This is a genomic window from Nocardiopsis sp. SBT366 (assembly GCF_001083815.1).
In the GTDB taxonomy this organism is placed as follows: domain Bacteria; phylum Actinomycetota; class Actinomycetes; order Streptosporangiales; family Streptosporangiaceae; genus Nocardiopsis; species Nocardiopsis prasina.
Map to the genome: position 1 here is coordinate 1 of NZ_LAVM01000044.1, position 49,385 is coordinate 49,385.

46 protein-coding genes are annotated in these 49,385 nt (G+C 72.4%); 29 read left to right on the plus strand and 17 right to left on the minus strand.

What is annotated here, in order from left to right; genetic code table 11:
• The first annotated feature begins 214 nt into the window (after positions 1-214).
• The 9 genes from ADX84_RS14955 to ADX84_RS14990 all read left to right on the plus strand — a co-directional run bounded on the left by ADX84_RS14955 (position 215) and on the right by ADX84_RS14990 (position 8,919).
• Positions 215-1,258, plus strand: a complete 1,044-nt coding sequence (locus ADX84_RS14955; RefSeq protein WP_049574110.1) for an extracellular solute-binding protein — start codon at positions 215-217, stop codon at positions 1,256-1,258.
• 80 nt (positions 1,259-1,338) lie between these two features.
• A complete protein-coding gene (locus ADX84_RS14960; RefSeq protein ID WP_199776601.1) occupies positions 1,339-2,166 on the plus strand; it encodes an ABC transporter permease subunit in 828 nt (275 codons plus the stop codon).
• Entirely contained in the window at positions 2,163-2,924 is a 762-nt protein-coding gene (locus ADX84_RS14965; RefSeq protein WP_049574113.1) for an ABC transporter permease, read from the plus strand. Before ADX84_RS14960 ends, ADX84_RS14965 begins: the two co-directional genes overlap by 4 nt.
• Positions 2,921-4,021, plus strand: a complete 1,101-nt coding sequence (locus ADX84_RS14970) for an ABC transporter ATP-binding protein (RefSeq protein ID WP_049574118.1) — start codon at positions 2,921-2,923, stop codon at positions 4,019-4,021. Before ADX84_RS14965 ends, ADX84_RS14970 begins: the two co-directional genes overlap by 4 nt.
• 49 nt (positions 4,022-4,070) lie before the next feature.
• Positions 4,071-4,847, plus strand: a complete 777-nt coding sequence (locus ADX84_RS14975; RefSeq protein ID WP_049574120.1) for an MBL fold metallo-hydrolase — start codon at positions 4,071-4,073, stop codon at positions 4,845-4,847.
• A 468-nt stretch (positions 4,848-5,315) separates the two neighbouring features.
• Complete coding sequence (locus ADX84_RS14980; RefSeq protein ID WP_049574125.1) at positions 5,316-6,554, plus strand: MmgE/PrpD family protein; 1,239 nt, start codon at positions 5,316-5,318, stop codon at positions 6,552-6,554.
• Positions 6,551-6,691: a hypothetical protein gene (locus ADX84_RS26040; RefSeq protein ID WP_156208095.1), complete on the plus strand. Its 141-nt coding sequence runs from the start codon at positions 6,551-6,553 to the stop codon at positions 6,689-6,691. Before ADX84_RS14980 ends, ADX84_RS26040 begins: the two co-directional genes overlap by 4 nt.
• Before the next feature lie 94 nt (positions 6,692-6,785).
• Positions 6,786-7,532, plus strand: a complete 747-nt coding sequence (locus ADX84_RS14985; RefSeq protein ID WP_049574129.1) for a GntR family transcriptional regulator — start codon at positions 6,786-6,788, stop codon at positions 7,530-7,532.
• Between the two features lie 34 nt (positions 7,533-7,566).
• Positions 7,567-8,919, plus strand: coding sequence for a carboxylesterase family protein (locus ADX84_RS14990; protein ID WP_049574133.1), 1,353 nt, complete (start codon positions 7,567-7,569; stop codon positions 8,917-8,919).
• A 66-nt stretch (positions 8,920-8,985) separates the two neighbouring features.
• Here the strand turns inward: ADX84_RS14990 and ADX84_RS14995 are convergent, their stop codons facing one another.
• The gene (locus ADX84_RS14995) at positions 8,986-9,246 is read right to left on the minus strand and encodes a PLD nuclease N-terminal domain-containing protein (protein WP_049574136.1); all 261 of its coding nucleotides are present in this window, start codon (positions 9,244-9,246) and stop codon (positions 8,986-8,988) included.
• A gap of 352 nt (positions 9,247-9,598) precedes the next feature.
• Between ADX84_RS14995 and ADX84_RS15000 the strand changes: the two genes are divergently transcribed.
• A complete protein-coding gene (locus ADX84_RS15000; protein ID WP_049574138.1) occupies positions 9,599-11,476 on the plus strand; it encodes a calcineurin-like phosphoesterase C-terminal domain-containing protein in 1,878 nt (625 codons plus the stop codon).
• A 52-nt stretch (positions 11,477-11,528) separates the two neighbouring features.
• Here ADX84_RS15000 and ADX84_RS15005 read toward each other — a convergent pair whose 3' ends face one another.
• The gene (locus tag ADX84_RS15005) at positions 11,529-12,104 is read right to left on the minus strand and encodes a snapalysin family zinc-dependent metalloprotease (RefSeq protein ID WP_049574142.1); all 576 of its coding nucleotides are present in this window, start codon (positions 12,102-12,104) and stop codon (positions 11,529-11,531) included.
• 184 nt (positions 12,105-12,288) lie between these two features.
• Here ADX84_RS15005 and ADX84_RS15010 point away from each other — a divergent pair, with 184 nt between their 5' ends.
• Complete coding sequence (locus ADX84_RS15010; protein WP_234003984.1) at positions 12,289-12,558, plus strand: hypothetical protein; 270 nt, start codon at positions 12,289-12,291, stop codon at positions 12,556-12,558.
• Between the two features lie 271 nt (positions 12,559-12,829).
• Positions 12,830-13,159, plus strand: coding sequence for a hypothetical protein (locus ADX84_RS15015; protein ID WP_049574145.1), 330 nt, complete (start codon positions 12,830-12,832; stop codon positions 13,157-13,159).
• A gap of 6 nt (positions 13,160-13,165) precedes the next feature.
• Here the strand turns inward: ADX84_RS15015 and ADX84_RS15020 are convergent, their stop codons facing one another.
• Together ADX84_RS15020 and ADX84_RS15025 are read right to left on the minus strand one after the other, a co-directional pair.
• The gene (locus tag ADX84_RS15020; protein WP_049574148.1) at positions 13,166-13,783 is read right to left on the minus strand and encodes a GNAT family N-acetyltransferase; all 618 of its coding nucleotides are present in this window, start codon (positions 13,781-13,783) and stop codon (positions 13,166-13,168) included.
• The gene (locus tag ADX84_RS15025; protein WP_234003985.1) at positions 13,776-14,402 is read right to left on the minus strand and encodes a TetR/AcrR family transcriptional regulator; all 627 of its coding nucleotides are present in this window, start codon (positions 14,400-14,402) and stop codon (positions 13,776-13,778) included. Before ADX84_RS15025 ends, ADX84_RS15020 begins: the two co-directional genes overlap by 8 nt.
• A 153-nt stretch (positions 14,403-14,555) precedes the next feature.
• Here ADX84_RS15025 and ADX84_RS15030 point away from each other — a divergent pair, with 153 nt between their 5' ends.
• The gene (locus tag ADX84_RS15030; protein ID WP_049574156.1) at positions 14,556-15,452 is read left to right on the plus strand and encodes a UTP--glucose-1-phosphate uridylyltransferase; all 897 of its coding nucleotides are present in this window, start codon (positions 14,556-14,558) and stop codon (positions 15,450-15,452) included.
• A 172-nt stretch (positions 15,453-15,624) separates the two neighbouring features.
• On the opposite strand, the gene ADX84_RS26350 is transcribed toward ADX84_RS15030, so the two are convergent.
• The 3 genes from ADX84_RS26350 to ADX84_RS15045 all read right to left on the minus strand — a co-directional run bounded on the left by ADX84_RS26350 (position 15,625) and on the right by ADX84_RS15045 (position 19,935).
• Complete coding sequence (locus tag ADX84_RS26350) at positions 15,625-16,002, minus strand: hypothetical protein (RefSeq protein WP_199776599.1); 378 nt, start codon at positions 16,000-16,002, stop codon at positions 15,625-15,627.
• Between the two features lie 97 nt (positions 16,003-16,099).
• On the minus strand, positions 16,100-17,449 hold the full coding sequence (locus ADX84_RS15040) for a PepSY domain-containing protein (protein WP_049574163.1): 1,350 nt from the start codon (positions 17,447-17,449) through the stop codon (positions 16,100-16,102).
• Positions 17,450-17,667: 218 nt separating this feature from the next.
• Complete coding sequence (locus ADX84_RS15045) at positions 17,668-19,935, minus strand: excinuclease ABC subunit UvrA (protein WP_053107297.1); 2,268 nt, start codon at positions 19,933-19,935, stop codon at positions 17,668-17,670.
• A 71-nt stretch (positions 19,936-20,006) separates the two neighbouring features.
• On the opposite strand from ADX84_RS15045, the gene ADX84_RS15050 reads away from it, so the two are divergent.
• The gene (locus ADX84_RS15050; protein WP_049574166.1) at positions 20,007-20,978 is read left to right on the plus strand and encodes a YafY family protein; all 972 of its coding nucleotides are present in this window, start codon (positions 20,007-20,009) and stop codon (positions 20,976-20,978) included.
• Between the two features lie 18 nt (positions 20,979-20,996).
• Here ADX84_RS15050 and ADX84_RS15055 read toward each other — a convergent pair whose 3' ends face one another.
• Positions 20,997-23,303, minus strand: coding sequence for a penicillin acylase family protein (locus tag ADX84_RS15055; protein ID WP_049574170.1), 2,307 nt, complete (start codon positions 23,301-23,303; stop codon positions 20,997-20,999).
• Positions 23,304-23,571: 268 nt separating this feature from the next.
• Between ADX84_RS15055 and ADX84_RS15060 the strand changes: the two genes are divergently transcribed.
• A complete protein-coding gene (locus ADX84_RS15060) occupies positions 23,572-24,318 on the plus strand; it encodes a thioesterase II family protein (RefSeq protein ID WP_049574173.1) in 747 nt (248 codons plus the stop codon).
• Positions 24,319-24,385: 67 nt separating this feature from the next.
• On the opposite strand, the gene ADX84_RS15065 is transcribed toward ADX84_RS15060, so the two are convergent.
• Positions 24,386-26,215 carry a glycoside hydrolase family 13 protein gene (locus ADX84_RS15065; RefSeq protein ID WP_049574176.1) on the minus strand — a complete coding sequence of 610 codons (1,830 nt, stop codon included), beginning with the start codon at positions 26,213-26,215 and terminating at the stop codon, positions 24,386-24,388.
• 215 nt (positions 26,216-26,430) lie between these two features.
• Here ADX84_RS15065 and ADX84_RS15070 point away from each other — a divergent pair, with 215 nt between their 5' ends.
• On the plus strand, positions 26,431-26,952 hold the full coding sequence (locus tag ADX84_RS15070; protein WP_049574180.1) for a GNAT family N-acetyltransferase: 522 nt from the start codon (positions 26,431-26,433) through the stop codon (positions 26,950-26,952).
• A 98-nt stretch (positions 26,953-27,050) separates the two neighbouring features.
• On the opposite strand, the gene ADX84_RS15075 is transcribed toward ADX84_RS15070, so the two are convergent.
• Both ADX84_RS15075 and ADX84_RS15080 read right to left on the minus strand, forming a co-directional pair.
• A complete protein-coding gene (locus ADX84_RS15075) occupies positions 27,051-27,929 on the minus strand; it encodes an aldo/keto reductase (protein WP_049574182.1) in 879 nt (292 codons plus the stop codon).
• Positions 27,930-28,104: 175 nt separating this feature from the next.
• A complete protein-coding gene (locus ADX84_RS15080) occupies positions 28,105-28,977 on the minus strand; it encodes an NAD(P)H-binding protein (RefSeq protein ID WP_049574186.1) in 873 nt (290 codons plus the stop codon).
• 110 nt (positions 28,978-29,087) lie between these two features.
• Here ADX84_RS15080 and ADX84_RS15085 point away from each other — a divergent pair, with 110 nt between their 5' ends.
• A complete protein-coding gene (locus ADX84_RS15085) occupies positions 29,088-29,666 on the plus strand; it encodes a TetR/AcrR family transcriptional regulator (protein WP_049574188.1) in 579 nt (192 codons plus the stop codon).
• A 26-nt stretch (positions 29,667-29,692) separates the two neighbouring features.
• Here ADX84_RS15085 and ADX84_RS26355 read toward each other — a convergent pair whose 3' ends face one another.
• Complete coding sequence (locus ADX84_RS26355; RefSeq protein WP_199776600.1) at positions 29,693-29,848, minus strand: hypothetical protein; 156 nt, start codon at positions 29,846-29,848, stop codon at positions 29,693-29,695.
• 25 nt (positions 29,849-29,873) lie between these two features.
• Between ADX84_RS26355 and ADX84_RS15090 the strand changes: the two genes are divergently transcribed.
• The 5 genes from ADX84_RS15090 to ADX84_RS15110 all read left to right on the plus strand — a co-directional run bounded on the left by ADX84_RS15090 (position 29,874) and on the right by ADX84_RS15110 (position 35,621).
• Positions 29,874-30,422 (plus strand): CGNR zinc finger domain-containing protein, encoded by a 549-nt coding sequence (locus ADX84_RS15090; RefSeq protein ID WP_049574193.1) that lies wholly within the window; start codon positions 29,874-29,876, stop codon positions 30,420-30,422.
• Between the two features lie 83 nt (positions 30,423-30,505).
• Positions 30,506-32,389 carry a helix-turn-helix domain-containing protein gene (locus ADX84_RS15095; protein WP_049574195.1) on the plus strand — a complete coding sequence of 628 codons (1,884 nt, stop codon included), beginning with the start codon at positions 30,506-30,508 and terminating at the stop codon, positions 32,387-32,389.
• A 129-nt stretch (positions 32,390-32,518) separates the two neighbouring features.
• Positions 32,519-33,787, plus strand: coding sequence for a hydroxymethylglutaryl-CoA reductase, degradative (locus ADX84_RS15100; protein ID WP_049574197.1), 1,269 nt, complete (start codon positions 32,519-32,521; stop codon positions 33,785-33,787).
• On the plus strand, positions 33,787-34,236 hold the full coding sequence (locus ADX84_RS15105; RefSeq protein ID WP_017543509.1) for a hypothetical protein: 450 nt from the start codon (positions 33,787-33,789) through the stop codon (positions 34,234-34,236). Before ADX84_RS15100 ends, ADX84_RS15105 begins: the two co-directional genes overlap by 1 nt.
• Positions 34,233-35,621 (plus strand): tripartite tricarboxylate transporter permease, encoded by a 1,389-nt coding sequence (locus tag ADX84_RS15110; RefSeq protein ID WP_049574200.1) that lies wholly within the window; start codon positions 34,233-34,235, stop codon positions 35,619-35,621. The genes ADX84_RS15105 and ADX84_RS15110 overlap by 4 nt, the downstream gene beginning before the upstream one ends.
• A gap of 63 nt (positions 35,622-35,684) precedes the next feature.
• Here the strand turns inward: ADX84_RS15110 and ADX84_RS15115 are convergent, their stop codons facing one another.
• Positions 35,685-36,488: an IclR family transcriptional regulator C-terminal domain-containing protein gene (locus ADX84_RS15115; RefSeq protein WP_049574202.1), complete on the minus strand. Its 804-nt coding sequence runs from the start codon at positions 36,486-36,488 to the stop codon at positions 35,685-35,687.
• 179 nt (positions 36,489-36,667) lie between these two features.
• Between ADX84_RS15115 and ADX84_RS15120 the strand changes: the two genes are divergently transcribed.
• The 7 genes from ADX84_RS15120 (at position 36,668) to ADX84_RS15150 (ending at position 43,217) form a co-directional block, all read left to right on the plus strand.
• Positions 36,668-37,546: a CoA transferase subunit A gene (locus tag ADX84_RS15120; protein WP_049574204.1), complete on the plus strand. Its 879-nt coding sequence runs from the start codon at positions 36,668-36,670 to the stop codon at positions 37,544-37,546.
• The gene (locus tag ADX84_RS15125; protein ID WP_049574207.1) at positions 37,543-38,298 is read left to right on the plus strand and encodes a CoA-transferase subunit beta; all 756 of its coding nucleotides are present in this window, start codon (positions 37,543-37,545) and stop codon (positions 38,296-38,298) included. The genes ADX84_RS15120 and ADX84_RS15125 overlap by 4 nt, the downstream gene beginning before the upstream one ends.
• Before the next feature lie 88 nt (positions 38,299-38,386).
• On the plus strand, positions 38,387-39,139 hold the full coding sequence (pcaH, locus tag ADX84_RS15130; protein ID WP_049574211.1) for a protocatechuate 3,4-dioxygenase subunit beta: 753 nt from the start codon (positions 38,387-38,389) through the stop codon (positions 39,137-39,139).
• Positions 39,136-39,717, plus strand: coding sequence for a protocatechuate 3,4-dioxygenase subunit alpha (pcaG, locus tag ADX84_RS15135; RefSeq protein ID WP_049574214.1), 582 nt, complete (start codon positions 39,136-39,138; stop codon positions 39,715-39,717). The genes pcaH and pcaG overlap by 4 nt, the downstream gene beginning before the upstream one ends.
• A gap of 70 nt (positions 39,718-39,787) precedes the next feature.
• On the plus strand, positions 39,788-41,161 hold the full coding sequence (pcaB, locus tag ADX84_RS15140) for a 3-carboxy-cis,cis-muconate cycloisomerase (RefSeq protein WP_049574217.1): 1,374 nt from the start codon (positions 39,788-39,790) through the stop codon (positions 41,159-41,161).
• Entirely contained in the window at positions 41,151-42,290 is a 1,140-nt protein-coding gene (pcaD, locus tag ADX84_RS15145) for a 3-oxoadipate enol-lactonase (protein ID WP_049574220.1), read from the plus strand. Before pcaB ends, pcaD begins: the two co-directional genes overlap by 11 nt.
• 87 nt (positions 42,291-42,377) lie before the next feature.
• Positions 42,378-43,217: an isocitrate lyase/phosphoenolpyruvate mutase family protein gene (locus ADX84_RS15150; protein ID WP_049574223.1), complete on the plus strand. Its 840-nt coding sequence runs from the start codon at positions 42,378-42,380 to the stop codon at positions 43,215-43,217.
• Between the two features lie 12 nt (positions 43,218-43,229).
• Here ADX84_RS15150 and ADX84_RS15155 read toward each other — a convergent pair whose 3' ends face one another.
• From ADX84_RS15155 to ADX84_RS15170, 4 genes are all read right to left on the minus strand, one after another.
• Positions 43,230-44,066 carry an SAM-dependent methyltransferase gene (locus ADX84_RS15155; RefSeq protein WP_049574226.1) on the minus strand — a complete coding sequence of 279 codons (837 nt, stop codon included), beginning with the start codon at positions 44,064-44,066 and terminating at the stop codon, positions 43,230-43,232.
• A 126-nt stretch (positions 44,067-44,192) separates the two neighbouring features.
• Positions 44,193-44,918 carry a hypothetical protein gene (locus tag ADX84_RS15160; protein ID WP_049574229.1) on the minus strand — a complete coding sequence of 242 codons (726 nt, stop codon included), beginning with the start codon at positions 44,916-44,918 and terminating at the stop codon, positions 44,193-44,195.
• A complete protein-coding gene (locus ADX84_RS15165) occupies positions 44,915-47,920 on the minus strand; it encodes a DEAD/DEAH box helicase (RefSeq protein ID WP_049574240.1) in 3,006 nt (1,001 codons plus the stop codon). The genes ADX84_RS15160 and ADX84_RS15165 overlap by 4 nt, the downstream gene beginning before the upstream one ends.
• Positions 47,921-47,997: 77 nt before the next feature.
• Positions 47,998-49,385: MFS transporter (locus ADX84_RS15170; protein ID WP_049574244.1), on the minus strand; the 1,388-nt coding region annotated here is incomplete at its 5' end.

A 49,385-nucleotide genomic window follows, 5' to 3' on the forward strand; every position in this document is an offset into this window, starting at 1 on the left:
AACGGGGCCCGTGCCCGCCCTGGACAGCGGGTCTTCGGCGCAGGGCCGGGTGGGACCGGGTGGCGGCGTTGGTCGAGGGTTCCCAGGGTGTTGGCCCGCCGGACACTGATCGCGACAGTGCAGGTCACCCCCATGCTGAATCGTTTCATCACGAAGCACCCCCAACCCACCCTCGGCCCGCCGACCGGGCCGCCTGATCACCCTCGGAGCCCTCATGTCCCACCGACGCACGGCGATCACCGGCGCCGTCGTGACCCTCTCCGTCCTGGCCCTGACCTCGTGCGGCAACGTCGACGCCCCCGCGGGATCGGCCTCGGGCGACGGCGACGTCGTCATCACCTACAACTCGCCCTCCGAGTGGGGCAACTACGGCGAGGTCCTGCGCGCCTTCACGGAGGAGACGGGCATCAGCGCCCCGAACGACCCCAAGAACTCGGGGCAGGCCCTGGCCGCGCTCCAGGCCGAGAGGGGCTCACCCGTCGCCGACGTCGCCTACACCGGCATCGCCTTCGGCGAGCAGCTGGTGGAGGCCGGGGTCCTCCGGGAGTACGTGCCCGAGGGCGCCGAGCAGGTCCCCGACGAACTCCGTGACCCCGACGGCGCCTGGACCAGCGTTCACACCGGCACCATCGCCCTCATCGTCAACGAGGACCACCTCGACGGAGCCCCGGTGCCCCAGAGCTGGGACGACCTGCTCGACCCGGCCTACGAGGGCAGGGTCGGCTACCTCGACCCCACCCAGGCCGCCGTGGGCTACTCCGCCGCCACCGCCGTCAACGTCGCCCTCGGCGGCGACTTCGACGACTGGGGCCCGGGCCTGGACTACCTCAACGCCCTCAGGGACAACGGGGCCGCCACCTCCGCCCAGACCGCCACCGCCAAGGTCGCCCAGGGCGAGATCCCCATCCTCATCGACACCGACTTCAACGGCTACAAGCTCCGCGACGAGGGCGCCAACGTCTCCGTGGTCATCCCCGAGGAGGGATCGCTCCAGATCCCCTACATCGTCGGACTGGTCGAGGGCGCCCCGAACGAGGACAACGGCAGGGAGCTCCTCGACTTCTACTTCTCCGAGCAGGGCCAGGCCCTGTTCGCCGCCGGGTACATGCGCCCGGTGACCGGCGAGATGCCCGACGAACTCGCGGACAGGGTGCTGCCGCCCGAGGACTACGAGCGGGCCGCCACCGTCGACTACGTCGAGCAGGGACTGCGCCAGCAGGAGTTCATCGAGCTCTACCAGGACGAGGTCGGCTTCTAGTGCCCTCCCGCACCGCCGTGGGGAGCCACACGGAACCCGCCACCGGAGAGGGCACCGCCTCCGCCGTCCACGGACGCGCGCTGCCACCCCCGGCCTGGCTCGCCGCGCTCCCCGCCCTGGTCGTCATCGGCCTGTTCAGCGCCTACCCCGTCGCCGTGATGGTCGCCAACTCCCTCGGTCTGGGCCAGCCCCCGGCCGACGGAGGACCCACGCTGGAGCACTACGCCGGGGCGTTCGGTTCGGCCGCCGTCCGCGACGCCCTCCTGAACTCGCTGTACATCGCCGTGGGCTCGGTCCTGTTCACGCTCTGCGTCGCCGTGCCCGTGGTGCTGCGCCAGGCCGACGACGACCGCGAGGGCCGGGGCGGCGCCACCACCGACGCCCTGCTCACCCTGCCCATCGCCCTGCCCGGGATCATCATCGGGTTCTTCGCGATCGTCCTCACCGGACGCACCGGACTGCTGGGTCTGGCGTGGGACGGCTTCTCCGGCCTGGCCTACACCTTCCCCGGACTGCTCATCGCCTACCTGTACTTCTCCCTGCCCCGCGTGCTGGGCCCGCTGCGCGGCGCCGCCGCCACCCTGGACCCCTCCCTGCCCGAGAGCGCCCGCACCCTGGGCGCCTCCCGTCCGCGCGTGTTCCTCACCGTGACCCTGCCGCTGCTGCTGCCCGCCGCCATCGAGACCAGCGGCACCGCCATCGCGGTCGCCCTGGGCGGGTACGGCACCGTCGCCACCCTGTCCGAGGGGGTGCGGCTCCTGCCGCTGAACGTGGCCAACGAACTCACCACCGGCTACCGGCTCGCCGCCTCGTCGACCCTCGCGGTGATCCTCGCCGCCACGGCCGTGCTGGCGCTGGTCCTGGGCCGGGTCCTGGCCCGAGTCGTCCGCCGGGCGGTGTCCTCATGACCCGGATCATCACCCGCCTGACATGCGCGTTCGTGGCCATCCCGCTCCTGGCCACCCTCATCGCCGCCACCAGCGTCGACTTCTCCCAGGGGCCCTGGGGCGGCGGGCCCACACTGGACTGGTTCGCCCACGCGTGGCCGCCACTGGCCCCGGTGATCGGCCGCAGCCTGGCCGTGGCCGCGCTGGTGGTGCTGCTGAACCTGGCCGTCGGCGGGCCGCTCGCCTGGTGGGTGGCCCGCCACCCCTCGGTGCTCACCCGCCTCACCGGCTACCTGGTGAACGTGCCGCTGGCCGTACCCGGTATCGCGCTGAGCGTCGCACTCGTGGGCACCTATCCCATGTTGCGTCCCAGCGGTCTGCTGCTGGTCCTGGGCCACCTCGTCTTCACCCTGCCGTTCACACTGGCGGCCCTGGTGCCCGCCCTGGCCAACGACGAACTGCGCACCAACGAGGGCGTCGCGCGCAGCCTCGGCGCCGGATCGGTCCGCGTCCTTCGCACCGTCACCGTCCCGGCCTGCCTGGTCGCCGTCACCCAGGCGGTGACCATGGTGTTCGCGCTGTCGTTCGGTGAGTTCAACGTCAGCTTCTTCGTGAACCCACCGGCCACGCCCACCGCACCCTTCGCCCTGTTCGACTCCTACTCCACCCAGCGCCTCGAACTCGCCTCGGCGCAGTCGATGATCTTCGTCGCCTTCGTCGCGCCGGTGCTGACCGCCATCGTCCTGGCTCGACGCCGGGCCCCGAGGAGAACCCCGTGAGTACCCAAGCCACCGCACCCGACACCACGACCGGACCAGCGCCAGCCGTCGCACGCGCGTCCGGGCTGGCCGTGGACGACCTCACCGTGCGCTATGGCTCCACCACCGCCGTGGAGCGCGTTTCCCTGGACGTGGCCCCGGCCGAGACGGTCGCCGTGATCGGCCCCTCCGGCTGCGGCAAGAGCACCACGTTGCGCGCCGTGGCCGGGCTGGTCCCGGTCTCGGGGGGAGCCCTCACCCTGGCGGGGCGGGACGTCACCGGCCTGGGCCCCGCCAGGCGCAACATCGGACTGGTCCCGCAGAACTACGCCGTCTTCCCGCACATGAGCGTGGCGGCCAACATCGGCTACGGACTGCGGGCCCGGGGCACGGCGGCGGCCCGCCGCGAGCGGCTGGTGCGGGAGATGCTGGAGCTGACCCACCTCACCGATCTCGCCGAACGCCGCCCCGACCAGCTCTCCGGAGGGCAGCGCCAACGGGTCGCTCTGGCCCGGGCTCTCGCGATCCAGCCGGACGCCCTGCTGTTGGACGAGCCCCTGGCCGCGCTGGACCCGCAGCTGCGCGGCGGACTGCGCCGGGAACTCGCCGCCATGCTGGCCGCGACCGAGTGCGCCACCCTCATCGTCACCCACGATCAGCGCGAGGCACTGTCGCTGGGGTCGCGGATCGCCCTGCTCCGCGACGGGAAGCTGGTTCAGTTCGACACCCCCCAGAAGCTCTGGGACGACCCGGTTGACGCCTTCGCCGCCGACTTCCTCGCTGGCGCGGTCCTGCTCGACGCCGAACTCGCCGACGGTCACGCCGTGGCCCTGGACGGGCGCTGGCGGCTCCCGGTCGCGGACCTGGCGGTGCGGTCCACCGCGCACGGTGCCGTCCGACTACTGCTGCGCCATGACAGTCTCGCCGTCACCGACGAGGCGGACGAGTCGGCGCTGGTCGCGGAGGTGACCCACTCGGAGTTCACCGGTGACGGCGTACACCTCACCGTCCGGGCGGGGGAACACCTCCTGGGGGTGCGGGTACCGCCCGACGCGCGGATCGGCCGTTCGGTCGCGCTGGCGGTCACCCCGGGGCGGGCCACCCTGCTGCGCCCCTGATCCGACCGCCCCCGACCCACCCCCGACGACAGCCACGAGAGGAACACGCATGCTGGAACTGGAGATCCTCGGATCGAACGCGACCGCGCCCACCAAGGAGGGCCCCGCCTCCTGCTACCTGCTCCACACGGAGACCGGCCTGGTGCTGGTGGACGCCGGGCCCGGGTCGCTGCTGGCCTACTGCTCCCGGTACGAACTGGAGCAGCTGCGCGGGATCGTCGTGACCCACATGCACGCCGACCACAGCCTGGACCTCATGGCCTGGGCCTACCGGTGGACCTTCCCCGAGGTGTTGCCGCGCGTCCCGCTCTTCCTCCCCGAGGGCGAGGCCGAGCGCGTGGCCGCCTTCGACGCGGTCTTCGGCATCCCCACCCTGCCGACCATGAACCAGCCCATCACACAGTCCTTCGGGATCACCGCCATGCCCAGGGACGGCCGGACCGTGCACGAGGTGGACGGGGTCGCGTTCCGTTCGTACGCCGCTCACCACAGCGTGCCCTCCGCGGCGCTGCGCTTCGAGTCGCCGGACGGTCGGGTCGTCGCCTTCTCCTCCGACACCGGCTACTGTGCCCCGGTCGCCGAGGCCGCCCGCGAGGCCGACGTGTTCGTGTGCGAGGCCACCTACCTCGAGGCGGACGAGCGGGCTCTGCACGGCCACGGACACCTCACGGCGCGGATGGCGGGGGAGCTGGCCGCCGAGGCGCAGGCGCGCCACCTGGTGCTCACCCACTTCGCCAGCCCCGCCGACTGGGACGAGGGCCGCCGTCACGCGGAGGGTGCCTTCGGAGGCAGGATCAGCGTCGCCGTCCCGGGCCGCCGGTTCTGACGACGACGGCCCCTGACAGCGGTCTCCCGGTACTGGCGGGACCGCCGTCAGGGACACCGCGCCCAGCCCTCCCCTCCCAGCTTGGTCCGAGGCTTCCGGGGCCGAGGTCGCGTGGCCCCGGCAGGCGGGGGCGGGGGGACGTGCGGAGGGTGGTTCCTGTCTGGTCGGGTGGATCACCCGCGTCCCGTTGATCCAGTCCGCCCCCTGGGTGCTGGCGGGAGGCACCGAAACCCCGTCGGTAGCGGTGGCGGGCCCGTCGTGGTCTGCGGATCCTTCTTCCGCATCTCGCGCCCCAATATGTACGGCCATTTCAGTGCCAGTCTGCCAAGGCTTCGAGTGCCATCCTGCCTGGGAGTGCAAATGGGCCAGGGCTCCAGGTTCATTGACAACGCGAGTCCGCGTACTGAAAATGGCCGTACAAATCCATCCGAGGGTCGCCGACCCTCCCCTCCGTAGGGAGCCCCGCGCATGGCCGCCGCCCGAACGCTCGCCGACTGGGCCCACGACCTGGATCCCAGCGAGGACGATCGCGCCCTGGCGCGTCGCTCGCTCCGCGACACGCTCGCCGTCACCCTGGCCGCACGCGACCACCCCCTGGTTCCGCTGACACACGGCCTCCCGGAAGAGGCCCGCTGGGCCGCGATCGGACACGTACTCGACTTCGACGACCTGCACCTGCCCTCGACGACCCACATCAGCGTCGTGTGCGTTCCCGCCGTGCTCGCCGTGGGGGGAGGCGAACGCGACTACCTGGCCGCGGCCGGGGTCATGGCGCGACTCGGTACGGCGCTGGGGTGGCGGCACTACACGGACGGCTGGCACGCCACCTGCACGGCGGGCGCACCGGCCGCGGCGGCGGGGGCGGCCCTGGCACTCGGGCTCCCAGCCGACCGCGTGGCCACCGCCATGGCCCTGGCGGTCCCGGCCGCGGGGGGAGTCCAGCGCGCGTTCGGCACCGACGCCAAGTCCCTCCAGGTCGGCTTCGCCGCGCACGCCGGTGTCCGCGCAGCCCGCCTCGCCGCGGCCGGAGCCGACGCCGACCCGACCGCGCTCGACCAGTGGCTCGCCATCATGGGTGGCGAACCCGCGGCCCTCGACACCGGTGGCGACGCCGTCCCCGACGGCCTGGCCACCAAGATCCATCCCTGTTGCTACGCCATGCAGCGGCCCATCGAGGCGGTCCGCTCGCTGGGGCCGATCGACCACTCCGCCGTCGAGCGCATCGAGGTCGAGGCCCCGGAGGCGACCCTGCACCCGCTCATCCACCACCGGCCCGACACCGGGCTCCAGGCCAAGTTCAGCTTGGAGTACGCGCTCGCCGCCGCCGTCATGGACGGCCACCCGGGATTCGCCGGCTTCACCGATCGGGCCGCCCAGCGCCCCGAGGCCCGGCGCCTGGTCGCGGCGGTGGACGTCCGGACCACCCCCGGCGGCCACGGCCTCCTCGACGGGTCCACCACGGTCAGGGTCCGCACCCGGGACGGCGCCGTGCTCGACACCACCCTGGACCTGCCGGCCGGAGCTCCCCGGCGACCGGCGACCGACACCGAGCTCGCCGCGAAGTTCGCCGACTGCGGAGCCGACGTCCCGGAGCTGGTGGACAGGACCACCTGGTCCAATGCCCCGGAACTGCTGCGCTCCCGGTTTCCCGGAGCCCCCGGGGGCGTGCCACGGGGTAACGCTCCGAACACCGAGGTGCACGGATGAGCCAACGGCGCTCGCCGGTGTCACAGCCACGGCCCGGAACAGGCTTCACCGAGGCCTTCGCCACCCGCCGCGATGCAGACGAGATCCAGTGCGACGTGAACGTCCGCCAGCTGGTGGAAGGCCACCGGGTCGAGTAGGGGGCGGTCCGACGCCCCCGGGCGCGCGTTGTCCCCGTCTCCTCCCGGGCCGGGGACAATGGGACCTCGGAACATTCGGGCGAGGTCGGGGGCGATGGCGGTCAACAACGGTGAGGCGGCCTACCAGAAGGTCGCGCGGGAACTGCGCTCGGCGCTGCTCGACGGCACGTTCGACGACGGCTCCCGCCTGCCCACCGAGGCCGAGCTCGCCGACCGGTACCACGTCAGCCGCCAGACGGTCCGGCGAGCCTTCCAGGACCTGGTCTCCGAGGGGTTGGTCCACCGGGTCCGCGGCCGGGGCACCTTTCCCGCCCCCCGCGACCAGGGACGCTACCTGCGCCAGTTCGGTTCGATCGACGACCTCATGGCCCTGTCCGAGGACACCCGGATGCGTGTGCTCCGACCCCTGCGCCGCAGGGTGGACATCGACGCGGCGGGCCGCCTGCGCCTGGACAACGACACGGTGTACTCCGTCGACTTCGTGCGCTCGCACGCGGAACAGCCGTTCTGCGTGACCACGGTGCACCTGCCGCCGACTGTGGCGTCCGTGCTCGGCGCCGTGCCGGAACTGGCCTCCGAGGGCGTGAGCAGTACCATCACCGTCATCGGGCTGCTCGATCCGGGGCTGGACCACCCCATCGCCGAAGCGGAGCAGAGCATCACCGCCGTGGACGCGGGGGAGGACATCGCAAGGGACCTGGGATGCGCACCCGGGCAGTCCCTGCTGAGGGTGGACCGCGTCTACCTGGACGTGACCGGGTCCCCCGTCGAGCTGGCCACCAGCCACTTCCTGCCGGAGCAGTACTCCTACCGTGTCCGGCTGCGACGCAGCACGCGCTGACGGCCCACCACCGGACCGACCGAACAGGGAAACCATGACTGAACAGACCTCCGTCTCCCGGGACGAGCTCCGCCGCGTCGACACCCCCACCGGACCCGTCGTCGGCGCGGTCCGGGGAGAGGTGGTCCGAGCCCTCGGCATCCCCTACGCGCGCGCCGAACGGTTCGCCCCGCCCCGGCCCGCGCCCCCGTTCACCGAACCCTTCGAGGCCACCCGGCCCGCGCCCGCCTCACCGCAGCTCACCTCCAAGGTGGTGTCGGCGGCGGTCGACGGCGTCTCGGTCGGCCGCCACGACGAGGACTGCCAGCGGCTCTCCGTCACTTTCCCCGCCGACCTCTCCGAGGACGAGCGCCTGCCCGTCATGGTGTGGATCCACGGCGGCTCCTACGTCACCGGAGCCGGAGACATGGAGATCTTCGACCCCACCCGCCTGGTCACCGAGCAGCGCGTCATCGTCGTCGCCGTCACCTACCGCCTCGGGGTGCTCGGCTACCTGCGCATCGGTGACTCCGCCCCCGCCAACCTCGGTCTCCTCGACCAGATCCAGGCGTTGCGCTGGGTCCGCGCCAACATCGCCGCCTTCGGGGGAGACCCCGACCTCGTCACCCTCTTCGGCCAGTCCGCGGGAGGCGACGCCGTCGCCCACCTCATGATCAGCCAGGGCGCCGAGGGCCTCTTCCGACGCGCCGTGGTCCAGAGCGCCCCGCTGGGCATCATCACCGGACGCTCCCGGATGTCCGAGGCCATGGCGCGGGCCGTGGGCGTTCCCGACCCCGAAGCGACCGCCACCGAGCTGGTGGCCCTCGAAGAGCGCGCCGGCGCCGCCGCCAAGGGGCACGGCCTGGCCAGCGCCATGCCGTTCGGTACCCAGTACGGGCACGCCCCCCTGCCCGCCGAGACGATCCGGCTCCGCGCCTGGGGCGCGGCCGCCCCCGGGATCGACCTGCTGATCGGCGCGACCAGCGAGGAGACCGGGCTGTTTGCCGAGTTCCTCCCCGCGATCCGACGCCTGGCCGCGCTGCCGCTCGTGGGGGCGTCGCTGCGCCGGTTCCTGGTGTGGGCCACCACGTACCGCATCTACACCGGCCCGACCAAGCGCTTCGCCCGCCACCACCGCAGGTCAGGCGGAAGGGCCACCCGCTACACCGTCACCTGGCGACCGGAGGGCAGCCCCTACGGCGCCGCCCACATCGTGGACGTCCCCCTGTTGCTCGGCAACCGGAAGGCCTGGGAGAACACCAAGCTCGTCGGCCGCACCAGCTGGGCGGAACTCGACCGGCGCGGCCGGGCGGTCCGGCGCCTCTGGGCCGACTTCGCCCGCACCGGGACGGTCCGCCCGAGCAACGCCGAAGCCGCCGCCGATAGCCTCACCGTCCACCGTTCCTGACACCCTCCCGCACGCCAGCGGACCCGAGCCCCGGACGGTGGCTCGGGCCCGCTGACGGTTCGAGGGTCAGCGGTACCCGTACTGCTGGGCCGGAACCCGGTTGCGTCCGATCAGGAACCACAGGAGCGCGCCGATCAAAGGCGCGAGGAAGACGAGGACGATCCAGACCAGCTTCATGGGGACGTCCAGCCGGGAGAACAGGATGCTGAACACGGCCGCGACGATGAGCACGACGGCGGCCAGACTCACCAGCAGCGCGCCGATCATCAGGGCCAACGCGATCCCGGTCTCCGGGGTCATCGACTCGAACAGGTTCAACAGCGTCATCGCGGGTCTCCTCAGTCTCTTGCGGGTTCCGGCCGCCCCCGTCGTGGTGCGGAACCGGACCCCCTGGCTACGTACTCAACGCTAGGTCCAGCACACTCTCCGTCGCATCCACCTGCGGGACGCTCCGTCGCGTCGCCTAAGAAGGCGACACGACGCCCCGGGTGGGTCTTTTGGCGGACGGCACGCACCGACTTTCGTCGGGGGTGCGCGGTCACGGAGTGAGACCACTGGTCACCGAACGGTGGTCGTCCGTTGGCTGGCGCCTGTGCCCGCGTTCAGTCGCGTCGAGGAGGGTGGCGTTGCGCCGGTCCCCCGACCGGTCAGGCCCCCTCACGTTTCGGAGAGCAACCGCATGCTCACGACACACGCCCCCAACGACCGGACCCGCCGCGGACTGCGTGCCGCGCTGACCGCCTCGGCGGTCGTCACCCTCACCGCCTCCGTGACCGTGGCGATCGCCCCGGCCGTGGCGGCGCCCTCGGACGGCGGGGACGAGCCCGTCTACAGAGGCGCGATCGAGATCGTCCGCACCCCCGACGACTCCCCGGACACCCCGCGGCTCGACGGCAGGGTGTTCGTCGACACCGACCGCGACGGCGTCAGCGACGACGAACCCGGCCTTGCCGGGGGCGTGGTGACCAACGGCCGCGACGTGGTCGGGACTGACGACCAGGGCCGGTATCAGTTGCCGGCGTTCGACAACATGACGGTGTCGATCACCCAGCCGTCCGGCTACCAGGTGCCGCTGGACGAGTACAACGTGCCGCAGTTCCACTACAACCACCTGCCCGAGGGCTCCCCGGAGCTGCGCTACGGCGGCATCGAGCCCACCGGTCCGCTGCCGTCCGAGGTCAACTTCCCGCTCGTGGAGAGCGAGCTGACCGCCGCCGACACCCAGAGCTGCGTCATCGCCGGGGATCTCCAGACCTACGACAGACAGGAGATCGAGTACGCGCGCGCCGGTGCCATCAAGGACCTGTCCGAGCGCGACGACCACGCGGGCTGCGGCACGCTGTTCGTCGGCGACGTCGCCGGTGACGACCTGTCGCTCTACCCCGACATCAAGGAACTGGTCGCCGAGACCAACGGTCCGGCGCGCTTCCTGCCCGGCAACCACGACCTCGACTTCGACGCGCCCCACGCGGACCACTCCTTCGACACCTTCCGTGCGACGCTGGCGCCCGCGTACTACTCCTACGAGGTCGGCGACGCGCACGTCGTGGCCCTGAACACCGTCGACTACCCGTGCACGGCGGCTGGCGACAGTCCCGAGGGCATCGAGGCGCACTGCGACCCCGGGGGCTCCCCGGCCTACAACGGCCGGATCAGCGACGACCAGCTCACCTGGCTCGAACAGGACCTGGCCAACGTCGACGAGGACAAGCTGATCGTCGTGGCGGGCCACATCGGTCTGCTCAACTACGCCGACGAGGGCTCCCCGGTCCACCAGGTCGACCAGGTCACGCGCGTCCACGAACTCCTCGAGGGCCGCGAGGCCGTGGCGGTGGCCGGACACAGCCACAGCATCGAGAACCTGAGGACCGGTGACGACGTCGAAGGCTGGCGGGAGCTCTTCGGGATCGAGGGACTGCCGTTCCCGCACATCACCGTGGGCGCGATCTCGGGCGACTGGTACTCGGGAGAGGTCGGCGAGGACGGCTACCCCACGGCCCTCGGTCGTGACGGTGGGCGTCCCGGTGTGGTGACCCTGGACATCGAGGGCAACCGGTTCGCGGAGCGCTACACCGTGACGGGGGAGTCCGACGAGGTGCAGACCCAGCTCGGCCTGAACAGCCCCACCTACCGCGAGTGGTACACCGAACGCCGCGAGTGGAACGCCGACCCCGTCGGTGAGGCCCCCGAGCTCACGGAACCGCTGGTGGTCGACGCCGACGACCTGGCCAGGGGCACCTGGCTGACCACCAACCTCTTCCTCGGGTCCACGGGCTCCACCGTGGAGGTCAGCCTCGACGGGGCACCCGCCGCAGAGGCCGAGCGCACCCAGCAGCTCCAAGGCGAGGCCGTCAACGTCGGTGTGGAGTACTCCGACCCCCACGCCGTCGCCCAGCAGCTGGTCCACGGCGGCAGCCTCGCCGACCGCACCATGCACCTGTGGCGCTTCGATCTGCCCGAGGACCTCGGGGCCGGTGCCCACACGGCGGAGGTCACCGCCACCGACGCCCACGGGCGTTCGTTCACCGACACTCTGGAGTTCGAGGTCGTGGAGTAGCCCGGAACGAAGGGAGGAGGGTCGACGCGTCCGCGTCGGCCCTCCCGTGTACCTAGTGGCGGTCGACCAGGAGCTGTCCGTCAGCGGCCTGCCCGCCAGCCAGGCCGCCACCGTAGTTGGCCTCGACCCGAGACCGCTCGGAGGCGTTGGGCTGGGCGTTGGTGCAGTCCACGCCGCCGGTGGAGCCCGACATCAGTGACGAGCAGGGGCCGGGCTTGGCGTCGGGCAGGCCCAGGCTGTGGCCGAGTTCGTGCGCGGCGATCCGCAGCGGGTCGTGGCCCTCCGCGGTGCCCTGACGACCCATCCAGACGGTGACCTGACCGCCCGGACGAACCGGTCCGAGGTGGGCGCGGGGCCAGCCGTCGTCAGCGATGACGCGGATCTCGGCGCGCTGCCCGGGGGAGGCGGGTTCGAGGCGGACGTTGTCGACGCTGGAGTTCCACACGTCCACAGCGGAGGCGACGACCGAGGTGAACTCGGCGGCCTGGCTGGAGTCGTAGTAGAGGACGGTCGGGTTCTGCTGGAGGGACGGATCGGTGGGCGCCGCACTCGCCGGTGCGGTGCCCACCAGGGTGAGTGCCAGTGCGCTCAGCGCGACCAGGAGGGGCGTGAGGACGCGTCTCAGCATGGGGTCTCCCTGGGGTGAGGGTGCTGATGATCTTCGTGACCCGGTGGGGTCGCGGTGATGCTATGTGTAGCGACCCATCACCACAAGGAGGGCATAACGCTAAGATTGCGCAGCGTGCTTCCCGCGGGGCCACCGAGGGCGGGGCTCGGGACCGCGGCGGCTCCCTCCCGGTCAGGACGGGTTGGTGTTCGCCCACCGCGACGGCTACGTGGGGCTGGACACCTTCGACCTCGAACACCAGCACCTGGTCTCGCACCACATCAGGTTCGAGGAGGGAGGCGAACCCAGCGTGATCCGGGTGAAGCAGCGCTACGTGTGGCCGTCCGAGCTGGACCTCATGGCGCAGATGGCCGGCTTCGCGCTGGAGTCCAGGCACGAGGACTGGAAGGGCGGCCCGTTCACCGGCGACTCCGGCTCCCACGTGTCCGTCTACCGGCTGCCCGAGCAGGATTGAGCCACGAGGAGCGGTCACACGTCGCGGCAGACGAAGCGGAGGGCCCGCGCCGTGGTGGACCCGGTCACCTCCGCGTCCGGCCCGCCTCCGGTCCGTGGGCGCGGGTACGGACCCGGGGGTGCCGGGGCACCCGCACGTCCGGTTCTGCGATCCCTGGACCTCCGAGCTCGGGTTGTCCACAGCCGGAGCAGACCCACTTGTGGCCGCCCGCACCGCCTCGCAGACTGGGAGGAGTACCCCCTCCTCCCACCCTCCGAGCAGTAGGGACGCCATGCCGGAATCCATCTTCGCCACGCACGCCTGCCTCGACTCCATCGTCCTCTACACCACCCGTGCCCAGGAGTGCAGGGACTTCTACAACGCGCTGGGCCTGGCCTTCGGAGAGGAGCCCGATCCCGTCCGGGACGGGCCGAGCCGCTACACCAGTCGGCTCCCTCTGGGGCCCGTTCTGGAGATACAGACGGCTCCTGACGGCCACGGGGCCAGCGACCTCCGGCTGAGCCTGGCCCTGGACGTCACCGAGACCGATCCTCCGCTCTCCCGTGGGGAGCACCTGCTGACCGATCCCGACGGCCGACGGGTCGACGTCACCGTCCTGTGAACCCCGTCATCCCTGGGTGAGCTTCATGGACACGTACGCGTGGAACCCGCTCCACCGGGAGTGGCCGACCTCGCGCCGCCTGTACTCGCGAAAGCCCACGCGCTCGTAGAGCCCGAGAGCGGGAGCGTTGGTGTCCTTGATGTCCTCCAGCGTGTACTCGTCGTATCCGGGCAACGAAAGGAGGTGGTGCAGCACGGCCTTGGCGGCGCCCCGCCCCCGGAAGCGCCGGGCGCTGGCGACGAACCCGATCTCGGCGCGGCCGGGTCCGGACTCGGCGGAGCCTCCTTGGAAGTGGGAACGGAACACCCGGTCCGCGACGGTGCCCCTGAACAGACCCAGGTGCTGGCGCAACGTGCGGGCGTCGTGGTCGATCGCCTCCTGCCCGCCCTCGGTGAGGCTGGCCAGCGCCGCTGGTCGGCCGTCGATGAGCGCCACGTGGAAGCGCTCCAGTACCAGCATGTGCTCCACGGCCTCGGTGAGCAGCGCCGGGTCCTTCGCGAACCAGGCCAGGTCCTCGCCGAAGCCCTCGACGAACACCTCCGCGATCGCCCTCCGGTACCCCTCGCCCAGCACGTCGCCGCGCCGGACCTCGATCACTACCGGTTCCCCGCTTTCGTCACCCATCGTTTCCCTCCTTGAGGAGCAGACCCATCACCGTGGACGTACTCGGCAGCACACACCGCTCGCCCATGGCCGAACGCATCGTCACCAGACCGTCCAACAGGGCGAAGTAGCACGACGCCAACTCGTCGGCGGGGCCCTCCCGCAGCGCGCCGCGCTCCTGGCCGCGTTCCATGAGCTCCACTGCCGCGCGGAGCAGTTCCGTGTTGCGGCTGACCAGATCGCCGACCACAGAGGGTGCGTCACCCTCCGAGCAGTCCCCCTGCGTGAACGCCTGATGCATGAGCTGGAAGAACTCGACGAAGTCCCCGGGTCCGGCCAGGTCCGACAGGAACTCGTCGGTGAAGGTCCGCAGGGAATCCACGGGGTCCTGCGAGCCCCGGAACAGCTCCACGACGGCGCCCATCCCTGTCGCGGCCTCGGCGACCAGCCCCTCGAACAGCTCCTCCTTGGTGCTGAAGTGGCGGTAGATGGAGCCGGTGCTGATACCCGCCTCCGCCGAGATTTGTCGCATGTTCACCGCGGCGAACCCCTGGCGTGCGAACAGCCGCACGGCGGCGGACCGTACCCGCTCCCGGGTGGCGGCGCGCATCGCCTCGTGCTGCTCCGGACTCCGTGGCACCGGGCCTCAACTCCCGAATTTTTGAATGAACATGTGTTCATTCTATCCTGATCGCAACCGACCCCAGGACCCGGGCCCCGCCATCCCGGCCCGCCGACCCCCGCGCCGATACCATCGGCCTCCACCGCACCCAGCCGCGACCAGGGGAGACTCATGACCAGGACGATCCGACGCGCAGTGATCCCCGCGGCCGGCATGGGATCGCGGCTCCTGCCACTCACCAAGGCCACCCCCAAGGAGATGCTCCCCGTCGGTGACAAGCCCGTCATCGAACACACCGTCCGCGAACTCGTGGCCTCGGGCATCACCGACATCACGATCGTGGTTTCCGGAGGCAAGACCCTCATCCAGGACCACTTCCGCCCCGACCCCGCGTTGGTCGAGCGTCTGCGCGGTGACGGGAAACGGGAGTACGCCGACGCCGTCGAGGAGGTCGCCGAACTGGCCCGCCTGGGACACATCACCTATCTGGACCAACACGGCCCCTACGGCAACGGGACACCGGTGCTCAACGCCTACCGGGACGCCCGCGACGAACCGGCGCTCGTCCTGTGGCCCGACGACGTCTTCGTCGCCGACGTCCCCCGCGCACAACAGCTCGTGAGCGCCTACGAGCGCACCGGCCACCCCGTGCTCGCCCTCATGCCCATGGAGCCCGAGGAATCCCGCCGCTACGGGGTGCCCCGGGTCGCCGAGGACCTGTCCGACGGACTCCTGCGCATCGACGGACTGGTGGAGAAGCCCAAGCCCGAGGACGCCCCTTCCGCCTACGCGGCCATCGGCGGCTACGTGATCACCCCCGACATCGTCGACCAGCTGCGCGCCCAGACCGAGCGCTGGTACACGCACCGCACCGGCGAGATCTACCTGACCGACGCCATCAACGCCCACGCCGCCGACCACCCGGTCTACGGACAGGTCATCCAGGGGCGCTGGTACGACACCGGCAACCCCGCCGACTACCTGGTCGCCCAGTTCGCCTCCGCCCTGGCCCACCCCGAGTACGGCCCGCTCCTGCGCCGTCTCGCCGCCCACCCCGAAACCCCCTGAGCCACGGGGGTTGCCAGGAGGTGGACCGCCCGCACGGGGGACCGGGGCCCTCTCGCCGCAGGGGACGGGCCGCACGCGTCACGCCGGACGGTCGTGCCCGGCGCCGTGCGGGCACGGTCCCCAGGGGCGCCGAACGACCGCGGAATGGCCCACGAGGGTTCTTGGGTTCAGATCAGCCCATGAGTCGTGCCCGCAGTCGAGCGAGATCCTCCTCCGCGACCCCTGCTTCCAGGAGACGGGTCCGTACGTCCAGATCCTTGAGGACGCCAAGGACACTGCCCCGCAGTGTCAGGCCACGGACCGCCAGCAAGGACTCGATCACCGGACCCTGGTCGCCCCCATGAGCATCCTGCGCCGGGATTACGCCGACGAGATTCTCAGGGGCCTGCGCGCCGAGGGCCCGGAAGTGCGCCGAGTTCTGCTGCGCCCCGACCGTGCCGCCCTGGCGGCGCGCATCGCCGACCACGACGTCGCCCCAGGGCACCCCGAGGTCAGCGAGGACGCCCGGGCCTTCCGGAGCTCCAGGGCCGAGGCGTTCTACCGTGCCCACCGGGAGTGGATGGCCGCATGGGCGGACCTGGCGGTCGACGACACCGACCTCGGCCCGTCCCAGGTGGCCGACCGGGCGCTCCGGCGGTTCCCCGAACTCACCCGGAACCGGTCCTGTCCCGACCGCCCCCGGAGAACCGTCCGACCAGGGCGTCGATCACCAGGAAGGCCAGCAGCGAGACCCCCAGCAGGGGCAGGGCCAGGCCGAGGGCCGCGCAGGACAGCACGACCGCGATCCTCAGGGGCCAGGAGAGCGCGAGGAACGCACCACGCGGATACGGCCTGCCCAGGGCCCATGCCCCGGCCCGCGAGGGCCTGCGCCGCCACCACATCCGGTAGCCCAGGACGATCACCCAGAGCAGCCCACCGCAGACGGCCGTGAGGACGAGCTGGTTGGGCACGCCGAACAGCAGCCCCATGTGGGCGTCCACACCCCAGCGGCTCAGTTTCGCCATGAGGGGGTGGTCATCGAAGCGGACGACGTCGACGACCTCGCCGGTGTCCTGGGCGACGGCGACCGAGTCCGCCTGGGTCGGCCACGAACGTTCGAGCTGGGTGACCACGTACGGAGAGGTGTGGTCGGTGGGCAGGTCGACGGTGACCCGCCCGTCGAGCCCGGCCTCCCGGGCGCTGGCCAGGACCGCGTCCGGACCGACGTCCACCCCGGGGCTGGCTGAGGGCGTCTGCGTGGACACCGCCGGGGTGGTCCACGACATCCGCTCCCGCAGGTCGGAGATGTTCGCGCCCGCGTACTGGGACCAGGTCAGGCCGGTGGCGGACAGGAACAGCAGCACCAGGAGGATCCACGCCCCCGTGGTGGCGTGCAGGGAGACCGAGCGTGCCCGCGCTCCGCGCTGGCGTCCGCGCCGTCGCCTGGCCACCCACAGCGCCAGCCCGCCCAGGGCGACCACCCCGAGCCAGCTCGCCGCGAGTTCGCTGTACAGCCGCCCGACCTCACCCAGGTGCAGCTGCCGGTGGAGCAGGTCGATCCAGGTGCGCACCGGCAGCGCGCCGCTGGTCCCGTAGCTCTCGGACACCCCCAGGACCTCGCCCGCGTGGGGGTCGACGAACACCGCCGTGCGCGCCCCGGTGCCGCTCTCGGCCAGGTCCATCAGCACCCATGTGGAGTCCTCCGGGGCGGTGGCCGGGCGTACCGAGTGCACGTTGGCGTCGGGTACCTCGGCCCGGGCGATCCGCACCTGTTCGGCCAGGGGCAGCGATCCCTCCGAGGCGGGCACCCTCAGCTGGTCGGCGTACAGCACCTGTTCGACCTGGGGCGTCCACACGTACAACAGCCCGGAGATCGTCGCCACCAGGAGGAAGGGCGCCACCAGCACGCCGGCGTAGAAGTGCAGTCGCAGCACGAGCGGCCTGAGCTGGGCCCACACGCCCGGCCTCGGCGGGGGTGCCTCGTCCTCGGTCACGGGCCTCGTGGTCTCCGGTTCCATGGGTCTCCTCTGGCGTCGCCGTCCCGGTCGACACTGATGTCGTCCGGCGGACCCGAGGAGTTCCCGAGGAAGGGAATTCGTTGCCGGAAACGCACCGAACGCCCGGATCGCACCGCGACAGCACCGGCCCTTGTTTCGCTGCCTTCGCCCCGTTCCCCCCCCCTGCTGGGAGGGACGGGGCGAAGGGTCGCGTCACGGCGGTGCCGCCCACGCGGGTCTCACCCGGCCAGGTGGGAGCGCAGGGCGTCAGCCGTCGCACCCCTCCCGGAGGCGGCCATCCGCGAGGGCGTCCCCTCGAACACCACGCGTCCGCCCTCGCTCCCCGCGCCGGGACCCAGGTCCACCACGTGGTCGGCCGCCGCCACCACGTCCATCCGGTGCTCGACGACCACCACCGTCGCGCCCTCGTCAACCATGTGGTCGAACAGGGCGACGAGCCCGGCCACGTCGCCGCCGTGCAGGCCGGTGGTGGGTTCGTCCAGCACGTACAGCCGAGCGGGTTCCGCCAGCTCGCGAGCCAACCGGAGACGCTGGCGCTCCCCGCCCGAGAGCGTGTCCAGTGACTGCCCCAGGCGCAGGTAGCCCAGCCCGACCCGTTCCATCCGGTCCAGTGCCTCGGACACCGGCCCATCGAACACCTCCCGTGCGCGCGCCGCCGTCATCGCCAGCACGTCGGCGATCGTGCGCCCGCCCAGGGTGTACGACAGTGCCCGGTCGTTGAACCGCAGTCCGCCGCAGCGCTCGCACACCGTCTCGACGTCGTCGAGGAAGGCGAGGTCGGTGACGATCACGCCGCGCCCCCGGCAGGTGGGGCAGGCGCCCGTGGAGTTGGCGCTGAACCACCCGGACGCCACCCCGTTGGCGCGGGCGAACAGCGCGCGCAGGGTGTCCTGGATCCCCAGGTAGGTCACCGGCGTGGACCGGGGACCGCCGTGCAGTGTGCCCTGGGTGAGCACCACCGCGTCCGGGCGGACCCGGGGCAGTTCCCCGTGCACCAGTGAGCTCTTGCCCGACCCCGCCACACCGGTCACGGCCGTCAGCACCCCGGTGGGCACGGACACGTCGATCCCGCGCAGGTTGTGCAGACGTGCGCCGCGCACCTCCACCGACCCGTCGGGGGTACGCGTGCGGGACCGCACCGAACGGGGCTGACGCAGGTAGCGGCCGGTGGGAGTGGCGGCGCGGCGCAGACCCTCCACGCTCCCCTCGTAGACCACCCGGCCGCCCTCGTTTCCGGCGCCCGGTCCGAGGTCCACCACGTGGTCGGCCACCGCGATCACGTCCGGGTCGTGTTCGACCACCAGCACCGTGTTGCCCTTGTCGCGCAGGCGCCGCAGCAGGCCGGTGAGCCGGTGCACGTCGGCGGGGTGCAGCCCGGAGCTGGGTTCGTCCAGCACGTAGGTCAGCCCGGTCAGGGCACCACCCAGGTGCCGCACGAGCCTTACCCGTTGGGCCTCGCCGCCGGACAGCGTGGCCGAGTGCCGGTCCAGGCTGAGGTAGCCCAGCCCCACCTCCTCCAAGCCGTGCAGTCGTTCCAGCAGCGCGGCGGTCACCGGGGCCACGCGCGGGTCGTCGATCTCCGCGATCTCGGGAGCGAGCAGGGACACCGGCAGCGCGCACAGGTCGGCGATGTTGTGCCGACCGATCCGGCAGGCCAGCGCGGCCGGGTTCAGGCGCGCGCCCTCGCACTCGGGACAGGTTCCGCGCCACACCACCCGTTCCAGCTCGTCCCGGTCCGTCTGCCTGAGTTTGGCCACGTCCAGCAGGCTGCGGGTGATGCGGGGGACCACCCCCTCGAACACCCCGGTCACCGGGAACTCGGGGTCCGGGTCCGGGGGCCTGACCCCCTCGGCGCGCAGGAGCAGGTCGCGTTCCTCGGAGGTGTAGCGGCCCACCGGCTTGCGCCGGTCGAACAGTCCCGCGTGCACGTAGCGCTTCCACCGCCAGGTCCCCGGAGCGAAGGTGCGCAGCCGGATCGCCCCCTCGTCCAAGGAGAGGGTGTCGTCCAGGAGGGCGTCGGCGTCCACGCGCCGGACGGCGCCCAGGCCCTCGCACTCCGGGCACATACCGCTGGGGTCGTTGAACGAGAACGCGGGGGAGTAACCCGCCCAGGGCCGGCCGATCCGGGAGAACAGCAGACGCAGGAGCGGGGCGAGGTCGGTGGCGGTGCCCAGGGTCGAGCGCGCGTTGCCGCCGAACCGCCTCTGGTCAACGGCGAGGGTCACGGTGAGATTCTCCAACCGGTCCGCGTCCGGCACGCCCAGGTGGGCCATGCGGCTCCGGGTGAAACTGTCGTGGGCCTCGTTGAGCTGGCGCTGGGACTCCGCCGCGATGGTGCCGTACACCAGGGACGACTTGCCCGACCCCGAAACCCCGGTGAACACGACGAGCCGTTCCCGGGGCAGGGTCAGGTCCACCCCTCTCAGGTTGTTCTCGCGGGCCCCGGTCACGGTGATCCCCGGCTTGGCGTGTGGTGTGGTGCTCATGGTGGTCACGGTAGGCGGGATTGTGGTCAGATTCTGGCCACAACTCGGCGGCGATCGGGAAGAATGCGAGCATGGCCGACACCAGTCAGCGCATGCTGCGCCTGCTCTCCCTGCTCCAGGACGGACGCGCCTGGTCCGGTGCCACCCTGACCGAGGCTCTGGGCACCAGTCCCCGGTCCATGCGGCGTGACATCGACCGCCTCCGCGAGCTCGGATACCCGGTGGAGAGCCTGCGCGGCCCCGGCGGCCACTACCGGCTGGTGGCGGGCAACGCCGTGCCGCCGCTGATGTTCGAGGACGACGAGGTGGTCACCGTGGCGCTGGGGCTGCGGATGGTCGCGGGCGGACTCAGCGGTGTCCAGGACACGGAGGAGGGCGCCGAGCGCGCCCTGGGCAAGATCGAACGGGTGCTCCCGTCCCGGTTGTCCCGGAGGGCCAGCTCCCTGGCGTCCGCGGTGGACCCCGGCCGCAGTGTCTGGCCCGGGGCGCCGGTCGACGTGCTCACCGGCCTGGGCGAGGCGGTCGCCGCCGGGCACCGGATCCGGATGACCCACCGGGGCCGCGACGGACGGGAACTCCGCCGCCACGTGGACCCCTACCGGCTGCTCCTGTTGGGGAGGCGCTGGTACCTGTTCGCCTGGGACCGGGACCGGGAGGACTGGCGGTCCTTCCGGCTGGACCGGATCAGCGGCCTCACCCCGACCCGCGCCGCGTTCACCCCGAGGGAACTCCCGGCCGAGGATCTGGCCGCGTACCTGGAGGAGGGGTTCGGCGCGGGCCGCGCCCGGCACACCGTCACGGTGGTCTTCCACGCTCCCGCGGCGCAGGTGGCCGCCCGGCTCACCCGGGTGGACGGCTCCCTGGAGGCCGTCGGTCCCGACCGCTGCCGGTACGTGGCCCGGGTGGACTCCTACGAGTGGATCGCCCTCCTGTTGGCCCTGACCGGACTGGACTTCACCGTGGAGGGGCCGGAGGAGTTCCGGACCCACACCGCCGAACTCTCCGCCCGGCTCGAACGTGCGGTCACACCCCGAACTCCGTGACGCGACCCGCCCGGGAGGTCACGGAGTGGCCGGGACCAGGTGGAGGGTGGAGGCGCGGTGGCGGTCCACGGCCTCGCGGGAGTAGGGCAGGGGGAAGTGGCGACCCCGCGCCCACAGGTCGGTGAGGTCGTCACGGTGGGGGTCACGGGGGTCCCCGGACTGGCCGGGCGCGTTGACCGCCACGGACTCGTCCCAGGAACCGACGTCCACCACGATCCGGAAGGAGGCGCCGTGGTACTGGCGGCCCGAGGAGTCCGAGGCGGTGAGGTCGACGGTGTCCGCGCTGCCGGGCCGGGCCACCCGCCGCCCCTGAGCCCACAGCGGAGGGTCGGGGAGGGCGGCCAGAGGGTGGTCCAGTCGGGCGAAGTGGTGTTCTCCCCAGTGCCAGGCGGGGCCGGGCGGACCGAGACGCTCGGCCAGGTCCCGGTGGGCCTCCCCGAGTGAGCGCGCCACCAGCGCGAGCCCCCGTTCGCTGAGGACCGCCTCCGCCAGCAGGCGCAGGCACACGCGCGGGTCGGCCGCCCGGTCCGGATCCGGGGTGAGCGCCGCGACCGCCGCCTCGACGCGGTCGGGGCCGACCAGCCCCAGCAGGCGCTCGTGTAGCAGGGCGGGGCGAAGCCGGTGCGCGAACCAGTGCTCGAAGAGGGTCGGCTGGGCCAGGTCGACCGCCATCGTCCCGTCCCAACCCCCGTCGCCCAGCAGCTCCAGCGCTTGAGCGGTCCCGGGGAAGGTGTCGGGAAGTCCGTCCAGCATGGTCAGGGCGGCGCGCGCGACCGGGCTCACGTGGTCGGCCTGGAGGCGACACGCGTCCTCGACGGTCCAGTCGGCGCGCGCCGACAGCTCCTCGGCGATGCGTTCGTAGCGCAGCGGAGCCGCCCAGTCCCGGGTCACGGTGAACGACTCCCACCCGGGCGCCCGGTGGGTGTTGTACTCGTTAGCGGAGGCGAACCACCCCTGTTCCGGCCGGTGCACGGCGGGCAGGTCCCCACCGGAGTGGAAGCCCGCCCACTCGTGGCTCCCGTCGCCGGGCACGGGAAGTGAGCCGTCCCAGTTCGGGCGCACGGGCACCCGGCCCGCCGCGATCCAGCCGAACCCCTCCGCGTCGGCGTACACCTGGTTCTCACCCGGGGCGCCCCACACCCGCAGGGCGTCGCGGAAGTCGCGGCCGTTGCGGGCCCGCATGTACTGCACGCTGCCCAGGTAGGGGGCCATCCCCGGCCCCAGCCAGGCCGCGCGCACCGCGAAGGCGGCGTTGCGCTCGGGGTCGGAGCGCACGAGCGGACCGTGCACGGTGAACTCCAGCCGCACCTCGCGGTCGGGCCCACCGCGCACCGGCACGCGTTCGGTGACCCTCTCCAGGGCCCGCCAGCCGTCGCGGTGGCGGTACCGTCCGGGGTCGTCGGGGTGGAGCTCGTAGACGTACAGGTCCTCCTGGTCGATCGGGAAGATGGTGAGCCCGAAGGCGACGTGCCCGTTGTGCCCGATCGACACCCCGGGCAGCGCGGGCTCGCCCGCGCCGATCACGTCGAACTCCGGGCAGCTCAGGTGGGTGAGGTAGCGCAACGCCGGATCGCCGACCGCCCGGTGCGGGTCGTTGGCCAGGATCGCGCGGCCGGTGGCGGTGCGCTGGGCGCCGATCACCCAGTTGTTGCTGCCGTCGGGTTCGTGCGGGGCGCGCGGCGGCGCCGCGCCGGACAGGTCCAGGGGCGCGCAGGCCAGCCGGTACACGTCCAGGACCTCGGGGTGCAGGACGTCCAGGTCCAGGCCCTCGGGGACGCGGAGCGGGCCACCGGGTTCACGGACCGCGCGCAGGTCCTCGGCCTCGGGGCCGAGGTCGCGCAGGGTGAGGGCGCGGGCCAGCTCCTTCTCCACGTTGGCGTAGAGGCCATGGGAGCGGATGCGGGCCAGGTCCTCGGGGGCCCAACGGCAGGGAGCGAACCCGAGCTCGGCGAACTCCGGTCCGAGCAGCCCGGGCTCGCGTTCGGTGAGGTCGACGTAGGCGTTGATCCCGGTGGTGAAGAGTTCGGCGATCCGGCGCACGCCCTCGCCGTACGCGGACCACTCGGCCTCCATGTCGCCCCGGTAGAGGAAGAGGCGGGCCGCGCGGTCGCGTTCCAGGTACCGCTCGCCCAGGACCTCGGAGAGCAGGCCGAGGCCGCGGCGCCGCCACAGGTCGAGCTGGAACAGCCGGTCCCGCGCGGCGGTGAAGCCCTGGGCGACGAACGCGTCGTCGGCTCCGTGCGCGCGCACGTGCGGAACGCCCCAGTGGTCGTACACCACCTCGACCGGCGAGGTGAGCCCGGCGACGACGTGGGTGTGTTCCATGGGGACCTCTCAGGACGGGGCGCGGGCCGGGCGACGGCAACAGGGGTGGCTAGCACGCTTCGTACCCTTCGAGCGCCTTTGTCACCGTGCGGAGCGGGAAGGACTTCGGTGGCGGCGACGGGAGTGGGGCCGCACGGGGGAGGGGAACGAGGGGCGAGTGTGGTCGCGCTCACGCGGGGGAGTGGCCCGGGTTCTCCGGGTTACCCGAAGCCGATTACCGACTGGTAGGTTCGCGTTGTTACCCATCGGTAGAAAGGAGTGGAGAGCCGTGCACGAGGGCGCACTGAACCGGCTCAGACCCGTCCCCCACAGCCGGTTCCGGCTCTTCGTCCTCCACCACGCGGGCGGTTCCCACCTGGGCTACCGGGGCTGGGTCCGCCATTTCCCCGAAGACTGGGAGATCTGCCTGCTGGACGCGCCCGGACGCGCCCGCAGCGCCCACGAGCCACCCCTGCGCAACGCCGAGGCCCTGGCCGAGCGCATGCACGAGGTGGTCCGCCCCGAACTCGACCGGCCCTTCGGCCTCTTCGGGCACAGCATGGGCGCGCTGGTCGCCTACGAACTCGCCCTTCGCCTGACCGACGCGGGGACGCCGCCGCTCTGGCTCGGCGCCTCCGCCTGGAGCCCCGCGCCCGGTCCCGAACGCGCCGCGCCCCGCCACCTGGTCTCCGCGGACCGTCTGCGCGAGACCATCGCCCGCATGGGCGGCACCCCCCGACGCGCTCTGGACGACCCCGACCTGTGGTCCTTCGTGGAGCCGCTGGTCCGCGCCGACCTGGAACTGGTCGACACTTGGAGTCCGACCCCCAGGGAGCGGCCGCTGAGGGTCCCGCTGTCGGTCTTCGGCGGCGCGCAGGACCGGGGCATGACCCCCGAACGTCTCGCCGGCTGGTCCGAGCACGTCGAGGGCGGCTTCGCCCACCACACCCTGCCCGGAGACCACTTCTACTTCAGCGGCCGCACAGCCGAGGTGGTCAACCGGATCACCCAGGACGTGGAACCCCTCCTGGACTGATCCGCCGACGCCCCGCCCCGGCGGCGCGGCTGCGGGGCGGGCGGCTCCTCGACCGCCCCGACCGTGTTCAGCCCACGGACCGCGTTCCGACCGCGAAGAGGTAGCCGGGTCCCTCGGCGGACAGCACCACCGTGTCGCCCAGCCGCGCCCGCACCGAGCCGTCGCTCTCCACGACCTCCAGCCCCGCCGCGTCCAGATCGCCCAGCGCGGCCGTGCGCTCCTCGTGCGGGCCGTCGGTCAGGTGCACCAGCACCACCTGCTCGCCCAGTGTCCGCAGGAACGTCATGTGGTGCTCGCCCGCGTCCAGCCAGCGCAGCCCGCCGCCCTGGAGCGCGGGCAGGTCCCGGTGCAGCGCGAGCAGGCGACGGTGGGAGTCCAGCACCCTCCGGTCCCAGTCCTGGGGACGGTGCCAGGGCATGGTGCGCCGCCCGTTCTCCCCGTCGCGCCCCTCCAGCCCGATCTCGTCCCCCGCGAACACGAAGGGAACACCCGGCAGCGCGGCCTGCGCCGCCACTCCCACCGCCTGGCGGAGGGGATCGCCCACCACGGTGCGAAACCGCGCGGAGTCGTGGGTGCTCAGGGCGTTGACGCTGTGCACGCGCACCCGCCAGGGCAGCCCCGCGTTGGTGGCCCGCATCGCCCGCACGGCCTCGACGGCCCCGCTCCTCGGGAGCGGCGCCGACGTGTGCGTGGCCGCGTACCGGACCCCTTCCGGGCCGGTGTTCAGCCAGGCCCACACCGGCCGCGTGAACCCGGCGTAGTTCATCACCCCGTGCCAGCCGTCGTGGCGGGTGTCGGGGCCGGCGTCGTAGAAGTGCTCGGCCAGCAGCCATGCCTGGGGCGCGGCCTCGCGCACCCGCGCGGCGATCTCGCCGGACACCTCGTGGTTGACGTCCTGGGCCCCCAGGCGGCCGGTCATGTTGGCCACGTCGATCCGCCAGCCGTCCAGGCCCTCGTCACCGCCCAGCCGGTCCACCAGAACGGAGTCGTCGGCCCCGTAGACGCGCTCGCGCAGGGCGGCCGAGGAGTAGTCGAGCTTGGGCAGCGTACGCACGCCGAGCCAGCTCACGTAGGAGTCGGGGTGCTCGTCGAAGTAGTAGTACCCTGCCTCCTCCGAGTCCGGGTCGGCGCTGGCCGCCAGGAACCACTCGTGCTCGTCTCCGGTGTGGTTGGTGGTGAGGTCGCCCATCACCCGCATGCCGCGCGCGTGCGCCTCGCGGGTCAGCGCGCGCAGGGCCCCGTCACCGCCGAGCAGCGGGTCCACCTCGTCGAAGCTGGAGGCGTCGTAGCGGTGCGTGGACCGGGCCGGGAAGAAGGGGGTCAGGTACACGACCCGGGCGCCGAGGTCGGCCAGGTGGTCCAGATGGCGGCGCACCCCCTCCAGGGTGCCTCCGTAGTACTCGCCGGGGGCCGCCGGGCCGGAGCCGGAGGGTTCGTCGTCCCAGGCCCGGGGCGTCGCCCACTCGGGGTGTTCTGTCGGGGCGTCCACGGAGTCGTCGTCGCGGGCGAAGCGGTCCGGAAAGATCTGGTAGACGGTGGTCCCCGGGACCCAGGAGGGCGGGTTGGGCGCGTTCACCAGCCGGAAGTCGGCGTCGTCGGTGACCTCGTGGTCGTGGGCGCCCGCCTGGTTGAGCCAGGTGTAGCGGCGCTCGCGCACGATCGCGAATCGGTAGGGGGTCACCACGGGCTGGAGGGGGATCTCGACGACGAACCAGCTCACCCCGTTCGCGTTGCTCTCCAGCGACCCCTCCACCAGGCCCGCCTCACCGTCCTCCACCACGTACGCGTACACGGAGTCCGCGCCGCCGGGGACCCGCACCCGAAGCCGTGCCCGGTCCCCGTCGAGGATCACGTGGCCGGGGGAGCCGTCGTGGTGGGGATCGTGGCTGAAGAGCATGTGGGACTCCAGGTACCGAGGGAAAGTGCAAGTCACATCATGGCAAGAAAACGTCGTCAATGCGAAAGTTCTTACGCAGTTCTCTTGCAGGATCCGAGATTCGCACGGGCCCCGGACCGCTCCCTCGCTCCGATGACCGGGGAGGAGTCGCAACGGGCCCAGTCTCTTCGGCCGCCCCCCTGTCCCGCCGGATTCTTCCGGGTTACCGTTGGTATATGAGCCTTGAGCTGCCAACCGAAAGACTCCTGATCAGGGAGTGGGAGCTGGGCGATGCCGACGCGGCCCTCCAGATCTACGGGGCCGAGGAGGTCGCGCACTGGCTGACACCGGAGTGGCACCCGGTGACCGACATCAGCGCGATGCGCTCAGTGCTCCACGCGTGGATCGAGGCGGGACCGAACCTCATCCCACCCGCCGGGCGCTGGGCGATCATCAACCAGAAGGACGGACAACTGGTGGGAGGGCTGTCCCTTAAGCTGCTCCCGCCCTTCGAGGAGGACTTCGAGCTCTCCTGGGTGCTGCGTCCGGACGTGTGGGGGCAGGGCTACGCCACCGAGGCGAGCCGGGCCATCATCGACTGGGCCTTCCGCCAGGGGATCGAGGAGGTGTTCGCGGTCGCGCGCCCCCGCAACGAGCGAGCGCTCGCGGTGGCTCGCAGACTCGGGATGGAATGGGTCGGCGAGACCGAGAAGTACTACGACATGCGTCTCCAGGTGTTCCGCATGCGTCCTGGCTGACCCGGGACGAAGGCCGCCGCGGCGACGGGCGGTCCCACGGGCGCGGCCCGACGGAGGAAAGCTCCGCCGGGCCGCGCCCGTGTCCGGGGGAGCGCGGGTCAGGACAGGAGCTGGCTGATCCGCTCGACCTCCTCCTCGGACAGGCGGACGGCGGCCGCCGCCGTGTTCTCCTCCAGGTGGGACACGCGCGAGGTCCCCGGGATCGGCAGCATCACGGGGGAGCGGTGCAGCAGCCAGGACAGCGCCAGCTGGACCGGGCTCACGCCGTGCTGGGCCGCGATCCCGGCCAGCGGGGAGTCGGCCGCCGCCATCTCGCCGCGGCCGACCGGGGCCCACGGCAGGAAGGCGATCCCGTCCTTCTCGCACTGCTCCAGGACGTCCTCGGACTGACGGAAGGACGGCGCGTACTGGTTCTGCACCGAGGCGATCGGGGTGATCGCGCGAGCCGCCGACAGCTCGTCCACGCCCACCTCGCTCAGTCCGATGTGCCGGATCTTGCCCTCGCTCCGGAGTTCGGTGAGCACACCGAGCTGGTCGGCCAGCGGCACGTCCGGGTCGATCCGGTGCAGCTGCATGAGGTCGATGCGCTCCACACCGAGGTTGCGCAGGCTCAGCTCCACCTGCTGCCTGAGGTACTCCGGGCGTCCCAGCCGGTGCCACTGCGCGGGGCCGGTGCGCACGAAACCGGCCTTGGTACCGATGACCAGGTCGTCCGCGTACGGGTAGAGCGCCTCACGGATCAGCTGTTCGCTGATCTGCGGGCCGTAGGAGTCGGCGGTGTCGATGAAGTTCACCCCGAGCTCGGCGGTCCGGCGCAGGACGGCCAGGGCCTCGTCGCGGTCGCGGGGCGGCCCCCACACCCCCTCGCCGACGATCCGCATGGCCCCGAACCCCAGACGGTGGACCGGCAGGTCCCCTCCGAGGAGGAGGGTGCCCGCCTGCTCTGCGACGTGGGGAGTGGTGTGTGCGTCGGTCACTGTCTTCCTTCCGCTGCGGCACGACGGCCGGGTTCGTGCCATGGTGCCAGGTCGGCGCGGGTGCGGCCGGTGTCCGCCGCCCCGTGTCGCCCTCGGCCGGGGACCGCAGGATTCCAGGTGGCGCCGGGGCGCGCAAGCAACCCGGCACCCGGCCGGGGCGATCCGGTCGGGGTGACTACCGGAAGGCGTCGAGGTGGTCGGCGACCCACTGGGCGTAGGTGCGCCCGGGGCGGCCGATGACCCGTTGGTAGTCCGGGGACACGTACTCGTCGGGAGTCGGATCGCTGTCGGTCCCGTCGTCCTCGGGGCCGGGCTCCCACAGCAGCCAGTCGCAGAGCTCGGGCGGGACGCCCCGCGCGAGCCACAGCTCTCGGGCCTCGGCCAGGGTCAGCGGCACGAAGGTGATCTCGCGCCCCAGGGCCAGACTGATCACCTCGGTGCGCTGGGCCGGGGTGAGGGACTCCGGGCCGGTGATCTCGTAGGCCCGGCCGTGGTGGCCGTCCTCCAACAGGGTGGCCGCCGCCATGTCGGCCATGTCGGCCTCGTGAACGGGAGCCCCGGGCTCGTCGCCCCGGGGAGCGCGGACCATCCCCTCGGCTCGGACGGAGTCGGGAAAAGAGTCGAGGTCGTTGACCATGAACTCACCGCCGCGCAGGTGGGTCCATTCCAGCCCGGAGCGCTCCACCGCCTCCTCCACGGGGCGGTGGTGCTGGTGACCGTGGTTGTGCTCGGTGTCGGCGCCGGGGGCGGTCTGGACCGATGCCGAGGAGATCAGGACGATCCGTCGCGCCCCGGCGTTCCGGATACGGTCGACGACCTCCTCGGCCGTCTCGGGGTGGGGATAGAGCATGACCGCGTCCACCCCGTCGAAGACGTCGTCCAGGGTTGCGGGGCGTTCGAGATCGCCCTCGACGGGTTCGACGCCCTCGGGGAAGACGCGGTGGGCGGGGTCGCGGCTGAGCGCCCGGACGGTGGCACCGCGTTCGATGAGTCTCGGGACCACCAGGGAGCCGACGGTCCCGCTGGCTCCGGTCACCAGGACGCGCATGGGGGGTTCCTCTCCAGAGATTATGGGAGTCATGTCTATCATAATGGGACATTGATGTCCCAGAAAGAGCGGCGGGGTTCCGTTTTTGGTGCGAACGGTAGGTTGGCGCCATGACGAGCACCGAGAGCCCGAGGACGGGTGTACGTGCCCGGACGCGGGGGGCGATCCTGCGCGCCGCCGCCACCGTCCTGGCCAACGACCGCAACGCGCCGCTGTCCGAGGTCGCCGAGGCGGCGCGGGTGGGACGCAGCACCCTGCACCGCTACTTCCCCGACCGCGACGTGCTGCTCGCCGCCACCTACGAGGAGGCGCTGTCGGAGATCGGGCGGGTCATGGACGAGGCGCGCGTGGAGGAGGGGTCCGCCCAGGAGGCCATGCGCCGGGTGGTCGCCGCGCACGTGGAGGTGGGGGACTGGGTGGTCTTCGCCTTCGGTGACACCGCCAGCGAAGTCTTCGACGACGCCCCCGACGCCACGGAACCCGAGCCCGAGATCCTCACGGGCCTGGTGCGCCGGGGGCAGGAGGAGGGGGTGTTCGACCCGGACGCCGATCCCGCATGGGCGGTGCAGGTCCTGTGGGCGCTGGTCTTCACCGGGCTGGAGCGAGCCTCGCGGGGGCAGATGCCCCGGCACGCGGTGGCCCCGGCGGTCGTGCGCACCCTGGAGCGGGGGATCGGCGTCCGGAGGTGATCGGGGGGAGACAGCTTGGTGGAAGGTCAGCGGCACCCCGGGCGGGTGGACGTGTGCGCCTGGAGGATCGGCGCGGCCAGGGCCACGCGGTGCTCCCCGCAGCGGCAGCGCTGGTAGATGACCACGCCCTCACTGGTGGGATGGGTGGAGTCGGTGGTCCAGCGGTGTTCGTGCTCGGTCATGGCCTCAGTCTGATGTAATGGCATTATGCATCTCAACCCTTACGGTCAGGGCCCCCTCTCCCTGGCGGTGGACCTGGCCAACCGGCCGTGCTCCGAGACCGCCGACCTGGAGCGCCGCTGCGCGGAGGTGGGCTTCCTCCTGGAACGTGCGGTGGGGGAGGACGACCTCGCCCGGGTCCACGACTTCCTGACCGGGTGGGCCGCCGTCGTCGACAGCGCGGACCCGCCCACCCGAGCCGAACGCCTCAACGCCCTGCTCATCGAGTACTCCGGTCCGCCGAGGCTGACCGACCACGCGGGCACCGGCTGGCACCTGCACTACCGCCCCGACGACCTGCCCGCCCATCGGCAGATCGCCTCGCTGATCGCCGTGGGCACCGCCCTGCACCTGACCGGCCGTGGCATGCACCGCCTGGGCCGCTGCGCCGCCCGCGGTTGCGCACTCGTCTACGCCGACTTCTCCCGCAACGGCCGCCAGCGGTACTGCTCGCCCGCCTGCGGCAACCGCGACGCCGTCCGCCGCCACCGCGCCCGCGCCGCCGACGAACCGGAAGGTGCCGACGCCGCGCTCTGATCCGACCGCGCGCGGACGGGCCGCACGCGCCGAACCGCAGGGCGGACGCACCGCCCCACCAGCGAGGATGTGAGACTGGTGCGATGCAAGAAGGTCTCCCGCGTTTCGACGCGAGCAGCCAGCGCGCGCTCGCGGAGCTGCTGGTCCGGTTGGAGGAGGGCGAACACCCGTCCACGGACGACGTCACCGCTCTCCTCGGCCCCGTGGACGACGCTCTGGTGGAGCGCGTCAGGAGCCTGTCCGCACGCCTGTCCCGACTCCGGCGCCGCGAGGGAGAACTCTCGGCGCTGATCGCCAGCACACGCGACCTCGTCGAGGTCCGTGACGTGGAACCGCTGCTCAGACGGCTGGTCGACCGCGCCCACGACCTCGTCGGAACGGACGTCACCTACCTGTCCGTCCACGACAGGGACACCGACGAACTCTTCGTGCGGGCCAGCCGGGGCACGGTCTCCCCGCGCTTCCCGGGTCTGCGCGTCCCCGCCGGGGCCGGGATCGCGAGCCGTGTGGTGCGCACCAACACCCCCCAGTGGACCTCCGACTACGGCGTGCGGGACGACTTCGACCGCGACCCCGGGATCGACGCCGCCATCGCCGAGGAACAGCTGCGCTCCCTTGTCGGTGTGCCGATGTCCGCCAACGGGGAGATCCTGGGTGTCCTCTTCGCCGCCGACCGCGCATCGCGCCCCTTCGCCCGGGAGGAGATCGCCCTGCTCTCGGCCTTCGCCGACCAGGCGGCGGTCATCCTGCACACGGCCCGCCTGTTCGCCGCCGCCACGGAGGCGGCGGAACGCGCCGAGCGCCACGCGGAGGCCATGGCCGCCGCCGCGCGGGTGCACGAACGGCTGACCGCCCTGGTCCTGTCCGGGCACGGCCCACGCGAGGTGGCCCTGACCCTCGCGGAGTCCCTGGGGCGCACCGTCGCCATCGCCGACCGCGACCACCACGCGGTCACCCGCACCTCCGAGGTGGCCGCCGGGTGGTGGCCGGACGGGCGACTGGCCCCCGCCGCCACGAGGGCACTCGCTCGCAGCCGCGAGTCCGGCCACTGCGTTCCGGTGGAGGGGCCGGGGCCGGAGGTGGTGGTCGCGGTCTCCGCGGGGGCCGAGCTGCTGGGCATGCTGCTGGTGGGGGAGGGCGACGGCGTCCTCAGTGACGTCGAGCGCCGCACCGTCGAACGATCGGGGCAGATCCTGGCCCTGCTGACCATGCAGAGCGAGGCCGTCGCCCACGCCGAGGAACGGGTGCGCGGTGAGCTCGCCCTCGACCTGTTCTCCGGCACGGCGGACACCGACACCCTCCGCCGCCGGGCCTCGGCGCGCGGCATCGTCCTCGACCAGCCCTGGACCGTGGTCGTCCTCCCCGTCCCCGACCGCCACCGGCACGCCCTGCACCGGGCCCTGGCCGTTCACCAGGGGTGGATGGCCGCACCGCAGGGGGAGGGGGTGAGCGTCCTCGTCCCCGGAAGGAACCCCACCGCCGCCGCCGAACAGGTGGCCCAGAGGGTCGCAACGGCCACGGACGCGCCAGTCCTGGCGGTGGGCTCGGCGGTCGGCACCCTCCCCGACCTGCCCGCCGTCCTCGCGGAGGCCTGGGAGTGCGCCGCGTTCCTGCCCGCCCTGGGCGTGCGCCGGGGAGCCTTCGAGGTGGACGACTACGCCCCCTACCTGGCGATGTTCGGCACCGACGGGGGTCGCGCGCTGACCTTCGTCGAACGGGTGATCGGCCCCGTCCTCGCCTGGGACGAGCGGCACCACTCCGACCTGACCGGGACCATCACCGCGCTCGCCGCGAACGGCGGGAGCGTGACCCGCGCCGCGCGCGCCCTGTACGTCCACCCCAACACCGTCAAACAGCGTCTGGAGAGGATCACCTCGTTGCTGGGCGAGGACTGGCGGTCCGCCGACTCCATGTTCCGGGTGACCGTGGCCACCCGCCTCCACCTGCTCGGACGGGGCGGGAAGTGACAGGTTAACCGTGGGTTTCCTGTCCGTTTCGGACATGTCCCGGGGGTGAACGGCACTGCTTGGATGGACCAATCCGCAGTGACGTACCCCACATTGGGGGCGCCCCTTCCCTCAGGAGTGAATCCACACGTGGTGCAAACCAGCAGGTTGTCCGGTTTCCGTTCCCTCAGCGTCCAGGAGCGGCGCGCGAGCCTGGCCTCCGTCAGCGGCCTGGACGCGACCGTGTTCGACGCCCTCGACCAGCACGGCTTGAGCGTGGCGGCGGCCGACCACATGATCGAGAACGCCGTCGGCGTGATGGGCGTCCCGGTCGGCGTCGCCACCAACTTCACGGTCAACGGACGCGACGTCCTCGTTCCGATGGCCACCGAGGAGCCCTCGGTGGTGGCCGCCGCCAGCAACGCCGCCCGCATCGCCCGGGTTCGGGGCGGGTTCAGCACGAGCTCGACCGGCCCGGTGATGCAGGCGCAGATCCAGGTCGTGGACGTGGCCGACCCCGAGGCCGCCCGCCTGCGCGTCCTGGAGGCCCGCGCCGAACTCGTGGCACTGGCCAACGAACAGGACCCCAGGCTCGTCGAGGTCGGCGGTGGCGTGCGTGACCTCACGGTGCGCACGGTCAGGGCGTTCGAGGAGACCTACGTCGTGGCCCACCTGGTGGTCGACGTGCGCGACGCCATGGGGGCCAACGCGGTCAACACCATGGCGGAGGCGGTGGCGCCCCGCCTGGCCGAGGCTGCCGGGGGCCGTCCGGTCCTGCGCATCCTCACCAACAAGGCCGACCTGCGGCTCACCCGCGCGCGGGCCGTCCTGGACACCGAGGCCCTCGGGGGCGAGGCCATCGCCACCGACATGATCCATGGTTACCGCCTGGCCGCCGCCGACCCCTACCGCGCCGCCACCCACAACAAGGGCATCATGAACGGTGTCTCCGCCGTCGTGCTGGCCACCGGTAACGACACCCGAGCGGTCGAGGCCGGGGCCCACTCCCACGCCGTCGACGCCGAGGGGCGCTACACCTCGCTGTCCACCTTCGAGCGCGACGCCGACGGCAACGTCGTGGCCACGCTCGAACTGCCCACCCCCGTGGGCCTGGTCGGCGGCGCGACCCGCACCCACCCGGCCGCCCAGGCCGCCGTCGCCCTCACCGGGGTCGCCGACGCCACGGAGCTCGGTGAGCTCATCACCGCCGTGGGGCTGGCCCAGAACGTCGCCGCGGTGCGCGCCCTCGCGGGCGAGGGCATCCAGCGCGGCCACATGTCGCTGCACGCCAGGAACATCGCGGTCGCCGCCGGAGCGAGCGGTGACGAGGTGGACCGCGTCGTGGCCGTCCTCGTCCAGGAGAAGGCCATCCGGCAGGACCGGGCCGAGGCGGTCCTCGGCCAGCTGAGGGGACGATGATGACCGAACCCACGACGGAGCAGGAGGAGGACGGCGGCCGCCTCCTGGAGATCTGGGGCGACACCGTCGACTCCCGCCACACGATCTGGGCGATCGCGCTCGGCATCGGTCTGACCGTGCCCCTGTACCTGGGGGCGGAACTGCTGTTCTCCCGCCTGGTCGACGACCAGACCGTCGCCGGGACCTACGCCCTCCTGGTCGGACTCGTCGGCTGTCTGCTGGCCGGGTTCGGCGGGGCGCTGCTGTTCCCGCCCAAGCGCGTGGTCACCGAACACGCACCCACCGAGCAGAGCAGGCGGGCCGCCATGGACGCCGTCGAGGCCGACTACGGCCCGCTCGGCGACCCCACCGAACTGTCCGAACCCGTGCAGAGGGAACTGCGTGCGCTCGGACTCTTCGACGACCTGCTGGCGCAGCACCGCCGCCGCAGCGAGGAGCAGAACCCGTGAGTCCCGAACTGCTGACCGACGCCTCCTGGGCCCTGGGCATGGGCCTGATCGGCGCCGTGGTCTTCGCCTTCATCGGCCTGGCCTCCTACACCGACGAGACGGCCACGATCGCGCCGCTGACCCTGCTGGTGGTGCTGCTCGGAGTTCCGCCCGCCGGAGTGTTCACCTTCTTCATGGCGGGGATCGTCGCCAAGCACATCACCCACGCCATCCCCACGGCCCTGTTGGGCATCCCCGGCGACACCCTCGCCGTGCCCATGCTCAGGGACGCCCAGCTGCTCCGTGAGCTCGGGGTGCCGCACATCGCGCTGCGCAAGGCGATCTCGGGCGGCGTGATCGCCGCCTTCCTGTCGGTGCCCCTGGCCGTGCTGTTCGCGTGGGCGCTGAGCCCCTTCGCCGACGCCATCGGCGAGGCCGCGCCGTGGATCTTCGTGGTCGCGGCCGTGCTCATCGCCTACACGTCCAAGGGGAGGCTGGCGGCGGTACTCGCCCTGGTGCCGTTCGTCCTGCTCGTCGTGGGCATGCAGGCCTTCGTGTCCCAGACGACCGGGGGGACGCTGACCATCAGCTTCTTCCTGGGCATCGCCACCGGGCCGCTGATCGCGGACCTGTTCCTGTCGCTGGCGCCCTCGGGCCGGGCCACGCTGCGGCGCCGCGCCCGCCGCCGCTTCGACCTGGCCCCCGACACCCGGACCTGGTCCGGGCGCCTGCCCAACCCGCTCAAGGTGCTGGACCGCAAGCAGGTCGCCTACACAAGCGCCGCCGCCGGAGTCTCCAGCGCGACGTTCGTGTTCTCCCCGGTGGCCATGACGGTGCTCATGGGCGAGATCGTCGGTGCCCGGATCAAGAACGGGTACCACCGGCTCACGACGGTGATGTCGGTGCGCAACGGCACCACCGAGTCCACCTACATCGCCGAGACGCTGATCCCGCTGATCGCGCTGGGGCTGCCGCTCTCGCCGATGGCCGCCGGACCGGCCGCGCCGCTGTTCAACGCGCCGCCGGTGCACACGGTCAACACCGAGACCGGCGAGACGCACAACCTGCACGACCTGATGTCCAGCGGCGAGTTCCTGGTCTACGGACTGCTGGGCGTGATCATCGCCTCCGTCATCGCCTACCCGTTCGCGATGACCTACGCGCACCGGGCGGCGTCGTTCGTCATGCGCCGGATCTCGCACGAGGCGATCATCGGCGCCTTCGCCGGGCTGATCCTGGTGATCTGCCTGTACGAGGGCGGTCTGCTCGCGGTGGGCGTGACCCTCACCGTGGGCCTGGTCGGCGGACTCTTCGGCAAGATGTTCAACATGCACAGCGGTGTGCAGTTCATGGGCTTCTACGTGGCGGTCCTGACCGTCCCCCAGCTGCTCGCGCTGGCGGCCTGAACCCACAGGGGAACTCCGCGGCCCGACCCCGTCCTGGTCGGGCCGCGGAGCCGTGTCCGGGGGTCAGTGCGCGGCGTCGCGCCGGGCCACGGAGGCGAGGTCGGCCTCGATACGCGCGGTGGTCTCCAACAGGGCGGGGAGCAGGTCGCGTCGCACGTCCTCGATGGAGGAGCGGTTGGCGTGCGCGGACACGTTGGTCGCGGCGATGACGCGGCCGCTGGCGTCGCGGATCGGCGCGGCCAGTGAGCGCAGCCCCTCCTCCAGTTCCTGGTCGACGATCGCGTACCCCTGCTCGCGCACGCGCAGGATCTCGGTCCTCAGGGCGGCGGAGCTGGTGAGGGTGAAGCGGGTCAGCGGCCTCAGCTCGACCCGGTCCAGGTAGGCGTCGAGCTCGGCGTTGCCGTAGCCCGCCAGCAGCACCCTGCCCATGGACGTGGTGGAGGCGGGGAAACGGGTGCCCACGGCGATGGACACGGCCATGATCCGCGAGGTCGCCACTCGGGCGACGTAGAGGACGTCGTCCCCCTCCAGGACCGACACCGAGGCCGACTCGCGGACCTTGGCGGACAGGTCCTCCAGGTGCGGCTGGGCCACGTCGGGAAGCCCGGCGGAGGCCACGTAGGCGTACCCCAGCTCCAGCACGCGCGGGGTGAGGGCGAACATCCGGCCGTCGGTGCGCACGTACCCGAGGTCACCCAGGGTCAGCAGGAAGCGGCGGGCGGCGGCCCGGGTGAGGTCGGTGACGCGCGCGACCTCGCTCAGGGTCATCGACGGACGCTCGGCCGAGAAGGCGCGGACGACCATGAGCCCCCGCTCCAGGGACTGCACGAAGTGTGCGCCGCGTTCGGGGGCGTCTTCGGTGGTCATGGGGCCTTCCAGGTCCGGGTGCGGAAGTGGCGGTCGCGCCGCTTCGGGTCACGGTCATCGCGATGTTCTCATACCGAACAGCTGGGACGAGCCTTGACCCTTCCTGTGATCGGCGCTAACGTCATTCCCAATTGTTCGCAGTGTGAACATCAATTCGCTATACGAACCGGAGGGTCGCCATGGCCGTGCCCCTGGACGAGGCGGTCCGGCAGCTCATCCATCACGGCGACACCGTCGCTCTGGAGGGGTTCACCCATCTCATCCCCGTGGCCGCCGGGCACGAGATCATCCGCCAGGGCCTGCGGGACCTGACCCTGGTCCGTATGACGCCCGACATCGTCTACGACCAGCTCATCGGCGCCGGATGCGCGCGTCGCCTGGTCTTCTCCTGGGGCGGCAACCCCGGCGTCGGCTCGCTGCACCGCTTCCGTGACGCGGTCACCCGCTCCTGGCCGGTCCCGCTGGAGATCGAGGAGCACAGTCACGCGGGGATGGCCAACCGCTACGTCGCGGGCGCCTCGGGCCTGCCGTTCGCGGTGATGCGCGGGTACGCCGGTACCGATCTGGTCGAGCACAACCCTCACATCAGGACCATCACCTGCCCCTTCACCGGGCAGGAGCTGGCCGCTGTGCCCGCGCTCAACCCCGACGTCGCCGTCATCCACGCCCAGCGGGCGGACACCCGGGGCAACGTCCAGCTGTGGGGCATCACCGGAATCCAGAAGGAGGCCGCCCTGGCGTCCGACCGGGTGTTGGTCACGGTGGAGGAGGTCGTGGACACCCTCGATCCCGTCCCGGGCCAGGTGATCCTGCCCAGCCGGGTCGTGGACGCGGTCAGCGTCGTTCCCGGCGGCGCCGCCCCCTCCTACGCCCACGGCTACTACGAGCGGGACAACGCCGCCTACCGTGCCTGGGACGAGGTCGGGCGCGACCGCGAGGCCTTCACCGCCTGGCTCGCCGACCTCACCGCGGGCTCACAGCCCCGCTCCGCCCCTCCCGCCACCCCGTCGCCCGAGTCCCCGGACAGCGACACCGAGCCCGCTGGGAGAGGCGCGTGACCACCGTGACCTGGACCTCCGACGAGATCATGACCGTCACCGCCGCGCGTTCGCTGCGCGACGGGATGGCCTGTTTCGTCGGTATCGGCCTGCCCAGCACCGCCGCGAACGTGGCCAGTCGAACGCACGCCCCCGACCTGTGGATGATCTACGAGTCCGGCACCCTGGGCGCCTCCCCCGACCACCTGCCGCTCTCCATCGGGGACGGGATCCTGGCCGACACCGCCGACACGGTGGTCTCGGTCCCCGAGGTCTTCAACTACTGGCTCCAGGCCGGGCGCATCGACGCCGGGTTCCTCGGCGCCGCGCAGATCGACCGGTTCGCCAACATCAACACCACCGTCATCGGCGACTACGCGGACCCGAAGGTGCGCCTGCCCGGAGCGGGCGGCGCCCCCGAGATCGCCGCTTCCTGCCGCGAGGTCATCGTGATCATGCGTCACAGCCGCCGCGCGTTCGTGGAGAGGGTGGACTTCGTGACCTCGGTGGGCCACGGATCGGGCCCGGGTGATCGCGAGCGGCTCGGACTGACCGGGGCGGGGCCGGTTAGGGTCATCACCGACCTCGGGGTCCTCGAACCCGACCCCACCACACGCGAGCTCACCCTGGTGGGACTGCACCCGGGTGTGGAACTCGCGCAGGTCCAGGAGGCCACCGGCTGGGACCTGCGGGTGTCCGACGACCTCGTCCGCACTCCCGCACCCACCGACACCGAACTCTCCGTGGTCCGCTCCCTGACCGGCGCCGCCTGAACCACCCGTTCACGGACCCACCCCCTCGCCGCTGGAGGCCCCGGGACCCGGCCGTCCCCCCGGGGCCCGCTCCGAAAGGAAGGACCGCATGCCCACCACCTCCGACGGGTCCGGGTCGCACCCGCGCGGATACGTCCGCGACCACGGCTCCCACCCGCCCCTGGACTACCCCGGTTACGGGAGCACCGCGCTGCGCCATCCCCAGCGCCCGCTCACCCTGCTGCCGCACACTCTCACCGAGATCACCTCACCCGTCCTGGGCGAGGACCGCCTCGGCGCCCACGACCACGACCTCACCCGCCAGCACGAAGGCGAACCCCAGGGCCAGCGCATCATCGTCCACGGTCAGGTCCGTGACAGCGACGGCCTCCCCGTGCCGCACAGCCTCGTGGAGGTCTGGCAGGCCAACGCCGCCGGACGCTACCGCCACACCGGTGACAACTGGCCCGCCCCGCTCGACCCGAACTTCTCCGGTGTGGGGCGTGTCCTCACCGACGCGGAGGGACGCTACAGGTTCGTCACCGTGCGGCCCGGCGCCTACCCCTGGAAGAACCACCAGAACGCCTGGCGCCCCGCCCACATCCACTTCTCGCTGTTCGGACGGGCCTTCACCCAGCGGCTGGTCACCCAGATGTACTTCCCCGACGACCCCCTGTTCTTCCAGGACCCCATGTGGCAGTCGGTCCCCGACGATCGGGCCCGCGAGCGCATGCTGGCCCGCTACGACCACGACTCCACCCAACCCGAGTGGGCCCTGGCCTACCGGTGGGACATCGTGCTGCGCGGACGCGACCAGACCCCGTTCGAGTCCGAGGAAGAGGTCCTGGAGGACGACGAATGACCCCCCGACCCACCGCCGACCAGGTGCCCACCACCCCGTCCCAGACCGTCGGCCCCTACCTGCACATCGGCCTGCCCTGGCCGGACGGCCCCTTCGCCGTCGCCGAGGGCACGCCCGGCGCCGTCCGACTGCGCGGCACCGTGTACGACGGTGCGGGCGCCCCGGTCACCGACGCCCTGGTCGAGACCTGGCAGGCCGACCCGCACGGGCGGTTCGACCACCCGGACGACCCCCGTGGCGCCCGCTCCCTGCCCGGCTTCCGGGGGTTCGGCCGCTGCCCCACCGACGCGGCGGGCTCCTACGAGATCCTCACCCTCAAGCCCGGATCCGTTCCGGGGCCCGGTGGCGAGCAGGCGCCCCACGTCGACATCTCCGTCTTCGCGCGCGGCATGCTGCACCGGGTGGTCACCCGCCTGTACTTTCCCGAGGAGGAGGCGGCCAACGCGGCCGACCCCGTCCTGCGCTCCGTGACCGACCCCGCCGACCGAGCCACCCTCGTCGCCAGCCGGGTGGAGGGCGGCTACCGCTTCGACATCCGCCTCCAGGGCGAGGGGGAGACGGTCTTCTTCGACGTCTGAACCGAGCTCCCCGCCGCCCCGTCGGCCCCGACCCGCTCCGCAACCCCACCCGACCCAGTGAGGGACCACCATGACCGGCCTGTTCGACGGTGTCCTCAACCACGGCCCCCTCGGGCCGCTCACCGACGACACCGCCTGGCTCCGGGCCCTGCTCGACACCGAGGCCGCCCTGGCCCGAGCCCTGGCTGACACCGGCCTCATCACTGCGGAGCGGGCCGAGGCCGTCGCCGCCGCGTGTGTGGCCGACCGCTACGACCCGGCCGACCTCGGCAGGGCTGCGGCGGCCGGCGGCAACCCGGTCATCCCGCTGGTCGCACGGCTCACCGAGAACGTGCGCGCGACCCATCCCGACGCCGCTCGGCATGTCCACCAGGGGGCCACCAGCCAGGACGTCATGGACACCGCGGCCATGCTCCTGGTCCGCCGGGCCGGGACCGCCCTGCGCACCGAACTGGCCGCACTCACGGGGGAGCTGCGATCCCTGGCCCACCGCCACCGCGCCACCCCCGCGCCCGGCCGGACCCTGCTCCAACAGGCCCTACCCACCACCTTCGGCGCCGTCGCCGCGAGCTGGACGTCCGGACTGGCCGGTGCGGCCGACCGCCTCGACCACGTGCTGGACCACCACCTGGCCGCCCAACTCGGCGGAGCCGTGGGCACCCTCGCCTCACTGCACCCGCACGGCCCGGCGGTGGCGTCCGCCTTCGCCGCCCGCCTCGACCTGCCCGAACCCCTCCTGCCCTGGCACACCGAACGCGGACGGATCGCCGAGATCGCCGCCGCGCTCGGCCGGGTGAGCGGCGCGGCCGGGAACGTCGCCCAGGACATCGTGCTGCTGGCCCAGACCGAGGTCGGCGAGGTCACCGAGGAGGGCGGAAGCGGTGTGGGCGGTTCCTCCACCATGCCGCACAAGCGCAACCCGGTCGCCGCCGTCAGCGCGCTGGCCGCCGCCCGCCAGACGCCCGGCCTCGTGGCCACCCTGTTCGCGGCGCAGATCCAGGAGCACCAACGCGCGGCGGGGGCCTGGCACGCCGAGTGGCTGCCCCTGACCGACCTGCTCCGGCGCACCGGCTCCGCCGTCTCCTGGCTGCGCGTGAGCGTCGAACGCCTCCGCGTGCACCCGGACCGCATGGCCGCCAACCTCGACCTCACCGGCGGGCTGGCCCTCAGCGAACGACTCACCGCGGACCTGACCCCCGAACTCGGCCGACTGGAGGCCCACCAGCGCGTCACCACCGCCTGCCGGGCCGCCGTGGACGAGGGCCGCGACCCGGTGGAGGTCCTGGCCGAACACCTCCACGGCCTGCGCACCCGCGACCGGATCAGCGCGCTGCTCGACCCCGCCGACTACCTTGGCGCCGCACCGGTGTTCGCCGACCGGGTGACGGGTAGGACCGGCCGGACGGACCCCACCGACAACGAAGAAGGAACCGATGAGCGTTGACCTCCACCACGTCGTGAGCGGACCGGCGGACGCACCGCCGCTGGTGCTGGCCGGGTCCCTCGGCACCACCGGGCGGATGTGGGAGCCACAGGTCGAAGCGCTCTCCGCCGTCTTCCGGGTGATCCGCGTGGACCTGCGCGGACACGGGGAGTCACCCGCGCCGGAGGGCCCCTACAGCATGGCCGACCTGGGCGGCGACGTCGTGGCCCTGCTCGACCGGCTCGGGATCGGGCGCGCCCACTTCGCGGGCCTGTCCATCGGCGGCATGGTCGGCCAGTGGCTGGCCATCCACGCGCCCGAGCGCGTCGACAGCCTCGTGTTGATGGCCACCTCCCCCCACATGGGCCCCGCCCAGAACTGGCGTGACCGGGCCGCCATGGCCAGGGACCAGGGCACCACCGCCCTGGCCGACGGGGTGGTGCAACGGTGGTTCACCCCGGCCTTCGCCTCCGAGCACCCCCACGACGTCACACTCCTGCGCGACCAGATCGTCGACACCCCGGACGAGGGCTACGCGGGGTGCTGCGGCGCCATCGAGCACCACGACGTCCGCGACGACCTGTACCGGATCACCGCGCCCACACTGGTCGTGGCCGGGGCCGAGGACCCCTCCACCCCGCCCGAGGGCCACGCCGCGCTCATCGCGGAGCGGGTGCCCGGGGCCCGGTTCGTGGTGCTGGAGGGCGCCGCCCACCTTCTGTCGTGGACGCACGCGGCCCGCGTCAACACGCTCATCACACAGCACCTGGCCGAGGCCGACCGACGCGGAGCCGGGACACGGGTGCGTCGCGCCGTCCTCGGGGACGCCCACGTGGACCGGGCCGAGGCCCGCAGGACCGCCTTCACCGAGCCCTTCCAGGACCTCATCACCCGTTACGCGTGGGGTGAGGTGTGGACCCGGCCCGGACTGGACCGGCGCACCCGCAGCTGCATGGTGCTCACCGCCATGGTCGCCCAGGGGCACTGGGACGAGCTGGCCATGCACGTGCGGGCCGCCCTGCGCAACGGTCTGACCCCGGACGAGATCGGCGAGGTCCTCCTCCAGACCGCGGTCTACTGCGGTGTCCCGGCCGCGAACAAGGCGTTCGCGATCGCTCAGGGAGTCCTCGACGAGGAACCGACGGAGTGAACGGCACGGAGTGAGGGCCGCCGTCAGAACCGGCCCGGCGCACATCCCCGCCCCGTTCCGTCGGTGGCCTGATGTACAAGGGACCGTATGGACCACAGCGCACAGGAACTGACGGCTCGGGGCGAACGGCTGCGTGAGCTGCACAGGGGGCCGGAGCCCTTCGTGATCGCCAACGCCTGGGACGCCGGGTCGGCGCGGCTGCTGGGCGGGCTCGGCTTCGCGGCGCTGGCCACCACCAGCGCGGGGCTCGCGCACGGGCTGGGAAGGGCGGACGGCGCCGGACTGGTCTCGCGCGAGGAGACCCTGCGCAACGCCTCGGTGATCGCGGCCGCCACGGACCTGCCGGTCTCGGCAGACCTCGAGGACGGGTTCGGGCAGACCCCCGAGGAAGTGGCCCGCACCATCGTGGAGGCCGGTGCCACGGGGATCGTGGGGGGTTCGGTGGAGGACACCACCGCCGACCCCCACGCCCCGATCCACGGGTTCGAGCTGGCGGTCGAGCGGGTCCGTGCGGCCGTGGAGGCGGCACGGACCCTGCCCTTCCCGTTCACGCTGACCGCCCGCGCGGAGAACTTCCTCCACGGCAGACGGGACCTGGCGGACACCATTCGTCGGCTCAGGGCCTTCGAGGAGGCCGGGGCCGATGTCCTGTTCGCACCCGGATTGCCGGACGCCGAGGCCATCCGAGCCGTGTGCTCCTCGGTGGAGCGCCCGGTCAACGTGCTCGCCTCCGGGGCGGCGGCGGGGATGTCCGTGGCGGAGCTGGGTGCCCTGGGCGCCCGGCGGATCAGCCTCGGCTCGGGGCTGTCGAGGTCCGCGCTGTCCGGCGCTCTGGCAGCGGCACGGGAGGTCGCGCAGCGGGGGACCTTCGGGCGGATGACTGAGGCGGTGTCGAAGTCCGAGGTCGACGGTTCGCTCAGGGACTGACGCCCCGCCGGATCAGTGTTTGAAGGCGACCCCGGCCATCTCCCACCGCTTGGTGTCGGCGTCGTCAGGGCGCCGGAGCGGGTCGCGCTCGGGGTGGCGCCAGGTGGCGCAGTCCACCGCCCGTGGGCCCTGGTCGCGCCCGTCCGTCCAGGGACTGACCAACTCCAGCCCGTCGAAGACCGTGGTCACCTCCTCGGGGGCGCGCACCCGACCCCAGGGGGTGCCGAAGGAAAGGATCTTCTCGGTCATCCACGCCCCCGCCGCGTGGTCGTCCGAGACGATGTGGGAGAAGATCACGCAGGAACCCGGGGCGAGCCGGTCCACCAGGCCGCGCACCATGCCGAAGGGGTCGCTCTCGTCCGGCAGGCAGTGCAGCAGGGAGACCAGCATGACGCAGACCGGAAGGTCCGGGTCGATCAGCCCCTCCGCCTCGGAGGAGTTCAGGATGTCGTCGACGTCCCGGACGTCCGCTCCCAGGAACGCCGTCCCGGCGCTGTCGGTGACCAGGGCCCGGCCGTGGGCGAGCACGATGGGGTCGTGGTCCACGTAGAGGACGCGCGCCCCCGGGTTGATCGCCTGCGCCACCTGGTGGGTGTTCTCCCCCGTGGGCAGTCCGGCCCCGAGGTCGAGGAACTGCTCCACCCCCCGGGAGCTCACCGTCTCGACGGCCCGGCCCAGGAACGCCCTGTTGTCGCGGGCGAAGGCGACCAGTTCGGGGATGCCCTCGGCCAACGTCTCGCAGGCCTTGCGGTCCGCCTCGAAGTTGTCTTTCCCTCCCAACAGGTAGTCGTACATCCGCGCGATGCTCGGAGTGTCCATGTCGAGGTGTGGGGGGAAGCGATCGGCCATAGGAGAGGTACCAATCAGGACTAGTCGTGCGGGGTCATCTCCAGGCGAATCGTAACCGTGTTTCGGCGTTCTTACCGGCGTTTTCCACAAGAAAATCGATCGGACACCTCGGGGGTCATCGCCCGTCTACGAATAGCGCTTCACGGAACGGTCGAAACCGGGCAGGTGATCGGCTACACGCCCTGGGGCGACGGCCCTCACGCGGTCTCCGATCCCCTCCGGCAGTGGTGGTGGCGGGGGTGTCACGGGGTGGGACCAGAAGCCCGCCGGGGAAAGGGGATTGGTTGTTTGTGCCTGGGCGGCGAAAACGTCGATTCCGGTTTCACTGAGTTCCCGGGAATGGCCCGGGGACCCGTCCTCCTCGAACTGAGTGCCACCGGCCGAGGGGACCTTCGGGCCGATGGGCCGGGTCCTGACCAGTTCCACCAACGCGCGCCGTTCCCGGCCCGCCCACCGGGTGAGCGCGAAGGGGTCACGGTCGGCCTCGGCCCCCAGCGCGGCCGCGACCGCCGTCAGGTGCGCGCACCGTCCGCCCCAGTGGTCGCAGGAGCACGTCGCGACCAGTCCCGCCCAACCCTGCGGCACCAGGTCCAGGCCGAGCAGGGTGAACACGCGTGCCGCGGCCTCGGGCAGTTCACCGGCGAGCAGACGCGCCCTGAACAGCGGCTGCGAGGCCAGCGCCGCGCCCACCCGCTCCCAGTCCGCGCTCTCCCACACGGTCCGGATCAGGCTCACCTCGTGTCCCCGGACCCTGGCGCCCACCTCACCGGCCCGCACCGAGAACCGCTCCACCGCCCCGGGATCGGCGCCCACCGTTCCCAGGGCCCCGCCCACCAGTTCCGACCAGCTCATCCCGAGACCGCCTCCGGCGCCAGCCGCACGACCTCGCGCAGGTCCTCCACCGACAACCCGCCCAGCCACCCCTCCCCGGTGGCCACCGCGCCGTCGGCCAGCACGCTCTTGCGTTCGATCATCTCGTCCACCCGTTCCTCCACGGTGCCCACGCACACCAGCTTGCGCACCTGCACGTTCCGGCGCTGACCGATCCGGAAGGCCCGGTCCGTGGCCTGGTTCTCCACCGCCGGGTTCCACCAGCGGTCCACGTGCACCACGTGGTTGGCGGCGGTCAGGTTCAGCCCGGTCCCGGCCGCCTTGAGGGACAGCAGGAACACCACCGGACCCGCCACCGTCTGGAAGTGCTCGGTCATCCGCTCGCGCTCGGCGCGGGAGGTGCCGCCGTGCAACCACAGCACGGGCACGCCCAACCGGGACCGAAGATAGGGCGCCAGCCGCTCACCCCAGCGCGCGTACTGCGTGAAGCACAGCGCCTTGTCGCCCTCGGCCACCGCCTCTCCCAAGATCGACTCCAGGCGGTCGAGCTTGCCGGACCGGCCCGCGAGCGCCGAACCGTCTCCGAGGAACTGGGCCGGGTGGTTGCAGATCTGCTTGAGCCGGGACATGGACGACAGCACCAGCCCCTTGCGCTCCTTCTCGTCGGCCTCGGCCATCCGCTCCGCCAGGTCGTCCACCACGGCCTTGTACAGGGAGGCCTGCTCGGGGGTGAGCGTGCACCAGGTGCGCATCTCCTGCTTCTCCGGCAGGTCCGCGATGATCGAACGGTCGGTCTTCAGCCGACGCAGCACGAACGGCCCGGTCAGCCGACGCACCAGGTCAGTGCCCTCACCCGCACCCTCCTCCGCCTCGGCCCGGTCGGCCACCGCGCGCTGGAAGTCCGCGGCCGTCCCCAGCAACCCGGGGTTGGCGAACTCCATCACCGACCACAGCTCGCCCAGGTTGTTCTCCACCGGGGTCCCGGTGAGCGCGATCCGGGTGGCGGCGGGCAGCGAGCGCACCGCCCGCGCCTGCGCCGTGGCGTGGTTCTTCAGCGCCTGGGCCTCGTCGCAGACCACCCGGTGCCAGGGCATCCCCGCCAGTTCCTCGGCGTCGCGCGTCACCACCCCGTAGGTGGTGACCACCAGGTCGCAGGAGCCCACGATCCGCGCCAGCGCGTTGCCGGTCGGCCGGTCCGGCCCGTGCTGGACGTGCACCCGCAGTCCAGGGGCGAACTTCCCCGCCTCCTTGCGCCAGTTGCCGACCAGCGACACCGGGCACACCAGCAGCGTCGGCCCGGGCGCCGGACTCCCGGCGCGCTCGTCGGTGAGCAGGGCCAGCAGCTGCACGGTCTTGCCCAGCCCCATGTCGTCGGCGAGCACCGCGCCCAGCCCGAGCTCTCCCAGGAACCGCAGCCAGGCCGAACCCCGGTCCTGGTAGGGGCGCAGGGCCCCCTCGAACCCGGGCGGGGTGCCCATGGGGCGGGGCGCGGCCTTGGCCCCGCCGTCCAGCAGGGCGCCCAGCGGCCCCCCGGCCACCACGTCCGCCACCGGCAGCGGGGTGGGCTCCGCGCCGATCGCCGTCCGCAGGGCCTCCTCGCGGCGGATCGGGCCCCGACCGCTCCGCCGCATCAGGTCCAGGGCGGCCTCGACGCGTTCGGGGTCCATCTCCATCCACCGGCCGCGCACCTGGACCAGGGAGCGCTTGAGCCGGGCCAGCTCGGCGAGCTCGTCCAGTTCCCCCTCGTCCAGTGGCTCCTGCGCCCCGGGGCCGCGCAACAGCGCCTCGAAGGACACGTCCACCAGCTCGGTGGGGCCCACCCCGCCGCGCCCGCGCCGTTTCGGTTCCTCGTTGACCGTCATGCGCAGCGCGAGGGCGCCGCGGCCGCTCCATTCGGGCAGGACCACGCCGAACCCCGCCGAGGTGAGCCGGGCGGCGGTCTGTCCCACGAAGGCCTGGGCCCGTGCGGTGTCCATGGCGAGGCGGGCCGGGGCCAGGTCGCCCAGGGCTCGCTGGAGACAGGGCATGTGGCGTACGGCCCGGCGCAGGTCGGCCAGGGCGGTGGTCGCGACGTCCTCGGGCAGCCAGGCGGCGCCCTCTCCCAACCACACCCGTTCCAGGGGCAGGCGCAGGCCGGGGTCGGTGGTGGAACGCACCCAGAACTCCACCGTCCAGGGGCGCGGACCGCCTTGCGCGCTCTCGGGTTCGGGTTCGCGCAGGACGAAGAGGAGCTGGGCCCGGCCGCCTCCGCGCACCCGGGACCGCCACTCCCGCAGGGGGCCGCGCAGCTCCCGTGCGGTGTCGACGTCCACCCGGGAGTGCGCCCCGGTGAGCGCGCCCGCCAGCCGTGCGGCCGGTGGTGCGTCGGAGTCCGGGCGCGCGTTCCCGCGGGCTCCGGGTGCCGCCGTGGCCAACCGCCGGGCGACGGCGTCGGTGAGGAGTTCGAGCGGGGCCAGCACACACAGGCGGGCCGCCTCCCCCCGGTCCTCCTGGGTCAGGTGCGCCACGGCCGCAGGGGGAAGCGCCCGGGTGAGCGCCGACAGGTGCTCCTCGGCGGTGTCGAGCGGGGCGGGCCGCCACCGGGCCCGAGGCGGGTCGCCGACCAGGTCGGGCAGGACGCATCCGGCTCGGACCAGCCCTTCGGCGAGGGCGTGCACCGCCCGAAGGTGGGTCAGGGCGGGGCCGAGTGCCACGGGGAGGGAGTCCAGCGCCGACAGCAGGGCGTCGGCCCGCGCGGGGGACAGCTCCAGCCCCGGGACCGACCAGGCGCGGAACTCCGCGGGAGCGGTGTCGCCGGTGTCGGACGGGGCGGGGGCCTCCCGCGTCCCCGGCAGCCACAGGACCGGAGTGACGGAGTCGGGGGAGTCGGGGTCGATCCCGGCCTTGGCGGCCATCGCGCGCAGCTCCTGAACCCCGACGGCGCCGGGGTGGGTCCCCGTCGCCGGGGCGGCGGGGACCCGTTCGTCCGCCTCGCCCCAGAGCACCAGCGAGTCCCTGGACCACACCGCGTGCAGAACCCGCACGCACACCCCCCGCATCGAACACGAACGTCGTCGGCACCCAGTATCACCGGGGCCGACGACGTTCGGGGACGCGCGGGTCAGAGGTTGTCGGGCACCGTGTTGCCGACGGACTCGATGCCCTTCTTCAGGTCGGTGCGCCACAGCAGCACACCGCCGATGACGAAGAAGACCACCAGCGAGAAGATGGCGGTACGGAAGCCGCCGGTCAGGTTGACGACCAGGGTGATCGAGGCCGCGCCCAGCAGCACCGATCCGCGGTCGGCCAGCTGGAACAGGCTGAAGTACTCCGCCTCGTGCCCGCGCGGGATGAGCAGCGAGTACAGCGCCCGCGCGAGGGACTGCGTGCCGCCCAGCACCATGCCGATGCCCGCGCCCAGCAGCAGGAACAGCACCGGGTCGTTGGGCGGCAGGTAGTAGCCGCAGGTGACCAGGGCGCACCAGGCGACCAGGCTCGCCAGGACGGTGTTCTTGGTGCCGAACCGGCGGCCGACCCACCCCATGAGGAGCGCGCCCGCGAAGGCGACGAACTGGATGAGCAGGATGGTGGCGCTCAGGATCGCCAGCGACAGGTTGAGGTCCTGGCTGGCGAAGCTGCCCGCGAAGTAGATGACGGCCTGGATGCCGTTGTTGAACAGCACGAACGCGATGAGGAACTTCAGCGTGTTCGGGAAGCGGCGCATCTCCCGCAGCGTGCGCCAGTACTGCTTCAGCGACGCGCCCAGCTTCGGGGGACCGGGCTCGGCCGCGAGCTTGCCGTAGCGGTTGCGCAGCAGACGGATGCCGATCACCGAGAACACGAACCACCACAGGCCCACCGAGGCGAAGGCGATGCGGACCGCGTGCCCCTCAGAGACCCCCAGGGTGTCGGCGGAGGCGAGCAGACCCATGTGCGCGGCCAGGAGGAGACCGCCGCCCAGGTAGGCCATCGCCCACCCCGTCACCGACACGCGGTTGCGTTCGTCGGCCGTGGCGATCTCCGGCAGGAAGGCGTTGAACACCACCAGGGACATCCCGTAGAAGGTGTTGCCCGCCACGAAGAGCAGCACGGCCACCTGGTAGTCGCTGGTGAAGTACAACGAGCTGACGCACAGGGAACCGGCGGCGGCCAGCCAGAACAGCCAGCGCTTCTTGTGCTGGGTGTGGTCGGCCAGGGCTCCCACGACCGGCAGCATCACCAGGAGGATGAGCCCCGCGACCGTGGTGACCATCGGGTGCAGGGAGTTCGGGTGCAGGCTGAACCACTCGACCCCGAGCGGGTACAGCACCAGGCCCGGTTGGGAGCAGTCACCGGCCGCACCCGCCTCCGAGCAGGCCAGCCCCGACAGGTAGGGGCCGATGAGCACCGTGACCACCGAGGTGATGAACACCTGGTTGGCCCAGTCGTAGGTGTACCAGCCGCGCTGTTCGCGTCTGCGCAGCGCGGGGTCTGACGCGGGGGAGTTGTCCGCCGTTGGAGGCGGTGATG

What these genes read in the sequence shown, in the direction of transcription:
- pcaD (WP_049574220.1), top strand. Translation starts at nt 41,151, where the DNA reads ATGAGCGTTGACCTCCACCACGTCGTGAGCGGACCGGCGGACGCACCG.
- ADX84_RS15055 (WP_049574170.1), bottom strand. Translation starts at nt 23,303, where the DNA reads ATGGAACACACCCACGTCGTCGCCGGGCTCACCTCGCCGGTCGAGGTG.
- ADX84_RS14990 (WP_049574133.1), top strand. Translation starts at nt 7,567, where the DNA reads ATGACTGAACAGACCTCCGTCTCCCGGGACGAGCTCCGCCGCGTCGAC.
- ADX84_RS15085 (WP_049574188.1), top strand. Translation starts at nt 29,088, where the DNA reads ATGACGAGCACCGAGAGCCCGAGGACGGGTGTACGTGCCCGGACGCGG.
- ADX84_RS15115 (WP_049574202.1), bottom strand. Translation starts at nt 36,488, where the DNA reads ATGACCACCGAAGACGCCCCCGAACGCGGCGCACACTTCGTGCAGTCC.
- ADX84_RS15040 (WP_049574163.1), bottom strand. Translation starts at nt 17,449, where the DNA reads ATGGAACCGGAGACCACGAGGCCCGTGACCGAGGACGAGGCACCCCCG.
- ADX84_RS14980 (WP_049574125.1), top strand. Translation starts at nt 5,316, where the DNA reads ATGGCCGCCGCCCGAACGCTCGCCGACTGGGCCCACGACCTGGATCCC.
- ADX84_RS15160 (WP_049574229.1), bottom strand. Translation starts at nt 44,918, where the DNA reads ATGAGCTGGTCGGAACTGGTGGGCGGGGCCCTGGGAACGGTGGGCGCC.
- ADX84_RS15065 (WP_049574176.1), bottom strand. Translation starts at nt 26,215, where the DNA reads ATGCTCTTCAGCCACGATCCCCACCACGACGGCTCCCCCGGCCACGTG.
- pcaH (WP_049574211.1), top strand. Translation starts at nt 38,387, where the DNA reads ATGCCCACCACCTCCGACGGGTCCGGGTCGCACCCGCGCGGATACGTC.
- ADX84_RS15090 (WP_049574193.1), top strand. Translation starts at nt 29,874, where the DNA reads ATGCATCTCAACCCTTACGGTCAGGGCCCCCTCTCCCTGGCGGTGGAC.
- ADX84_RS14985 (WP_049574129.1), top strand. Translation starts at nt 6,786, where the DNA reads ATGGCGGTCAACAACGGTGAGGCGGCCTACCAGAAGGTCGCGCGGGAA.
- ADX84_RS15105 (WP_017543509.1), top strand. Translation starts at nt 33,787, where the DNA reads ATGACCGAACCCACGACGGAGCAGGAGGAGGACGGCGGCCGCCTCCTG.
- ADX84_RS14955 (WP_049574110.1), top strand. Translation starts at nt 215, where the DNA reads ATGTCCCACCGACGCACGGCGATCACCGGCGCCGTCGTGACCCTCTCC.
- ADX84_RS15150 (WP_049574223.1), top strand. Translation starts at nt 42,378, where the DNA reads ATGGACCACAGCGCACAGGAACTGACGGCTCGGGGCGAACGGCTGCGT.
- ADX84_RS14995 (WP_049574136.1), bottom strand. Translation starts at nt 9,246, where the DNA reads ATGACGCTGTTGAACCTGTTCGAGTCGATGACCCCGGAGACCGGGATC.
- ADX84_RS26040 (WP_156208095.1), top strand. Translation starts at nt 6,551, where the DNA reads ATGAGCCAACGGCGCTCGCCGGTGTCACAGCCACGGCCCGGAACAGGC.
- ADX84_RS15015 (WP_049574145.1), top strand. Translation starts at nt 12,830, where the DNA reads ATGCCGGAATCCATCTTCGCCACGCACGCCTGCCTCGACTCCATCGTC.
- pcaB (WP_049574217.1), top strand. Translation starts at nt 39,788, where the DNA reads ATGACCGGCCTGTTCGACGGTGTCCTCAACCACGGCCCCCTCGGGCCG.
- ADX84_RS15000 (WP_049574138.1), top strand. Translation starts at nt 9,599, where the DNA reads ATGCTCACGACACACGCCCCCAACGACCGGACCCGCCGCGGACTGCGT.
- ADX84_RS14975 (WP_049574120.1), top strand. Translation starts at nt 4,071, where the DNA reads ATGCTGGAACTGGAGATCCTCGGATCGAACGCGACCGCGCCCACCAAG.
- ADX84_RS15080 (WP_049574186.1), bottom strand. Translation starts at nt 28,977, where the DNA reads ATGCGCGTCCTGGTGACCGGAGCCAGCGGGACCGTCGGCTCCCTGGTG.
- ADX84_RS15020 (WP_049574148.1), bottom strand. Translation starts at nt 13,783, where the DNA reads ATGGGTGACGAAAGCGGGGAACCGGTAGTGATCGAGGTCCGGCGCGGC.
- pcaG (WP_049574214.1), top strand. Translation starts at nt 39,136, where the DNA reads ATGACCCCCCGACCCACCGCCGACCAGGTGCCCACCACCCCGTCCCAG.
- ADX84_RS15095 (WP_049574195.1), top strand. Translation starts at nt 30,506, where the DNA reads ATGCAAGAAGGTCTCCCGCGTTTCGACGCGAGCAGCCAGCGCGCGCTC.
- ADX84_RS15045 (WP_053107297.1), bottom strand. Translation starts at nt 19,935, where the DNA reads ATGAGCACCACACCACACGCCAAGCCGGGGATCACCGTGACCGGGGCC.
- ADX84_RS15005 (WP_049574142.1), bottom strand. Translation starts at nt 12,104, where the DNA reads ATGCTGAGACGCGTCCTCACGCCCCTCCTGGTCGCGCTGAGCGCACTG.
- ADX84_RS15155 (WP_049574226.1), bottom strand. Translation starts at nt 44,066, where the DNA reads ATGGCCGATCGCTTCCCCCCACACCTCGACATGGACACTCCGAGCATC.
- ADX84_RS15050 (WP_049574166.1), top strand. Translation starts at nt 20,007, where the DNA reads ATGGCCGACACCAGTCAGCGCATGCTGCGCCTGCTCTCCCTGCTCCAG.
- ADX84_RS14965 (WP_049574113.1), top strand. Translation starts at nt 2,163, where the DNA reads ATGACCCGGATCATCACCCGCCTGACATGCGCGTTCGTGGCCATCCCG.
- ADX84_RS15030 (WP_049574156.1), top strand. Translation starts at nt 14,556, where the DNA reads ATGACCAGGACGATCCGACGCGCAGTGATCCCCGCGGCCGGCATGGGA.
- ADX84_RS15120 (WP_049574204.1), top strand. Translation starts at nt 36,668, where the DNA reads ATGGCCGTGCCCCTGGACGAGGCGGTCCGGCAGCTCATCCATCACGGC.
- ADX84_RS15070 (WP_049574180.1), top strand. Translation starts at nt 26,431, where the DNA reads ATGAGCCTTGAGCTGCCAACCGAAAGACTCCTGATCAGGGAGTGGGAG.
- ADX84_RS26355 (WP_199776600.1), bottom strand. Translation starts at nt 29,848, where the DNA reads ATGACCGAGCACGAACACCGCTGGACCACCGACTCCACCCATCCCACC.